The 53,783-nt window shown below is 63.3% G+C and carries 70 protein-coding genes and 2 tRNA genes (1 of these 72 running past the window's edge); 64 read left to right on the forward strand and 8 right to left on the reverse strand.

Annotated elements, in window-relative coordinates:
* Positions 1-82 precede the first annotated feature (82 nt).
* The 4 genes from AC50YM_RS15835 to AC50YM_RS15850 form a co-directional block, all read right to left on the reverse strand.
* A complete protein-coding gene (locus AC50YM_RS15835; RefSeq protein WP_494957910.1) occupies positions 83-274 on the reverse strand; it encodes a YbdD/YjiX family protein in 192 nt (63 codons plus the stop codon).
* Between the two features lie 13 nt (positions 275-287).
* On the reverse strand, positions 288-2,588 hold the full coding sequence (locus tag AC50YM_RS15840; RefSeq protein ID WP_494957911.1) for a carbon starvation CstA family protein: 2,301 nt from the start codon (positions 2,586-2,588) through the stop codon (positions 288-290).
* Positions 2,589-2,832: 244 nt separating this feature from the next.
* Positions 2,833-3,369 carry a PadR family transcriptional regulator gene (locus AC50YM_RS15845; protein WP_494957912.1) on the reverse strand — a complete coding sequence of 179 codons (537 nt, stop codon included), beginning with the start codon at positions 3,367-3,369 and terminating at the stop codon, positions 2,833-2,835.
* A 132-nt stretch (positions 3,370-3,501) separates the two neighbouring features.
* Entirely contained in the window at positions 3,502-4,485 is a 984-nt protein-coding gene (locus tag AC50YM_RS15850) for an NAD(P)H-quinone oxidoreductase (protein ID WP_494957913.1), read from the reverse strand.
* Positions 4,486-4,651: 166 nt separating this feature from the next.
* Here AC50YM_RS15850 and AC50YM_RS15855 point away from each other — a divergent pair.
* The 3 genes from AC50YM_RS15855 to AC50YM_RS15865 all read left to right on the forward strand — a co-directional run bounded on the left by AC50YM_RS15855 (position 4,652) and on the right by AC50YM_RS15865 (position 10,719).
* Positions 4,652-4,739: transfer RNA gene (locus AC50YM_RS15855), tRNA-Ser, on the forward strand.
* Between the two features lie 243 nt (positions 4,740-4,982).
* Positions 4,983-5,789, forward strand: a complete 807-nt coding sequence (locus tag AC50YM_RS15860) for a VOC family protein (RefSeq protein ID WP_494957914.1) — start codon at positions 4,983-4,985, stop codon at positions 5,787-5,789.
* Positions 5,790-6,171: 382 nt separating this feature from the next.
* Complete coding sequence (locus AC50YM_RS15865; protein ID WP_494957915.1) at positions 6,172-10,719, forward strand: ExeM/NucH family extracellular endonuclease; 4,548 nt, start codon at positions 6,172-6,174, stop codon at positions 10,717-10,719.
* 219 nt (positions 10,720-10,938) lie between these two features.
* Here AC50YM_RS15865 and AC50YM_RS15870 read toward each other — a convergent pair whose 3' ends face one another.
* Positions 10,939-13,053 (reverse strand): FAD/NAD(P)-binding protein, encoded by a 2,115-nt coding sequence (locus tag AC50YM_RS15870; RefSeq protein WP_494957916.1) that lies wholly within the window; start codon positions 13,051-13,053, stop codon positions 10,939-10,941.
* Between the two features lie 119 nt (positions 13,054-13,172).
* Between AC50YM_RS15870 and AC50YM_RS15875 the strand changes: the two genes are divergently transcribed.
* From AC50YM_RS15875 to AC50YM_RS15905, 7 genes are all read left to right on the forward strand, one after another.
* Complete coding sequence (locus tag AC50YM_RS15875) at positions 13,173-15,410, forward strand: prolyl oligopeptidase family serine peptidase (RefSeq protein ID WP_494957917.1); 2,238 nt, start codon at positions 13,173-13,175, stop codon at positions 15,408-15,410.
* A gap of 160 nt (positions 15,411-15,570) precedes the next feature.
* Positions 15,571-15,658 (forward strand) — tRNA-Ser (locus tag AC50YM_RS15880).
* A 259-nt stretch (positions 15,659-15,917) separates the two neighbouring features.
* Positions 15,918-16,157, forward strand: coding sequence for a hypothetical protein (locus AC50YM_RS15885; protein ID WP_494957918.1), 240 nt, complete (start codon positions 15,918-15,920; stop codon positions 16,155-16,157).
* Positions 16,154-16,492, forward strand: coding sequence for a hypothetical protein (locus AC50YM_RS15890; RefSeq protein ID WP_494957919.1), 339 nt, complete (start codon positions 16,154-16,156; stop codon positions 16,490-16,492). The genes AC50YM_RS15885 and AC50YM_RS15890 overlap by 4 nt, the downstream gene beginning before the upstream one ends.
* 196 nt (positions 16,493-16,688) lie before the next feature.
* Positions 16,689-16,859 carry a hypothetical protein gene (locus AC50YM_RS15895; RefSeq protein ID WP_494957920.1) on the forward strand — a complete coding sequence of 57 codons (171 nt, stop codon included), beginning with the start codon at positions 16,689-16,691 and terminating at the stop codon, positions 16,857-16,859.
* Positions 16,860-17,010: 151 nt separating this feature from the next.
* Positions 17,011-17,160: a hypothetical protein gene (locus AC50YM_RS15900; protein ID WP_494957921.1), complete on the forward strand. Its 150-nt coding sequence runs from the start codon at positions 17,011-17,013 to the stop codon at positions 17,158-17,160.
* Positions 17,147-18,271, forward strand: a complete 1,125-nt coding sequence (locus tag AC50YM_RS15905) for a tyrosine-type recombinase/integrase (protein WP_494957922.1) — start codon at positions 17,147-17,149, stop codon at positions 18,269-18,271. The genes AC50YM_RS15900 and AC50YM_RS15905 overlap by 14 nt, the downstream gene beginning before the upstream one ends.
* Positions 18,272-18,342: 71 nt before the next feature.
* On the opposite strand, the gene AC50YM_RS15910 is transcribed toward AC50YM_RS15905, so the two are convergent.
* Both AC50YM_RS15910 and AC50YM_RS15915 read right to left on the reverse strand, forming a co-directional pair.
* A complete protein-coding gene (locus AC50YM_RS15910; RefSeq protein WP_494957923.1) occupies positions 18,343-18,600 on the reverse strand; it encodes a helix-turn-helix domain-containing protein in 258 nt (85 codons plus the stop codon).
* A gap of 342 nt (positions 18,601-18,942) precedes the next feature.
* The gene (locus AC50YM_RS15915) at positions 18,943-19,179 is read right to left on the reverse strand and encodes a helix-turn-helix domain-containing protein (protein WP_494957924.1); all 237 of its coding nucleotides are present in this window, start codon (positions 19,177-19,179) and stop codon (positions 18,943-18,945) included.
* Positions 19,180-19,318: 139 nt separating this feature from the next.
* On the opposite strand from AC50YM_RS15915, the gene AC50YM_RS15920 reads away from it, so the two are divergent.
* From AC50YM_RS15920 to AC50YM_RS16145, 46 genes are all read left to right on the forward strand, one after another.
* Positions 19,319-19,573 (forward strand): helix-turn-helix domain-containing protein, encoded by a 255-nt coding sequence (locus AC50YM_RS15920; protein ID WP_494957925.1) that lies wholly within the window; start codon positions 19,319-19,321, stop codon positions 19,571-19,573.
* Positions 19,570-20,043: an HNH endonuclease signature motif containing protein gene (locus tag AC50YM_RS15925; RefSeq protein WP_494957926.1), complete on the forward strand. Its 474-nt coding sequence runs from the start codon at positions 19,570-19,572 to the stop codon at positions 20,041-20,043. The genes AC50YM_RS15920 and AC50YM_RS15925 overlap by 4 nt, the downstream gene beginning before the upstream one ends.
* A gap of 2 nt (positions 20,044-20,045) precedes the next feature.
* On the forward strand, positions 20,046-20,285 hold the full coding sequence (locus AC50YM_RS15930) for a MerR family transcriptional regulator (RefSeq protein WP_494957927.1): 240 nt from the start codon (positions 20,046-20,048) through the stop codon (positions 20,283-20,285).
* 105 nt (positions 20,286-20,390) lie between these two features.
* Positions 20,391-20,669, forward strand: coding sequence for a hypothetical protein (locus tag AC50YM_RS15935; protein WP_494957928.1), 279 nt, complete (start codon positions 20,391-20,393; stop codon positions 20,667-20,669).
* Between the two features lie 216 nt (positions 20,670-20,885).
* The gene (locus AC50YM_RS15940) at positions 20,886-21,152 is read left to right on the forward strand and encodes a hypothetical protein (protein WP_494957929.1); all 267 of its coding nucleotides are present in this window, start codon (positions 20,886-20,888) and stop codon (positions 21,150-21,152) included.
* Positions 21,149-21,346, forward strand: coding sequence for a hypothetical protein (locus tag AC50YM_RS15945; protein WP_494957930.1), 198 nt, complete (start codon positions 21,149-21,151; stop codon positions 21,344-21,346). The genes AC50YM_RS15940 and AC50YM_RS15945 overlap by 4 nt, the downstream gene beginning before the upstream one ends.
* A 168-nt stretch (positions 21,347-21,514) precedes the next feature.
* Positions 21,515-21,697: a hypothetical protein gene (locus tag AC50YM_RS15950; protein WP_494957931.1), complete on the forward strand. Its 183-nt coding sequence runs from the start codon at positions 21,515-21,517 to the stop codon at positions 21,695-21,697.
* Between the two features lie 106 nt (positions 21,698-21,803).
* Positions 21,804-22,025 (forward strand): hypothetical protein, encoded by a 222-nt coding sequence (locus AC50YM_RS15955; RefSeq protein WP_494957932.1) that lies wholly within the window; start codon positions 21,804-21,806, stop codon positions 22,023-22,025.
* A 112-nt stretch (positions 22,026-22,137) separates the two neighbouring features.
* Complete coding sequence (locus AC50YM_RS15960; protein WP_494957933.1) at positions 22,138-22,437, forward strand: hypothetical protein; 300 nt, start codon at positions 22,138-22,140, stop codon at positions 22,435-22,437.
* Complete coding sequence (locus tag AC50YM_RS15965) at positions 22,434-22,700, forward strand: hypothetical protein (protein ID WP_494957934.1); 267 nt, start codon at positions 22,434-22,436, stop codon at positions 22,698-22,700. The genes AC50YM_RS15960 and AC50YM_RS15965 overlap by 4 nt, the downstream gene beginning before the upstream one ends.
* Before the next feature lie 276 nt (positions 22,701-22,976).
* Entirely contained in the window at positions 22,977-23,108 is a 132-nt protein-coding gene (locus AC50YM_RS15970) for a hypothetical protein (RefSeq protein WP_494957935.1), read from the forward strand.
* Entirely contained in the window at positions 23,105-23,269 is a 165-nt protein-coding gene (locus AC50YM_RS15975; RefSeq protein ID WP_494957936.1) for a hypothetical protein, read from the forward strand. The genes AC50YM_RS15970 and AC50YM_RS15975 overlap by 4 nt, the downstream gene beginning before the upstream one ends.
* A 353-nt stretch (positions 23,270-23,622) precedes the next feature.
* Positions 23,623-24,444: a YqaJ viral recombinase family protein gene (locus AC50YM_RS15980; protein ID WP_494957937.1), complete on the forward strand. Its 822-nt coding sequence runs from the start codon at positions 23,623-23,625 to the stop codon at positions 24,442-24,444.
* Entirely contained in the window at positions 24,444-25,040 is a 597-nt protein-coding gene (locus AC50YM_RS15985; protein ID WP_494957938.1) for a hypothetical protein, read from the forward strand. Before AC50YM_RS15980 ends, AC50YM_RS15985 begins: the two co-directional genes overlap by 1 nt.
* Positions 25,037-25,267 carry a hypothetical protein gene (locus tag AC50YM_RS15990; protein WP_494957939.1) on the forward strand — a complete coding sequence of 77 codons (231 nt, stop codon included), beginning with the start codon at positions 25,037-25,039 and terminating at the stop codon, positions 25,265-25,267. Before AC50YM_RS15985 ends, AC50YM_RS15990 begins: the two co-directional genes overlap by 4 nt.
* Complete coding sequence (locus AC50YM_RS15995) at positions 25,264-25,581, forward strand: hypothetical protein (RefSeq protein WP_494957940.1); 318 nt, start codon at positions 25,264-25,266, stop codon at positions 25,579-25,581. The genes AC50YM_RS15990 and AC50YM_RS15995 overlap by 4 nt, the downstream gene beginning before the upstream one ends.
* Positions 25,578-25,748 (forward strand): hypothetical protein, encoded by a 171-nt coding sequence (locus AC50YM_RS16000; protein WP_494957941.1) that lies wholly within the window; start codon positions 25,578-25,580, stop codon positions 25,746-25,748. The genes AC50YM_RS15995 and AC50YM_RS16000 overlap by 4 nt, the downstream gene beginning before the upstream one ends.
* Positions 25,748-25,942 carry a hypothetical protein gene (locus tag AC50YM_RS16005; protein ID WP_494957942.1) on the forward strand — a complete coding sequence of 65 codons (195 nt, stop codon included), beginning with the start codon at positions 25,748-25,750 and terminating at the stop codon, positions 25,940-25,942. Before AC50YM_RS16000 ends, AC50YM_RS16005 begins: the two co-directional genes overlap by 1 nt.
* Positions 25,943-25,944: 2 nt before the next feature.
* A complete protein-coding gene (locus AC50YM_RS16010) occupies positions 25,945-26,394 on the forward strand; it encodes a single-stranded DNA-binding protein (protein WP_494957943.1) in 450 nt (149 codons plus the stop codon).
* 334 nt (positions 26,395-26,728) lie between these two features.
* Complete coding sequence (locus AC50YM_RS16015; RefSeq protein ID WP_494957944.1) at positions 26,729-26,992, forward strand: glutaredoxin family protein; 264 nt, start codon at positions 26,729-26,731, stop codon at positions 26,990-26,992.
* Entirely contained in the window at positions 26,989-27,318 is a 330-nt protein-coding gene (locus AC50YM_RS16020) for a hypothetical protein (protein WP_494957945.1), read from the forward strand. The genes AC50YM_RS16015 and AC50YM_RS16020 overlap by 4 nt, the downstream gene beginning before the upstream one ends.
* Positions 27,315-27,536 carry a hypothetical protein gene (locus AC50YM_RS16025; RefSeq protein WP_494957946.1) on the forward strand — a complete coding sequence of 74 codons (222 nt, stop codon included), beginning with the start codon at positions 27,315-27,317 and terminating at the stop codon, positions 27,534-27,536. The genes AC50YM_RS16020 and AC50YM_RS16025 overlap by 4 nt, the downstream gene beginning before the upstream one ends.
* A gap of 181 nt (positions 27,537-27,717) precedes the next feature.
* Positions 27,718-28,443, forward strand: coding sequence for an LvrA C-terminal domain-related protein (locus AC50YM_RS16030; RefSeq protein ID WP_494957947.1), 726 nt, complete (start codon positions 27,718-27,720; stop codon positions 28,441-28,443).
* Positions 28,440-29,660, forward strand: coding sequence for an AAA family ATPase (locus AC50YM_RS16035; protein ID WP_494957948.1), 1,221 nt, complete (start codon positions 28,440-28,442; stop codon positions 29,658-29,660). The genes AC50YM_RS16030 and AC50YM_RS16035 overlap by 4 nt, the downstream gene beginning before the upstream one ends.
* Positions 29,642-30,193 carry an HNH endonuclease gene (locus tag AC50YM_RS16040; RefSeq protein ID WP_494957949.1) on the forward strand — a complete coding sequence of 184 codons (552 nt, stop codon included), beginning with the start codon at positions 29,642-29,644 and terminating at the stop codon, positions 30,191-30,193. Before AC50YM_RS16035 ends, AC50YM_RS16040 begins: the two co-directional genes overlap by 19 nt.
* Positions 30,194-30,261: 68 nt before the next feature.
* The gene (locus AC50YM_RS16045) at positions 30,262-31,425 is read left to right on the forward strand and encodes a DNA cytosine methyltransferase (RefSeq protein ID WP_494957950.1); all 1,164 of its coding nucleotides are present in this window, start codon (positions 30,262-30,264) and stop codon (positions 31,423-31,425) included.
* Between the two features lie 253 nt (positions 31,426-31,678).
* Entirely contained in the window at positions 31,679-32,044 is a 366-nt protein-coding gene (locus AC50YM_RS16050; RefSeq protein WP_494957951.1) for a RusA family crossover junction endodeoxyribonuclease, read from the forward strand.
* Positions 32,041-32,271 (forward strand): hypothetical protein, encoded by a 231-nt coding sequence (locus tag AC50YM_RS16055; protein WP_494957952.1) that lies wholly within the window; start codon positions 32,041-32,043, stop codon positions 32,269-32,271. The genes AC50YM_RS16050 and AC50YM_RS16055 overlap by 4 nt, the downstream gene beginning before the upstream one ends.
* Entirely contained in the window at positions 32,268-32,888 is a 621-nt protein-coding gene (locus tag AC50YM_RS16060) for a hypothetical protein (protein WP_494957953.1), read from the forward strand. Before AC50YM_RS16055 ends, AC50YM_RS16060 begins: the two co-directional genes overlap by 4 nt.
* 794 nt (positions 32,889-33,682) lie before the next feature.
* On the forward strand, positions 33,683-34,996 hold the full coding sequence (locus tag AC50YM_RS16065) for a hypothetical protein (protein ID WP_494957954.1): 1,314 nt from the start codon (positions 33,683-33,685) through the stop codon (positions 34,994-34,996).
* Between the two features lie 82 nt (positions 34,997-35,078).
* Entirely contained in the window at positions 35,079-35,681 is a 603-nt protein-coding gene (locus AC50YM_RS16070; protein ID WP_494957955.1) for an HNH endonuclease, read from the forward strand.
* Positions 35,678-35,953, forward strand: a complete 276-nt coding sequence (locus tag AC50YM_RS16075; RefSeq protein WP_494957956.1) for an HNH endonuclease — start codon at positions 35,678-35,680, stop codon at positions 35,951-35,953. Before AC50YM_RS16070 ends, AC50YM_RS16075 begins: the two co-directional genes overlap by 4 nt.
* A 138-nt stretch (positions 35,954-36,091) precedes the next feature.
* The gene (locus tag AC50YM_RS16080; RefSeq protein WP_494957957.1) at positions 36,092-36,355 is read left to right on the forward strand and encodes a hypothetical protein; all 264 of its coding nucleotides are present in this window, start codon (positions 36,092-36,094) and stop codon (positions 36,353-36,355) included.
* Complete coding sequence (locus tag AC50YM_RS16085; RefSeq protein ID WP_494957958.1) at positions 36,312-37,790, forward strand: terminase large subunit domain-containing protein; 1,479 nt, start codon at positions 36,312-36,314, stop codon at positions 37,788-37,790. Before AC50YM_RS16080 ends, AC50YM_RS16085 begins: the two co-directional genes overlap by 44 nt.
* Entirely contained in the window at positions 37,787-39,184 is a 1,398-nt protein-coding gene (locus tag AC50YM_RS16090; protein WP_494957959.1) for a phage portal protein, read from the forward strand. Before AC50YM_RS16085 ends, AC50YM_RS16090 begins: the two co-directional genes overlap by 4 nt.
* Entirely contained in the window at positions 39,168-39,845 is a 678-nt protein-coding gene (locus AC50YM_RS16095; protein WP_494957960.1) for a VG15 protein, read from the forward strand. The genes AC50YM_RS16090 and AC50YM_RS16095 overlap by 17 nt, the downstream gene beginning before the upstream one ends.
* 70 nt (positions 39,846-39,915) lie before the next feature.
* Positions 39,916-40,422, forward strand: a complete 507-nt coding sequence (locus AC50YM_RS16100; protein WP_494957961.1) for a hypothetical protein — start codon at positions 39,916-39,918, stop codon at positions 40,420-40,422.
* 3 nt (positions 40,423-40,425) lie between these two features.
* Complete coding sequence (locus tag AC50YM_RS16105; protein ID WP_494957962.1) at positions 40,426-41,322, forward strand: phage major capsid protein; 897 nt, start codon at positions 40,426-40,428, stop codon at positions 41,320-41,322.
* Positions 41,322-41,477, forward strand: coding sequence for a DUF7302 family protein (locus AC50YM_RS16110; RefSeq protein WP_494957963.1), 156 nt, complete (start codon positions 41,322-41,324; stop codon positions 41,475-41,477). Before AC50YM_RS16105 ends, AC50YM_RS16110 begins: the two co-directional genes overlap by 1 nt.
* A 15-nt stretch (positions 41,478-41,492) precedes the next feature.
* The gene (locus tag AC50YM_RS16115; RefSeq protein ID WP_494957964.1) at positions 41,493-41,966 is read left to right on the forward strand and encodes a hypothetical protein; all 474 of its coding nucleotides are present in this window, start codon (positions 41,493-41,495) and stop codon (positions 41,964-41,966) included.
* 5 nt (positions 41,967-41,971) lie between these two features.
* Complete coding sequence (locus AC50YM_RS16120; RefSeq protein ID WP_494957991.1) at positions 41,972-42,367, forward strand: DUF6093 family protein; 396 nt, start codon at positions 41,972-41,974, stop codon at positions 42,365-42,367.
* Positions 42,364-42,738 carry a hypothetical protein gene (locus AC50YM_RS16125; protein WP_494957965.1) on the forward strand — a complete coding sequence of 125 codons (375 nt, stop codon included), beginning with the start codon at positions 42,364-42,366 and terminating at the stop codon, positions 42,736-42,738. The genes AC50YM_RS16120 and AC50YM_RS16125 overlap by 4 nt, the downstream gene beginning before the upstream one ends.
* Positions 42,735-43,139, forward strand: a complete 405-nt coding sequence (locus AC50YM_RS16130; RefSeq protein WP_494957966.1) for a gp17 family tail completion protein — start codon at positions 42,735-42,737, stop codon at positions 43,137-43,139. The genes AC50YM_RS16125 and AC50YM_RS16130 overlap by 4 nt, the downstream gene beginning before the upstream one ends.
* 22 nt (positions 43,140-43,161) lie before the next feature.
* The gene (locus AC50YM_RS16135; RefSeq protein ID WP_494957967.1) at positions 43,162-43,368 is read left to right on the forward strand and encodes a hypothetical protein; all 207 of its coding nucleotides are present in this window, start codon (positions 43,162-43,164) and stop codon (positions 43,366-43,368) included.
* Positions 43,369-43,890 (forward strand): phage tail tube protein, encoded by a 522-nt coding sequence (locus AC50YM_RS16140; RefSeq protein ID WP_494957968.1) that lies wholly within the window; start codon positions 43,369-43,371, stop codon positions 43,888-43,890.
* A 104-nt stretch (positions 43,891-43,994) separates the two neighbouring features.
* Positions 43,995-44,660 (forward strand): hypothetical protein, encoded by a 666-nt coding sequence (locus AC50YM_RS16145; protein WP_494957969.1) that lies wholly within the window; start codon positions 43,995-43,997, stop codon positions 44,658-44,660.
* A 304-nt stretch (positions 44,661-44,964) separates the two neighbouring features.
* On the opposite strand, the gene AC50YM_RS16150 is transcribed toward AC50YM_RS16145, so the two are convergent.
* On the reverse strand, positions 44,965-45,198 hold the full coding sequence (locus AC50YM_RS16150; RefSeq protein WP_494957970.1) for a hypothetical protein: 234 nt from the start codon (positions 45,196-45,198) through the stop codon (positions 44,965-44,967).
* Between the two features lie 172 nt (positions 45,199-45,370).
* On the opposite strand from AC50YM_RS16150, the gene AC50YM_RS16155 reads away from it, so the two are divergent.
* From AC50YM_RS16155 to AC50YM_RS16190, 8 genes are all read left to right on the forward strand, one after another.
* Positions 45,371-48,520 (forward strand): phage tail tape measure protein, encoded by a 3,150-nt coding sequence (locus tag AC50YM_RS16155; RefSeq protein ID WP_494957971.1) that lies wholly within the window; start codon positions 45,371-45,373, stop codon positions 48,518-48,520.
* Positions 48,520-49,356 (forward strand): hypothetical protein, encoded by an 837-nt coding sequence (locus AC50YM_RS16160; protein WP_494957972.1) that lies wholly within the window; start codon positions 48,520-48,522, stop codon positions 49,354-49,356. Before AC50YM_RS16155 ends, AC50YM_RS16160 begins: the two co-directional genes overlap by 1 nt.
* Position 49,357: 1 nt before the next feature.
* The gene (locus tag AC50YM_RS16165) at positions 49,358-50,653 is read left to right on the forward strand and encodes a hypothetical protein (protein ID WP_494957973.1); all 1,296 of its coding nucleotides are present in this window, start codon (positions 49,358-49,360) and stop codon (positions 50,651-50,653) included.
* Positions 50,654-50,662: 9 nt separating this feature from the next.
* A complete protein-coding gene (locus AC50YM_RS16170; protein ID WP_494957974.1) occupies positions 50,663-51,619 on the forward strand; it encodes a hypothetical protein in 957 nt (318 codons plus the stop codon).
* A complete protein-coding gene (locus AC50YM_RS16175) occupies positions 51,619-52,266 on the forward strand; it encodes a hypothetical protein (RefSeq protein WP_494957975.1) in 648 nt (215 codons plus the stop codon). Before AC50YM_RS16170 ends, AC50YM_RS16175 begins: the two co-directional genes overlap by 1 nt.
* Before the next feature lie 105 nt (positions 52,267-52,371).
* Positions 52,372-52,797, forward strand: coding sequence for a hypothetical protein (locus AC50YM_RS16180; RefSeq protein ID WP_494957976.1), 426 nt, complete (start codon positions 52,372-52,374; stop codon positions 52,795-52,797).
* Entirely contained in the window at positions 52,787-53,152 is a 366-nt protein-coding gene (locus AC50YM_RS16185) for a hypothetical protein (RefSeq protein WP_494957977.1), read from the forward strand. Before AC50YM_RS16180 ends, AC50YM_RS16185 begins: the two co-directional genes overlap by 11 nt.
* On the forward strand, positions 53,149-53,783 hold the 5' portion of the coding sequence (locus tag AC50YM_RS16190; protein WP_494957978.1) for a M23 family metallopeptidase. 289 nt of this gene lie beyond the right edge of the window; only the first 635 of its 924 coding nucleotides appear in the window; its start codon is at positions 53,149-53,151; the stop codon falls past the right edge of the window. The genes AC50YM_RS16185 and AC50YM_RS16190 overlap by 4 nt, the downstream gene beginning before the upstream one ends.

Below are 53,783 nucleotides of genomic sequence, written 5' to 3' on the forward strand. Positions count from 1 at the left end.
ATCACCCCCCCTCCCCCCCCCCCCTCCCCCCCCCCCTCCCCCCCCCCCTCCTGTAACGGCAACGTCGATCAGCGGAAACCGGTCAGCAGCACCGGCCCTGCGGATTGGCGTCCTGACGGTCCGTCTGGTCCCGCCAGAATTCCCGCTCGGTCATCGGTGCGGAACCGTGTCCGGCTTCGGCATGGTGGCCCAGGTACTTCGCATACGCATCCGCACCCATCACCCCGCCCAGGTACCGGGCGAATCCCCGGAAGCCTGCGACTACAGCATTCATCTCTGTCTCCGTACTAGTGGTGCGCGGCCTTCTTGGCCAGCTTGTCCGCCGGGAGTTGATTCCACTCCACCATCAGCTCACGTTCGGCCGCGGTGGGAACCGGACCGGCCGGGGCGAAGACGCGGGACGGCAGCGCCGGATCCTCATTGTCGCTGTTGACCACTCCGGCCTTGGCGTTGCGGAACGCCTTGTAGGTGGCGATGAGTGCTGCGGCGATAACGATGATGCTGAGCACCACGAAGATGACCGAGAGCCAGCCCTGGATCGCGGTGTTGCGGATCACCGCTTCCATGGCCGGGACGGTCTTGGCTGTGCCGAAGGAGGTCTTGCCGTCCGCGAGTGCCTTCGAGAAGGCCGCGTTGTTGGCGAAGTAACCCACCGCTGGTGTGGAGGAGAAGATCTTCTGGTAGCTGGCCGTGATGGTGACGACGGCCGCGAAGGCCATCGGCAGGGCGATGATCCAGAGGTACTTGAACGAGCCCTTCTTGGCTGCGATCGCCAGGCAGACGGACAGGGCGATGGCGGCCAGCAACTGGTTGGCGATACCGAACAGCGGGAACAGCGTATTAATGCCGCCCAGCGGGTCCGTGACGCCCATGATCAGCACGGCCCCCCACGCCGCGACCATTACGGCGGTGGCGAACCATGCACCGGGACGCCAGGAGTGGTCCTTGAACTTCGGGAAGAAGTTTCCGATCGAGTCCTGCAGCATGAAGCGCGCCACCCGGGTGCCGGCGTCGACTGCGGTCAGGATAAACAAGGCCTCGAACATGATGGCGAAGTGGTACCAGAAGCCCATCAGGGCCGTGCCGCCGATGAACTGCTGCATGATGTGGGCCAGACCGACGGCGAGGGTCGGGGCCCCGCCGGTACGCGAGACGATGCTGGTTTCGCCGACGTTTGCGGCCGTCTCGGAAAGCAGGTCCGGACTGATGTTGACGCCGGACAGTCCCAGGCTGTTGACCCAGGCGGCAGCCGTTTCAACGGTCCCGCCGGTGAGGGCTGCCGGGGCGTTCATCGCGAAGTAGAGCCCGCGGTCAATGGAGATTGCCGCCACGAGGGCCATGATGGCCACGAAGGACTCCATCAGCATTCCGCCGTAGCCGATGTAGCGGGACTGGCGTTCCTTCTCGATCAGCTTCGGCGTCGTGCCGGAGGCAATCAGGGCGTGGAATCCCGAGAGCGCACCACAGGCGATGGTGACAAAGAGGAACGGGAACACTGCACCCGGGAAGACCGGGCCGTTGTCGCGGCTGGCGAATTCGCTGAAGGCCGGGACGGAGATTTCCGGCCGGACCACGATCACGGCGAGGGCCAGCATCACGATGACGCCGATCTTCATGAAGGTGGAGAGGTAGTCCCGCGGTGCCAGCAGCAGCCAGACCGGCAGGATGGCGGCGATGAAGCCGTAGATGATGAGGGCCCAGGCGATGGTGACCTTGTCCAGCGTGAAGAATGCGTCGCCCCATTCGGTGGCGGCGACGGCTCCGCCGCCGATGATGGCGGCCATCAGCAGCACAAAGCCGATCAGGGAAACTTCCATGATCTTGCCTGGCCGGATGAAGCGCAGGTAGATACCCATGAAGAGGGCAATCGGGATGGTCATGCCGACGGAGAAGACACCCCACGGGCTCTCGGCCAGGGCGTTGACGACAACGAGGGCCAGGATGGCAACGATAATCACCATGATCAGCAGCGTGGCGATCAGAGCGGCGGTGCCGCCGATGACGCCGAGTTCCTCGCGGGCCATCTGGCCCAGGGAACGTCCGCCGCGGCGCATGGAAAAGAACAGGACGACGTAGTCCTGGACGGCGCCGGCGAACACGACGCCGAAGATGATCCAGATGGTGCCCGGGAGGTAGCCCATCTGGGCGGCGAGGATCGGGCCTACGAGCGGGCCGGCGCCGGCGATAGCGGCGAAGTGGTGGCCGAAGAGGACGTTGCGGTCCGTACGGACATAGTCCTTGCCGTCTGCCCTGTACTCCGCGGGAGTGGCGCGGCGGTCATTCGGCTTGAGCAGGTAACGCTCGATGACCTTGGAGTAGAAGCGGTAGCCGATCAGGTAGGTGCACACTGCGGCGAACACGAACCAGATGGCGTTGACCGTCTCACCCCGGACAATCGCGAGCATGAACCACGCCACGGCGCCCAGCAGGGAGATTGCCACCCAGAGTGCGATCTTGGCCGGCGTCCATTTGCGGTCTTCAGAGTCGACCACGGAGGCGTCCACGGCGGTGGCCGGCAGTGTCGGGTCCGGCGTTATGCCGTCGTCGACCAATAAGTTCTTTGGCGTGCCATCTGGCATTGTGCCCATGTCTCCTCCTTGAGAAACCCCAACCGGGCAAATCCATTGACAGATGTGCCCGAAAGTACCCTACCAACGGCGCAGATGCTTGGGTATGGGTTTGCGCCAGGCGGTCGGTTCGGGTCGATGAACGGTCGATCCGAATGCCAAGCGGCGGGCCGGGACACCGGGGATCGCGGGCGCCACCCGCCCGTCCCGGCACCCGCCCGTCCCGGCACCCGCCCGTCCAGGACTTAAGCGTCCGGCTTGGGCGTCAGGCGGCCGGCCCGGCCAGCTGCATGAGCCGGGCCTCACAGAGGTCCAGCCAGCGCACCTCGGCCTCAGTCTGGAAGATGAGGGAATCCAGCACCAGTAGCCGGGCGGTGTCGGCGGCCCGGTGCTGGGACGCCATGTCCCGCCGGGCTTTAGTGTAGTCCTGCAGGGCCCGGATGGAGACGGCACGCTGGGCGTGGATGGCGGCGCCGACGTCGACGCCGGGGAGGGTGAGCCCCAGGGCGAGCTTGATGGCCAGTTCATTCCTCGGAGGGCTGGTCCGCGGCACCGGTGAGGTGAACCAGTCGCGGACCTCGTCGCGGCCGTCAGGGGTAATGCTGTAGATCACGCGCCCCTCGTCGTCCGCAGCATCCTTGCGGACAAGGCCGTCACGTTCGAGACGATCGAGGGTGGTGTAGACCTGCCCGATATTGAGAGGCCAGGAGGACCCGGTGCGGCCCTCGAATTCGATCCTGAGCTGGTAGCCATAGCGCGGGCGGTCCTGCAGGAGGGCGAGGAGGCTGTGCCGGATGGTCATGATGCTCCCGGAGGGTAGCGGGACGACAGCATACACGCGCCCCAAGACGCGTGTATACCGCGTATGGAATTACATTACCGTTATTCGCCAGCCGGAAGCAATTCAGGATATTCCAGGACTGGAATATGTGTCCTACATAACCAGCAGGATTTTCCCCACGTGGTCGCCGCTGTCGAAGTACCGGTGCGCGGCGCCGGCCTGCTCCAGCGGAAAGGTCTTCGCCACCAGCGGCCGGATCCGGCCGTCGGTGAGCAGCGGCCAGACCCCATCGCGGACAGCGTCCATGATCACGGTCTTCTCCCCCACGGGCCTCGGGCGCAACGCCGTGGCAATGATCGCGGCGCGCTTGCGCAGCAGCTTTCCGAGGTCCAGCTCACCCTTGGCGCCGCCCTGCAGGCCGATCACTACCAGCCGGCCGTAGTCCGCGAGCGCGTCCACGTTTTGGGCCAGGTACTTTGCCCCGACGACGTCCAGGATGACATCGGCCCCCTTCCCGCCGTTCTGCGCACGCAGACTCTCCGGAAAATCCTCCTCAGCGTAGTTGATCGCGATGTCCGCGCCCAGGAACGCCTTGGCGGTGCCGACCTTTTCAGCGGTTCCCGCGGTGGTGGCCACGACGGCCCCAAAGGCCTTTGCGAGCTGGATGGCCATCGTGCCGATGCCGCCGGTTGCCCCGTGGATGAGCACCGTCTCGCCCGGCTGCAGCTGGGCGGTCATGATCAGGTTGGAGTAGACCGTCGCCGCGACTTCCGGCAGGGACGCGGCCGTGACGAGGTCAATACCCTCCGGGACCCGAAGGACCTGGCCCGCCGGAACGGCCACCTGCTCGGCGTAGCCACCGCCGGCGAGCAGGGCCACGACCTTGTCCCCGACAGAAAACGGTTTGGCCACCCCTGGCCCGAAGCCGGCGATCCGGCCGGAGACTTCGAGCCCGGGAATCTCCGAGGCACCCGGCGGGGGCGGATAGTGGCCCTTGCGCTGCTGGACGTCGGCGCGGTTCAGCCCCGCGGCGACGACGTCGATCAGCACCTCACCGGTTTCGGGCACCGGCGACGGAACCTCGCGGACCTCCAGGGTCTCGGGTCCGCCCGGCTTTGAGATATAGACAGCCTTCAAAAGAGAACTCCCGGTTGGTAACAGATTTCTTGCGGCTTCTTTGATGCACCCTCGGCACACCAGGTCCGAAGCGCATTCTTCCAGAGTAGGCGGAGGAGCGTCCCCCCGCCCGCGGGCGCACCGGGTTTTTGTGGCTGCCGACAGCCTATGAAACACTACTCGTTAGGGAAGGTTGTCCGAGCGGCCGATGGAGCTGGTCTTGAAAACCAGTGTGCGGTAACCCCGTACCAAGAGTTCGAATCTCTTACCTTCCGCGAATAATGCCCCTGCTTGAGCGCTTGCGCCGGAGCAGGGGCATTTTTGCGTGCCCGGCCGGGCGGGCGGGATTGCTGGGGGCGCGGTTCGCAGCGGGCACCGGCGCGTCCCGCCGGGGCCGGTCCCGTGAGCCCATTGAAACCGTCAGGGCACCCGCATAGTATCGCCGTGTCTTCACCACCCCCACGAAGCCGGCGGCCCGGGAGCAGGAGTCAGGCCGCCGAACAGAGCAGGAGCCCGCCATGCCCACACCCCACCACTCCAACGGAGCGCCGTGCTGGATCGACCTGATGACGTCCGACACCGAAAAGGCCAAAGCTTTCTACGGCGAACTTTTTGGCTGGACCTTCGAGACGGGCGACCAGGAAAAGTACGGCGGCTACATCACGGCCCGGAGGAACGGCCGGTCGGTGGCCGGAATCATGCAGAAGCAGGAAAGCCAGGCCAACTTCCCGGACGTCTGGTCCACCTACCTGCGCACGGACGACGCCAGGGCGACCGTCAAGACGGCGGCTGAACATGGCGGCCAGGTCTACCTGGAACCCATGGATGTGCCCGAGCAGGGCAGCATGGCCATGATCGGCGACGCCACCGGCGCGGCCGTCGGCGTCTGGCAGCCCGGCGGGATGAAGGGCTACGAGCTCGCTGCCGAAGCCGGAGCGCCGGCGTGGCATGAGCTGCACACCAAGGATTACGCCGCCGCGGTCAAGTTCTACGAGGACGTGTTCGGCTGGGAGACCGAGGTCATGAGTGACACCCCGGAGTTCCGCTACGCCACCCTGGGCGCCGGAGACGACGCGAAGGCGGGGATCATGGACGCCTCGGGTTATCTCCCCGCCGGGGTGCCGTCCCACTGGCAGGTCTACTTTGCGGTTGAGGACACCGACAGGGCGATCGAAAAGGCCGTGGCCATGGGCGCCCGCGTGATCGACGGGCCCGAAGACTCCCCGTTTGGACGGCTTGCAACGCTCAATGACCCCACCGGAGCGATGTTCAAGGTCATTGCCGACACCACACCGCAGGGCGCTGGCGGCCCGGAGCCGCTGTAACCGCCGGGTAGCAAGCACCCTTCGCACCCTTTAGAAAAATTGCTGTAAGAAATACCGGCCAGCCCCTTCCACTTGGGCTACTGGCCGGTATTCTTTTGGAATGCCCGGCCCTCCAAGGGGCCGGCACAGTTAACCCGGCATATGTCGGGAACTGGACCAACTCCGTCGCTGGGGCGCACCGTTGGTTGCCCCGTGCCGGCTGTGGCACGTCCCGCTGGGGGACGTCTCGCCGAATGCACACACTAGACACACCGTGTTCATTCACCCCTGTTTTGATGTGCCGGGAACTGCTTGACCAGGAGCAGGAACCGGCCGGTCCGCGGGCATCACCCGGACACCCCTCACCAGCCCCTACCCGGGCACCTAATGAGAGTTAAAGCGGATGAAACACATACCTTGGAAAACCGCGCTGGGCACAGCGCTGTCGGCGGGGCTCATCGCAGCCCCGCTGGCGGCTGTGCCGGCGTTCGCCGTGGAGGTCTCCCCGGCAGCGGCTGGCACTTCACCGGTCATCATCAACGAGGCGTACCTCAGCGGCGGCAGCGCCGGCGCAGCCTACAAGAACAAGTTCGTTGAGCTGTACAACACCTCGGACGCCCCGGTCTCGCTGGACGGCTGGTCACTCCAGTACCGGTCATACACGGGTACCGGCGCGCCCGGAAACGTCGTCCCACTGACCGGCAGTATTGCCGCCAAGAGTTTCTACGTGATCAAGGCGGCCGGCAACAATTACGCGACGTCGACGGCGCCGGAATTGGCGGCGTTTGATCTTGACGCTGGCACCAGGTTCAACCCCAGCGGCACCACCGGAACCATCGTGCTGGCCAAACAGGCCACCGCCCTCAACCCGCTGGCCGCCGGCTCCGTCATCGAGCCCGCCAACGTCGCTGATCTGCTCGGCTACGGGACCTCCAACACCTACGAAACCCTGGCCGCCACCGCGCCGGCAGGCAACACCGACGTCAAGAGCCTCAACCGCAGCGACGGCGTCGACAGCAACAACAACTCCGCCGACTTCACCCTCAACGCCACGATCACCCCCAAGGCAGCCAACGGTGTGGCCACCCCCGTCGACCCCGGCACTCCCCCGGCGGTCAAGACCATCGCCGAGATCCAGGGCAACGGCGCCGCGAGCCCGCTCGTAGGGACCTCGGCCACCACCCGCGGCAAGGTCACCGCGACGTTCCCCACCGGTGGGTTCGCGGGCTACTACATCCAGACCCCCGGCACCGGCGGCGACCTGACCCCGGCCAACCACTCGGCGTCGGACGCGATCTTTGTCTACTCGGCAGCCACGGCCGGTTCCGTCCAGATCGGCGACTACGTCGAGGTGACCGGCGCCGTCAGCGAGTACTTCGACATGACGCAGCTGACGGTCGCCGCCGCGGCGGACCTGAAGAAGCTCACCGAGGCTGCCCCGGAAGTCAAGGCCACCGGCATTGCCCTGCCGGCAGAGGAAGCCTTCCGCGAAGCACTCGAAGGCATGCTGCTGACCCCGCAGGGACCCGTCACGGTCACTGACAATTACTCCCTGAACCAGTACGGCGAAATCGGCCTGGCCGGCGGCACCACCCCGCTGGAGCAGCCCACCGCCGTCGCTCCGTTCGGTTCGGCCGAGTACACGGCCACGGTCGCCGCCAATGCCGCCCGCGGCATTAGGCTCGACGACGGCGCCACCACCAACTTCCTCAAGGACGCCGCCACCAAGGCCCTGGAGCTGCCGTACCTGACCACGGCGGACCCCGTCCGGGTGGGCGCACCGGTGAACTTCAAGACCAACGTTGTGCTCAGCTACGCCAACAGCTCCTGGAAGTTCCAGCCGCTGACCCACCTGACCCCCGCAAACGCGGACACGGTCCAGCCGGCAAGCTTCGGCGCCACCACCCGCACGGAGGCTCCGGCCGCCGTCGGAGGCAATCTCAAGATCGCTTCGTTCAACGTGCTGAACTACTTCCCCACGACGGGCGATCAGCTCACCGGGTGCACCTACTACACGGACCGCGACGGCAACCCGATCACCGTACGCGGCGGTTGCGATTCGCGCGGAGCAGCCAACGCTGACAACCTCCAGCGCCAGCAGGACAAGATCGTCGCCGCCATCACCAAGTCCGGCGCCGACGTCGTGTCCCTCATGGAGATCGAAAACTCCGCAAAGTTCGGCAAGAACCGCGACGATGCCCTGGCCAGGCTGGTCGACAGCCTGAACATCGCCACACCGGGGATCTGGGACTACGTCCGCACACCTGCCAACGCACCGCCGCTGGCCGATGAGGATATGATCCGCACCGCTTTCATCTTCAAGAAGGCCGCAGCAGAGCCGGTGGGCGAGTCCATCATCCACAACGACACCGTCGCCTTCGCGACTGCCCGCAAGCCGATGGCCCAGGTCTTCAAGCCGGTTGGGGCCGCCGATGACAAGCAGTTCATCGCGATCGCCAACCACTTCAAGTCCAAGGGCTCGGCCGCCACACCGGAGGACACCGACAAGGGCCAGGGCGCGTCAAACCTCGCCCGCACCGCCCAGGCCCAGTCGCTGCTGGCGTTCTCCGACGAACTGCAGAAGTCCAAGGGCACCGACAAGGTTTTCCTGATCGGCGACTTCAACTCCTACGCCAAGGAAGACCCGATCAACGTCTTCACGGCCGCGGGGTACGTCAACCAGGACGAAAAGGCGAAGAACGCCGACGGTTCCGCCAAGCACTCCTACCTCTTCGGTGGCCTGGTGGGCTCGCTGGACCACATCCTCGCCTCACCCGGTGCCAACGCCGTCGTCTCCGGCGCCGACATCTGGAACATCAACTCCGTGGAGTCCGTCGCCCTGGAGTACAGCCGGTACAACAACAACGTGACCGACTACTACGCGCCGGACCAGTTCCGGGCCAGCGACCACGATCCGGTGGTGGTGGGCCTCGACCTTCCGGCCACCCCGGCCATCCCCGCCAGCGTTGAGCTGAACCTCCTCGGCATCAACGACTTCCACGGCCGCATCGACTCCAACACCGTGTTCTTCGCGGGAACCATCGAGAAACTGCGGGCCGCGGCTGCCCCCGGCGCCACGGCGTTCCTCTCCGCGGGCGACAACATCGGCGCCTCGCTGTTCGCCTCGGCCGTTGCCAAGGACCAGCCGACCATTGATGTGCTGAACGCCCTGGAGTTGCGGACCTCGGCCGTGGGCAACCACGAGTTCGACGGCGGCTGGGCCGACCTGCGTGACCGCGTCATTGCGGGCGGCAGCAACGCCAAGTTCCCGTACCTCGGCGCCAACGTCTACAAAAAGGGCACCACCGAGCCGGTCCTGCCGGAGTACACGGTGCTCGACCTGAACGGTGTCAAGGTCGCCGTCATTGGAACCGTCACGCAGGAAGTGCCCTCGCTGGTCACCCCCGCGGGCATCGCCGACCTTGAGTTCGGTGACGCGGTCGAAGCCATCAACCGTGTCGCGGCCAAGATCAAGGCGGACAAGCTCGCCGACGTGATCATCGTGGAGAACCACGACGGCGCCGGTTCCGGTGCGCCCGAAGGTTCCACCCTGGCGCAGGAAGTCGCCGCCGGCGGCCCGTTCGCCAAGATGGTCACCGAGGTCACCCCGGATGTTGCGGCCATCTTCAACGGCCACACCCACAAGCAGTACTCCTGGGATGCCCCGGTCCCCGGGGCGGAGGGCAAGACCCGCCCGATCGTCCAGACCGGCAACTACGGCGAGTACATCGGCCAGATCCAGTTGACGATCGACACGGCAACCATGTCGGTCACCAGCTACAAGGCCGGCAACGTCAAGCGGACCACCTCCTTGGAGCAGCCGGCTGACGTTCTCGTCCGTGACTACCCGCGGGTCGCCGCGGTCCAGACCATCGTTGACAAGGCGCTTGCCGAAGCAGCCGTGGTCGGCGACCAGCCGGTCGGCGCAGTGACCGCTGACATTACGACAGCGTTCGCCGGTTCCCCGGCCAAGCGCGATGACCGTGCCAGCGAGTCCACCTTGGGCAACCTCGTCGCGGATTCCCTGGTTGACTCGCTGCAGACCCCGGATCTCGGCGGTGCCGAGATCGGCGTCGTCAACCCGGGCGGCCTGCGCAACGAGCTCTACCACGCGCCGGACGGCACCATCACCTACGCCGAGGCCAACGCGGTCCTGCCGTTCGTGAACAACCTGTGGACCACCTCGCTGACCGGCGAGCAGTTCAAGACGCTCCTGGAGCAGCAGTGGCAGACCAGCCCGGACGGCACGGTTCCCAGCCGCGCCTACCAGCAGCTCGGCCTGTCCAAGAACGTCAGCTACACCTACGACGCCGCCCGCGCCGCCGGTGACCGGATCACCTCAATCCGGGTCAACGGCGCGCTGATCGACCCGGCGAAGTCCTACCGGATCGGAACGTTCAGCTTCCTGGCCACGGGTGGCGACAACTTCCGTATCTTCACCTCCGGAACCAACACCAAGGACTCCGGACTCGTGGACCGTGACGCGTGGATCAAGTACCTGCAGGCGAACAACCCGGTTTCGCCGGACTTCGCCCGCCGCTCCGTCGCCGTGGTGAACACGACCGCCGCTGAGGTCAAGGGCGGGGAGGCCATCACGCTGGCCATCTCCAAGCTGGACCTCACCTCGCTGGGCAGCCCGGTCAACGCCTCGCTGCGCGCCGAGTTCACGGACGCGAACGGCGCCGTCACCGCACTGGGCACGGTACCGGTTTCCGCCGGCGCCGCCACGGTAAACGTGACGGTTCCCGCCGGGGCCGCTGCGGGTACGGGCACCCTGGTGCTCACCGCCGTCGAATCCGGCACCGTGGTGAAAACCAGTGTGCTGGTCGCAGCCAGCGTTCCGGTCCCGCCGAAGTGCGCCGCCCCGGTCAAGCCGCGGTTCGCCGACATCGTGGGCCAGGTCAGCTACGGACAGGCGATGGCGGCCTACCGCAAGTGCCTGAAGGGCTAACCCCCTAGCCCCCACGCCCCTTAGCCCCCACGCCCCTTAGCCCCCACCAAAGGACATGCCCTCCCCTGGGCTGCAGCACTGGACATATAGCCCATATGTCCAGTGCTCAGCCTGGACGGAGGGCATGCTCAGCGGTGGACCGCGGGTGCTGCGGGCGTGCTCAGGGGCTCGCCGGTACGGAGGGCATGCTCATTGGTTGGGCACGCCCAGGGAAGCCAGTCAGCGTCCGAGGATGGCCCGGGCGATCTCATCCGCGTCGCGCAGCGTGCGCTGGCCGCTGCGGTACACGGGTCCGCTCTTCGGCCGGGCCTCGGCAGCGATAGCGGTCCCCCACTGCACGGCGGATAACTGCAGTCCCAGGACGTACAGGCCTTCCGTCACCGAGCCGTTCGAGCCGAGCGGCCGGTAGGGGTGCAGCGCGACGTCCAGCCCGGAGGTCGGCACCGGGGATCCCTCGGCCGTCATCATGAGCCGGGGGCGGACCAGGCCCTCGGCAAGCAACTGCTCCAACAGCGGGGACTGGTTGACCCCGACCTTGTTCGCCGGCGCCAGCGCCTCGACCATGGCCACGGCCGTCACCACTTCGCCGCCACCGTCGGCATTATTCCCCACCCACGGCGAGACTGCGGTGAAGGTCCCCGACTTACGGTCCACCCCGAACTTCGGGTCCGGCCCGACGAAGCGCACGACTCCGGCCCGGACCAGGGCCGCGAGCTGTTCGGCACGCAGCGCCGGCGGTCCGCTGGCGAGGCCTTCGACGAAGGATTCGAACCAGCCGCGGAGCCCGGCGACCCAGGACTCGTCGGTGATTCCGCCGTCCGCGACCGCCGTCTTCAGCACGGCCCGGCCATGGTGCAGGGCGCCGATGGTCATCTTCACCGGGTCGTCCTCGCCCAGCGCGGAACGCCGGGCGTCGTCGAGCAGGTAGTCGATGACGGCGGCGTCGAGTTCGGCGCGGGAGGCGAACGAGCGCCCGGCCAGCGGCGCCGCGAGTCCGAGCAGGTTCAGCCGGTGCGAGGGCCGGAGATGGACGTCGAGGACGGAGTCCACCAGATCCTCCCACTTTGCGGAGGTGTGCGCGTGCGGGTGCAGGGCCTCCTCCAGCGCCCGCAGGAACTCCTTCGGCTCCGTCAGGATGGCGCCCGGCTGCGAGCGCGACAGGGTGGAGTAGTAGGCCCAGAGCGCGTCGCGGTGCAGGAGGGGCCAGAGATCGTGGTCGAAGGCGGGCCGGATGCCCGCCTCCGCGAATTTCGCCAGGGCATCTTCGGTGCAGTACCGCAGCGTCACCGCGTCCGGATAGTAGCCGGACAGGGTCGCCTTGGCCCGGTAGGGGGTGCCGCGACGCGAGGCGGCGATGATCAGCGGTTCACGGCCGGAGGGAAGGTAGCTGAGGACGCCGTCCCCGCCCGGCAGGAACCGTCCGCCGCGGCCTTCGGTCAGCTGGCCCATGGCATCAAAGAAGTTCAGGCCCATGCCGCGCACCAGCACCGGCTTGACGGCCGGCACCAGGGACCAGTCGACGTCGGCCGGCACAGCCGGGGGCAGGTACAGCAGTCCGAATTCCTGCGCCGCCGCCTGGAGCTCGCGCTGTTCGGGGTTGAGCCGCGCCTCGAGGTGGCCGAGTGCGAGCACCACGGAATCGACGGTGAGGACCGCGCCGCCGGACAGTCCGACGTCGAACCTCACGCGTCCGCCGTCGCCCGCGTCCCCCGCGTCGCCCGCGTCCCCCGCGTCGCCCGCGTCCCCCGGGTTCCCCATGTCGCCCGCGTCCCCCGCGTCCCCCGGGTTCCCCATGTCGCCCGCGTTCCCCGCATCCCCGCGGGCGGCAGCGTCCCCTGGGACCCCGCGAGCAGCAGAGTGGCGGACCGACGTCGCCGCCGTGTCGTGGAAATCGACCGTGACACTGGCGGGAAGGCGGGACACCAGCTCCTCCAGGGTGGAGCGGAGGTAGCGGCCGTAGAGAGCCCGGCTGGGGAAATCGGCCGAACCCAGCCCGGCGAGTTCGGTGCGGTCATCGGCGGTGAGGGAGGGGTGCGGCCGGTCCTGCTGTAGTTCCCGCCAGCGGTCGAACGTCTGGCCGGCCAGCGGCCTCGCGAGGCCGGCGTCCTCCGGGATCACTGTGGGGTAGAACGACTGCGTGTTCATCAGGTAGTGCCGCGACTGGCCGGGCTGCCAGACATGTCCGGGCCCCGCCGGCCAGGGATCAATAACGTCAATATGCAGGGTGGCCCCCGGCCCGGACGGCACCCAGTTGGCCAGCAGCCGCTCCAGCACGCTCGTGCCCCGGGGACCGGCGCCGATCAGTGCGGTCCGGATGCTCTGCGATTTGCCCACGACATCCAGCGTATCCGCAACGGGCACCCGGCCCGGACCGCCCCGTCGCACCCAAACCGCGAACCGCCGGGCCGCGGCGGAACTTGCCTCCGGCGCGCCGATGTTGCTTGGATGGAAAAATGACCACCGCTGAAGCTGCACCCCTTCCCGCCCCCGAACCCGTCGACGAGAACATCTGGCTCGAGGAGATCTACGGCGCGGAACAGCTCGCCTGGGTCCGCGAGCAGAACGCCCGCACCGAGGAACTCCTGGAGGATGCGGAGTACACCCGGCTGGAAAACAGCATCCTCGAGGTGCTGGATTCCACCGACCGGATCGCCATGGTCGGCAAGCACGGCGACTGGTACTACAACTTCTGGAAGGACCGGACGAACCCCAAGGGCCTGTGGCGCCGGACCAGCTGGGACAGCTACCGCGGCGGAGCGCCGGAGTGGGACCTGCTGCTGGATGTGGACGCGCTCGCCGCGTCGGAAGGCGAGGAATGGGTCTTCCACGGCGCCAACTTCCTCCGCCCGGCCGAGGGCGGGACACACCGGCGGGCCCTGCTGGCCCTCGCCCCCGACGGCGGCGACGCGAACCGTTACCGCGAGTTCGACGTCGAATCCCGCAGCTTTGTGGACCCGGCGGCCGGGGGCTTTGACCTGCCGACGGCCAAGGGAAACGTTTCCTGGCTCGATGCGGACACCCTGCTGGTCTCCTCCACAGCGGAGGGCCTGCCCAGCACCACGTCCTCCTACGCCCGGACCGGCGTCAGGCTGCGCCGCGGCGGATCCCTGGCCACGGCCGAGCGGCTGTTCGAGATCCCGGAAGACCACATGATGGCGCTCGTGGCGCACGACTCCACCCCGGGCTTCGAGCGGACCTTCGCCGTGGACTGGATCAGCTTCTTCGAAAAGACGACGTCGGTGCTGCGCGAGGACCAGTGGGTGCAGATCGACGTTCCGGCGGACGTGAACCTCAGCTCGCACCGCGGCTGGCTGCTGTTCCGGCCGCAGCAGGACTGGACCGTCGGCGGCACGACCCACCCGGCGGGGTCCCTGCTCGCGGCCGGGTTCGACGCCTTCCTCGCCGGCAACCGGGAGCTGTCCGTCCTCTTCACCCCCGACGAGCACACCTCCCTGCAGTCCTGGAGCTGGACGCGGGACTTCCTGCTGCTGAACCTGCTGCGCGACGTCTCCTCGGAGATCCGGGTCCTCGATCCGCAGCAGCCCGGCACGGACGCCGCCTGGGCCGCGACCGTGCTGGACGCCTGCCCGCCGCTGCACGACGTCAACGCTTACGCCGTCGACGACGAGGACACCGCCGATGATTCGGACGACGACGGCACCGACGGCGCCGCACCGGTCGCCGAGGGCGAGGCGCCCGGTGCGGGAAACGACTTCTGGCTCGTGGCGACCGGTTTCACCACGCCGAGCACCCTCACCCGCGGCACGCTCACCCGCGGCGCCGACAGCGTGGTCAGCACCCACGAGGTGATCCGGTCCTCGCCGTCGTTCTTCAACGAGGCAGCCTATGAGGTCCAGCAGCACTTTGTTGTGTCCGCGGACGGCACCCGGGTGCCGTATTTCCAGGTGGCGTCCAAAGACCTCGCCCTGGACGGACAGAATCCCACCCAGCTCTCCGGCTACGGCGGGTTCGAGATCTCACGGACCCCGGCCTACAGCGGCGCGATCGGCCGAGCCTGGCTGGAACGCCGTACCGGGGAATCCGCCGGAACCGAGGGCGATGCCGCGCACACCCGCGGCGGCGTCTACGTGGTGGCCAACATCCGCGGCGGCGGCGAATACGGCCCGTCCTGGCACCGCGCCGCCCTGCAGGAGAAGCGGCACCGGGCCTACGAGGATTTCGCCGCGGTAGCCGCGGACCTGATCTCCCGCGGGGTGACCTCCCGCGAACGGCTCGGCTGTGTCGGCGGCTCCAACGGCGGCCTGCTGGTCGGGAACATGCTCACGCGGTACCCGGAACTCTTCGGCGCCGTATCCTGCGGTGTCCCGCTGCTGGACATGCGCCGGTACACCAAGCTGTCCGCCGGCTACTCCTGGATTGCCGAATACGGCGATCCGGACGTGCCCGAACAGTGGGACTTCATCAGGACGTTCTCGCCCTACCACCTGCTCCGGGACGGGGTGGACTACCCGGAGACGTTCATCTGGACGGCCACGTCGGATGACCGGGTGGGTCCGGTCCAGGCGCGCAAGATGGCCGCCCGGATGCAGGCGATGGGCATCCCCAACGTCTGGTTCCACGAGGCGCTCGAAGGCGGCCACGCGGGCGCCTCGGACAACCGCCAGGCCGCGGCGCTGCAGAGCCGCAGCCAGCACTTCCTCTGGCGGTCCCTGGCCGGCGGGGCGGCCTGACCCGGCAGGAGTTACCCGGGCGACTGCGCCCACTGGAGCAACGCGGGGTCATTTCGCGCCCATCCGCGGCCCGGACATGGGCTAGAAATGACCCCGCGTTGCTCGTTTTGCACTGCATGGCCCCTTCTGCGTATCCTTGGTTGGCTAGTTACTAGCAATTGGAGACGTGCCAGAGCGGCCGAATGGGCTTCACTGCTAATGAAGTGTGGGGCACAACTCCACCGGGGGTTCAAATCCCCCCGTCTCCGCCCCGGGATGCCTGCTAACTCAAGGAAGTTGGCAGGCATCCCCCCACAAACCGAGAAAATCCCCCCTAGACCACATAGAGTCATGTCGCCAATCCCCTGGAACCGTTGCGTTCTAGGGGATTCTTTGCGTTGGCCGAAACTCCGCCGGTACTCCCGGCCTAAGTTTCTGACTAATCGAGTCCATATGGACTTGACTCTAGTGTCTTGACAGCATAGATTTAGTGCATCGGAACAAGCCGATACAAGCAGGGGGAACAAGATGAGCACAGTGAAGATGATCCAAGACAAGCTCTCCACTAAGACCGACGCTGAACTGCTCGAAATGGGCAACGTAGCCAAGGACCAGAAGGACCAGTCAGGCCGCATCATCTCCGCCGCGATCACCGAAGAACTCATCGCCCGCAACCCGCAGGTAATGGACGCCGTAAACGCTTGGTCCGATGACCTCGACTCCGAAGCCGACCTGATCGAAGTACTCGCCGAAGCGCTCGCCGCATGAGTATCCCAGACGCTGCGGTAGAGGCGGCGGCGCGGGCGATGGCGCCGGCGGTTTGGGGCCCTCGGGTGTGGACATTCGCGGCACATGGAGAGACGCCGACCGCAGCTCGTGATCGGCTGCGGCGCGAGTCGCTAGAAGCCACCCGCGCCGCCCTCGTAGCCGCCGCCCCGCATATGCTGGCCGATATTGCTGGGCGACTCAGGGAACTGCCGTTTGAGGAACTGCAAAGTACAGTGACGCCGAAGGACTGGCCCGAGTCGCTGAACGTGCACAATGTCATCAATGACATTGCCGCTTGGCTTGAAGATGCCAACCCCTACAGGACCGCCAAGTGATCCCGGAGGCTGCGGTAGAGGCGGCGGCGCGGGCATTACTCGATATGGATCTTGGGGGTGGCGGCGCAAAGCTTTGGCGCGAATGGCCCAAAGGTGGCGCCTTCAAGACTGCATACCGAAGCCTCGCCCGCGCAGCGCTCGAAGCCGCAGCCCCGCACTGTGACCATTTGCACCACGACGATACGCAGGGGGAGAAATGAGTGAGCAGACTCGCTGGGAAATCACTTACTACGGAACCGGCATGAGCGCGCAGGTAAAGAGCTTCGACAACGAGGCCGAAGCTCTGGAGACATGGGCGCAGTGGAAAGAAGACCCATACAAGGGCGCCAGTTCAATCAAGCGCGTCACCGTATTGGACAAGCGATGACCCGCGGCAACACGCCCCGCCGTAGCTTCCGCGCAGACGACGACCTGTGGGCACCTGCGCTGACCGTAGCAACCAGGCGGGGCGAGAACCTATCCGACATCATCCGGGCCGCGCTACAGGCCTACATCGAACAACACGAAGGGGAAACGGCATGAGTGACTACGAGACGGTCTGCGGCGAAACCATCGACCCCGCCGAGCGGATCACCCACGAGGACGCCGAAACGCAGACATGGGAATGCACCCGATGCGGCGCTGAGTGGTGGCACGACAAGGACGAGGCACGGCATGGCAACGATTGAGACCCGGAAGAACGGCGCGGGGCACGTCACCAGCTACCGGGTTGAATGGTACGACAAGGGCGAACGGAAGCGGCACTCACTGCCGACTGAGATCCAGGCTATCCAGTGGAAGAACATCCTTGAAGCCGTCAAGCATGACACCATTGCGGCCCAGACGGCAGTGCTCCGTCAAGTGTCGAAGTCACCATCATTCGAGGACGTCGCGCTCGGGCACATCGAACGGCTCATCAACGTCCGCGAATACACGACCAAGAGGTATCGCGGCTACATCCGCAACCACTTCACCGGGATCGGCCACCTACCCGTCGATCAGGTGACCGAAGATGATTTGATTCGCTGGATCAAAGCCATGACCAAGAAGGGTTGCTCACCGAAGACTGTTGCCAACGTCCACGGGTTCGTCCACGCATCCATGAACTCAGCCGTCCGCCGCAGACTCCGCCCCGACAATCCTTGCAACGGACGCTTGCTGCCCAAGGACGACGCCACCGAAGATAAGGCGATGTTCCTCACGATGGAGCAAGTCAACGCCATCATCGACAAAGCCGAAGAGTGGCACAAACCCATGTGGCGGCTGCTCATCGGCTCAGGGCTCAGGCTAGGCGAGGCAACAGCGCTCCTACGTACAGACTTCCAGTTGGATGCCGCCACGCCCTCCGTGCGCATCATGAAGGCCTACCAGGAGATGGAATACGGCTGGGCTGTCGGCGCACCCAAGACCAAGAAGGCGCGTCGGACCGTTGCGTTGGCGCCGTCCACTGTCGAGGCTATCCGGGCGAGGGTTGAGAACGCGCCACGGAACCAGCCCGTGTTTACGATCTCGCCTGAGACTGGCGTGTTCCCGCAGCATAGGCAGTGGCTCGATTCATGGCACGACGCCGTCAAGGCTGCGGACTTGGGGCTGAACCAGCGCCCCCGGATCCATGACATCCGCCACAGCCATGCCTCGGTCCTAATAGCCGGCGGCATGAACCTGTTCGAACTGGCAAACCGGCTAGGCCACGAGAGCATCACAACTACAACGGGCACATACGGCCACCTCGTTCCGGGAAGCCACTTTAGAGCGGCGTCGATGGTCGAGACGGCACTCATGGGAGTCATCGAAGCATAGCCACCACGCGCCCCCGTAGGCCCCGCAAAACCTGACGCCCTCCGCATATCGCGGGGGGCGTCTTTCGTGCGTTACGGGCGGCGTGAGGCTCGGACGGCGGCAACCAGGAGGCGTTCCAGATCCTCGCCTAGCACTTGGCAGATGTCGCTGACGTCATTTGCCGTAAAACTTGCTTCATCCCGGAGTCGCTTGGATAGGTAGCTCTGTGATTTGTCGGTGTTGCGGGCCAACTCCGCGCCGCTCACCCGATGGCGCGCCATCGCCTGGCGAATCTCGGCCGATATGGCGCGCGCGAAGGGGCCGGGTTCCGGCTGAGTACCTGAAGGCATGGACACGACTTTATATCTCCTATGAGCCCGATAACGCGCTGACCAGCCGTTTCATGCCATATGCGCTAGCTCGTTCCATATGGCGAGGTTAACCCTCCGCGCCAGCGTAGTTTCATGACGCGCCCCGACGCAAGCGGATGCACTCCAGTTAATTTATATGCGTTAGATTAACCCGCATACGGATACTGTCTGCCGCTCAGGCTAGGGTTATCCGAACATACTTTCGAATAGATACTGGGGATCACAGCATGACCAAAGAAGCTCGCCCTCCATCGCCCGTCCACACCATCAAGGATCTGGTGGACGCTGCAGCATTAGCCGGCGTCCTCCCGTCCGTGATGCTCAGGCGATACGAGCTTCTGCGCGCTCCATCAGCACCCGAGGGCTAAGGCCCAGCGCCTCAGCAATCTCGAAGAATACGGGCATCGGGATACTCCTCTGCCCCTTCATGTACTTGGTCAGCGTGACCGGGTGGATGCCTACGCGTTCGGCCAGGGTCTTCTGGTCCATTGCGCGTTCGACTAGCTCGACCTTTATCTGTGTCGCTAGGGACGCTTCCAAGCCTTCAAAGTTGTTCATGTGGCTAATTTAAGCACGTGACCTTGTGACTTGCAACGTTTCGACTAATCGGATATGCCGTTCGCTACTCGAATTACACCGGTGAAAGATACTCGCGTCGGTACTTGCGCTTAGCCAAATGACTAGGTATGGTCATGGCATGGCTAACAAACAAGCGGTGCAGCATCCCGCAACCGAAACCGAAATCGACCTCATCAACCAGGTACTAGCCGACAAGGGCATCAGCATGAACGCCCTCGCAGACCAGACCAGCATCCCCTACGCAACACTCCGCCGCAGCCTCAAAGGCGCAAGGGCACTCAACCTCATCGAACTCCGCACCATCGCCGGGGCCATCGGAGTCCAACCCTCCCAACTCCTGCCGGCCGAGTTCATAACCGAGGTGGCAGCATGAACCGGTGGAGCGGCGTCACTCTTGAAGAACGCTTCTGGCCGAACGTAGACAAGTCGGGAGAGTGCTGGCTATGGACCGCCGGCAAGGGTAGCCATGGATATGGCTGCATCTCCGCGTATGGAAAGCCGACGACCACGCACCGCGTCTCTTATGAGATTGCCAATGGCCCTATCGCCGCAGGGCTTGTTATCGACCACCTCTGCCATCAGCGGTCATGCGTCAACCCATCGCACCTCCGGGCGGTGACTCACAAAGAAAACATCGAGAACCGATCCGGCGCGCAGGTAAATAACAGGCACGGCGTTCGAGGTGTTCGCAGACTCCCCGGTGGACGCTGGGAGGCCCGAGTCAACCACCATGGCGTAACCCATCGTGCGGGCATCTACGACACGCTGGAAGAAGCCGGAGAAGCCGCAGCCGCCAAGCGAGTGCAGCTATACACGCCGATGCGCGCAGACAGCGCAGCCTAACCATGACCCGCCTATCCCAGTCCTACGCAACAACGCAGGACATGGCCGCCAGGTACAAGATCGGCGACGACACCGTCAGACGCAAAGCCCAAACCGGCGAATGGCCTTGCGACCGAATCGGCAGGCTATACCGCTTCTCACCGGCCCAGCAAGACGACATCGCACAAATCCTCGCCGGCAACCAACGCGGCGGATACGACAAAGACCGCATCGCCGCAGCACTCCGCAAGCTCTCCGCATAACCCGCCGCAGCCAACAAGCCGGCAACACCCGCCCCGTAGAGGGCAACAACCACACCGCACCAACCCGCACCCGATGGTCCGCCGTCGGAGATAGGTCTAATCGCCATGCTCGAAAACAAGTCAGTCTCCGCTTGGGAGAACGAAGTTAAGTCCTACGGCGCCTCGCTCGGCGTTGATGTCAGCAAGTCGCAAGTACAGAAGATCGCCAAGCGATTCCAGAAGCTCAACGCCGCCGAGCCTCTCACCGCGGCGGACATGTTCGAGCTGTTCAAGCATTACGTCTACGGCGATCCCACTGGGGAAGAAGCCGTTCGCCACATCCTCAATCCCAACGAATGCACGCACAGCGCCGTCCGACGCATCACCGAAAGGAAAGCAGCATGAGCGCCACCCAGGAAACCCGTATTGAGATCACGGGCAACATCATCGTTCACCACCCCGTAACGGTTCACACCACGGCTAAGGCGTTTGCGGTGATGTGCGCATGATCCTGCTCATCCTCACCGCCGCCATTTTCGCGGGCCTCGCTATCATCCCGGCCCGTCGCGCTGACCTGCACATGATGCACGCCCCGTCCGACCAGTGCCCGGAGTGTGCGTCATGAAGCGCCCGATCATCCGTGAGTGCCCGGGCTGCCATCGTCTGACCCGTCCGCCGCGTGCCCCGATAGCCGACTACCCGGGCACTGTCCTCCGTCGTCACGGCGACAAGTGCCCGGCCTGCCACGGACGCCGCACACCCGAAGTCGTGGACTCCAACCAGCACCAAAACACCATCGCGGGGCTTGCGTCATTCCTGGCACGCCGCCGCGAACGTGAAGCCGCCATGCTACGGCGGGCCTACTACGAAGAACGGATGAGCGCATGAGTATCCCCGGTTTCGATTCAGCCCAGCGCGCTTACGAGAGCATGCTCCCGCCCGAGGAATCCGACGAATGCGAAGACGGCGACTGCGACGAATGCGCCGCTTGTATCCACGACCGCCGCGCATCTGAAGCCGACGACTACGCCGAAATGCAATACGAAGAACGCCGACTCGAAAGCAGGTACGAACGTGATTGACCACGCTTCAGCCGCAGCCGTTGTCAAGGCTGCTCTGCTGGCTCACGAGATGCTGACGGCCCGTGTTGCCGCTAACCCTGACAGTCCCGTCGCGGAAGACTTGCGGATCCTCGCAGACCGCGCCGCCAACCTCGCTAACGAGTACGGACAACTTGAGAGAAGGACGCCATGAACCTCCGCCGCATTTTCCGCCGCACCCGCCCAACCCCGCCCGCGCCGAGGCTGGACGTGCAAGAGGCGCGCATCATCTCGGCGTGGGGATTCACCGAGGCGCAATGGTCCGCACTCGAAAACCACCAGCGCGCATACTTCCGCACCAACTACCTGAAAGCACCGAGGCGAGCAGCATGACCGCGCTAACCCGCCTCCTCGCCCTCATCGACGGGCTCAACACGGACGGCGACGACTACGCAGCCGTCCGCGAAATCAAACAACTCGCACGAGAGATAGGGAAACAATGAGCGACTATTCCGAGCACCTCATCAGCATGGCCGGCGGCGACGGGGATGAGCAGCCCAGCATCCCAGAGTGCGGGGTTGCCGAACTGTCCGATGAAGACAAGCAGTGGCAGCTGCAGCGCAAGGCCGATCAGTCGGACCTCATCAACTGGATCCTGCACTACAAGAACTACGCGGACGACGATACCAAGCTGCGGCAGATACGGCTGGTGATGGAATGAGCCAGCGCCTACCCGACTACGAAGCTCTCCGCGCCACACAGGCCCGGGCGCAGGAAGCCGACCGGATCAGCCACGACCCCGTACACGACGACAACGACGAAAGGGAAGACGCATGAGTGCCGAGCATCAGCACCTAGCAGCAATCCGCAGGAGGTCCGAAGATCGCAAGGGATCGGATGCTATTGGCGGCGTGCGCGAGTGGGGCGAGATTGACTTCCTGCTTCGTTACATCGACGGCAAGGTTTGTATCTGCACAGATCAGTGCAGCGAGGATTACGAAGCCAATGACTGCGCTTTCTGCCGGGCCCTGGATCCTTATGGCCCCTGCCCTGTCGTCGGATTTGGCTGCGGGTCGGATTGCGGTGACGACGAGCACTGCACGCCCGAACAACAGAAGGCTGCGGACTCATGACCCCGTATCAGGCCCAGCGGATCCGGTTCGGTATCCTCGCGGCCCGGCACATGCTCGAACGTGACCGGCTCACGGCTTACCAGGTTGAGGATCTGGAGGGCATGGAGGTTAGCGGCTGGCGGGATGGTGACGCCGGGACCGTGAAAGCGTTCGACGAGGAGTATGTCAGCGCATCGGAACGCCTGCTGAATATCCGGTCACGCGCCGCACCCAGGGCGCATGACAGGAAGACCGCACGCAAACGGCGGTGGCTCCGTGCCTGACGCCAAGGAAGAAGCCGCCGACCTAGTCGCCGCGATACTCAACCTCCGCCGCATCAAATGCCGCGTCTACGGAAACCATGTCGAAGGCGGGTGCAAAGCGTGCGGGACCAAATGAAAGGGGAAGCGATGACTAACCATGCGATCCCGGAAGCTGCGGTAGAGGCGGCGTATGACGCATCGCTTCACCTCGACATAACGACGAGCGAGATAGAGCGCATCCTCGAAGCAGCCGCCCCGCACATGACTACTAACAACCAACCCCTACAGGAGCAACGCATGAGCATTGACGAACTCGTCCAAGACATCCGCGACATCCCCGTGACAGTCATCGGTGGACCACCCGTTGACCTGACCGAAGTACTCGCATATCACCTCCACAAGCTCGGTTACCAGAAGGCCGCCAAGTGACCCCCGAAGCTACCGCCTCGGCGGTCTGCCGAGGTGCGCAGGCGCAGTCTATCGAGGACGCCCTAATCGACTTTGGGCGAGAGTCGGTATTCCTGACGGCGTCGCAGGAAACGATGGCCCGATTCCTGCGCGAAAGAGTCGCGGAACTGAGGTCCCAGTGAAGGGCCACTACATGAGCGTGATGTCGCTAATTCGAGGAGAGCGCTACGCCATATGCTCGGTTCCGGGCTGCTCACGAGTCCGCCGAGCATGGAACAAAAGGCAGCTAATCCACAAAGGAGGCAAGCCATGACCTGCGACGCTGAGCAGCGCATCAACCGGGCACTGTTCGCCATCACCCTCCAAAAAGGGTCCGGCGAATGGAACCTACGAAGCATCGAACAACTACTAAACGGGCCGGTTTGTGACTGCAAACCGGGAACGACTGATAGCCAAATCTCATATCCGAACGACTGATTATCAACCACAGGCGCCTAGCAATGGGCGCCTTTTGCATACCTATGGGGAGAACGCATTGAGCATCAAGATCTACAAGGAGCTGGACCAAGGATCGCCGGAATGGTTGCAGGCGCGGGCGGGCATTGTTACCGCCAGCGTCGTCGGGCAGCTTGTGACCTCACGCCAGCCGTCAGCGATTGAAGCTGACTGCCCAGAGTGCGGCGCGGTGAAAGCCGAACCGTGCATCGGCAAGCGCTCACCGGCACCACTGAAAACACTCCACCCGGCCCGGGCAGCAGTAGCACGCGGGATGGACAGGGTGATCGGCGCGGACACTAACGGCGACACATCACGCGGCCTGGCCTTGACGCTCACGGCAGAGCGCATCACTGGCCGAGCTGTCCAGGTCCACCCAAGCGCGGCAATGACTCGCGGGACATTGGACGAGCCATACGCGCGGGACAAGTACGCCGAACACCACGCGCCCGTCGATGAGGTCGGCTTCATCGTCCGAGACTTTGGCGAGTACCGCATCGGGTATTCGCCGGATGGTTTGGTCGGCAACGACGGGCTCATTGAAATCAAGTCCCGCGACCCAAAGAAGCACCTGGCAACGATCCTCGCCGATGAAGTACCCGCCGAGAACATGGCCCAATGCCAGACGGGCTTACTCGTTACCGGGCGCGCATGGATCGACTACACCTCATACGCGGGCGGGATGCCGCTGTGGACCAAGCGCGTCTACCCGGACATCCGCTGGCACGCCGCGATCAAAGAAGCCGTCGAGCAGTTCGAGGCGAACGCGGCAGATGTCACCAGCCGCTACCTCGCCGCCGTCAAAGGACTGCCCGAAACCGAATACATAGACCACTTCGCAGAACTGGAGATCGTTTTCTGATGGACATTTCAAAGGCCCTAGTAGCCAAGTCCGATTGTCTGAACGCCTCGGACCTGACCGGCGCGCCCATCGTAGCAACCATCGAAGCCGTCCGCCGTGGTGATGCCGTAAAGCCGGTCATTATCGACCTCATCGGCATGGACGGGCGACCGTGGAAACCGTCAAAAGGAATGCTACGGATCATCGCTAACGGCTGGGGCGTCGAATCAGACGCATGGGTTGGCCGGTCAGTCAAGCTCATCAACAACCCCGAAGTGATCTACGCGGGCGAAAAGGTCGGCGGGGTTGAGGTCGTCGCCATGTCCCATATTGACAAGGCGTTCACCATCCCCGTTCGCATCAGCCAAAAAAAGGTCAAGCAGCACCACGTTGACCTGCTCGCCGAACCGCCGACCGAGCCGTGGCGGGCGCAATGGCAGGCAATCACCAACGCACTAACCGAGGCCGGATACGACGGCGATTCAAAGCAGCTACTCGCCACCGCCGGGCAAGTCATCGGCACCGAATGGGCGCACCCGAACAAGATCAGCCCCGAAGATGCACAAAAAATCCTCGCAGCAGTACGCGAAGACAACCACCAGGAGGAGAGCAAATGAGCGAGCCAATGCACGTGGCCGAGTACAACAATGAGCCGGACTGGCTGGCGATTAGCAGGGCCTACTTGGACCTCAAGGAAACCACCCGCGATCTGCACGCCGACATCCAGCAGTACAACGAGACGCTGAAGCAGCTTGACGGGTTCGGGACCAGTATCAACAACAGCAGGGAGCGGCTCCACTTGCTCCGCGAGCGGATCGCACAGATAGAGGGCGGCAAACAGTGAACGCACGGGAAAGGCTCGCCGCAGACATCAGCGCCGCGACCGACCACTGGAACCTGCCCATCCTCGGAACCGACGCCGACCTGATCGCCGTCGAACTGGAGGAAAAAGGTTACAGGAAGCCGCGCACGATCACGACCGCCGAAGAGTTGGACGGGCTGGCGGTTGGGAGTGTAATCCTCGACCCGGCTGGACTGTCGCTGCATAAGAACGCATTCACTGGCTGGGGCGCATCAAACGGTGCCAAGGAGATCCCGCTGGACATGCTGGAGCAAGAAGCCCTCCCCGCCACGGTCCTTTACGAGCCGACCGCATGACCGTCTCGATAACGGCTACCGACGTCGTCCGCATCGACCGTGACCACATTTCGGCACTCGGCGCGCAACTCCGCATGGACGGCGAAATCTACCTCTACATCAGCCCGGAAGTCGCTGAGCAGTGGATCCCCATCTTGACCGCAATCTCAAACGAAAAGAGCAACTGATGAACCCGAGAATCGAGCAGGTCGGCAACGAGATCGAAGCCGCCCTCAACACTTTCACTGCCGAAGGGTTCGCCCAAGACGTCGGCTTTGACGCGGGGCCGGGTGGCATTACCGCCGAAGTCTACGGCGCAGACGGAACCGTCATTGAGCGCTTCAAGATCACCATCGCCATCGAAGAAGAAACGAGCAACTGAAAATGAGCACCATTTCTTTCACCGGCAACATTGGCAAGTCCCACGGCCTGAAGTACAGCCAGGACGGGAAGCCGCGGCTGTCGTTCTCGGCGGCTGAGACGGCCCGCATCAAGGACCAGTCAGGCAACTGGATCGACGGCGGCACAACCTGGTTCAACGTGACCCTGTTCGGGAACGCAGCCGAGGCCATCGACGCGCAGATCGTCACTCAGGGCGGCAAGGGCAAGGTCATCGTCACGGGCCGCATGTCCACCCGCGAGTACGAGCACAACAACGAGAAGCGCGAGTCGCTGGACGTCGTCGCGGACTCGGTTGGCTTCGTCCCCCGCAACCAGCCCGCCCAGGGTCAGCAGCAGACCCAGCAGCCTGCCGCGAGCCAGTGGGGCGGTCAGCCGGCGCAGTCCTCGCAGGGCTGGGGATCGGGACCGACGAACGACGAGCCCGCGTTTTGATCCCGGTAGAGGTCAGGCTCCGCGACCTGCCAAACGTCGAAGTTCGCGGCGTCGGACGGGCAACCCAAGTCACGGTCGGCGAATGGACACTCGACCCGGTAGACGAACCCGACCCGGTAGAGGCATGGGAGAACGCCAAATCGTGGGCAGCATACGCGATCTGGCTGCAGTCCAGCAAATAGCACACCCGAGTTACTAACCCCAATGCGGCGCCCGGCATCACGTCGGGCGCCGCTTCTGCCTCCCGGCAACATCTTGCCGAACCAGCCGCAGACACACCCCAAGCCGCCCCCAAAACTGTGAACCGGCGATTTGTTGCCGGAAAGAAGGAACCATGACCACCCCCGCCATTGTCGTCTACACGAAGTACAACTGCTTCGGATGCGAAAAAACCAAGGCCGTCCTCGACCGTGAGCAAGCCGAGTACACCGCCGTGAACGTTGAGGATGACGCCGCCGCATACCTGTACGTCACCGAAACCCTCAACTACCGGCAGATGCCCGTCGTCGTCGTCTCCGCACCCGATGGCGACGAGGTCTGGTCAGGTCTGCAGCCCGCCAAGATTCGCGAGTTCATCACCCATAGGAGCGAGTCGTGAAGATCGACCGCGCCGAGCTGACCCGCCTAACCGTGGACGGCTGGACACTCAAGCAGCTCGCCGAACACTTCAACGCGCACCCCACCAGCATTAGCCGTCTCCGCACACGCCTCGGCATCAGCCCCAAGCCGACCATGACCCCCGAGCGAAAAGCAGCCATAGAACAGATGCTCGCCGACGAGTGGAGTTTCGCCGAGATTGGCCGCACAGAAGGCGCCGACCCCGAAACACTACGCCGCCACTTCCCCGGACAAGCCTGGACCCAGCAGCAAGCCGACCAGCACCGCACCGCCCTACGACACGCACGAAGGAGGCACGCCGCATGAAACCCCTCGAACTCCACGCATACGAAAAGCACCCCACCGCGGACGCATACCGGGTCGGCGGATACTACTCGCCCTACTGCCTGGTTAGTGCTGACAAAAGGTTCAAGCCGGGAGAACTCGCAGCCATCTACTGGAACGCCCGGGCACTCGGATGGCCCGTACTCAGGCAGAACGTCGTGTATCGGTTCGCCGCACTGGCTGACTACGACGATGAGTGACCGCTGCTGCTTCATCTGCCGCACGCCATTTGGTTGCGCGGCCCCCAACTGCACACACCACCTCGAAGCCGAACGCACCGCAGCAGCCGACGACCGGGCGCGGCGAACATACAACAACCCAACGCAAGACCGAGCCATTGCCAGCGTGATGCGCTCCCAACGAAGAAAGGGGTAGCCGCCAGTGGCACGCATCCGCACTATCAAACCGGATTTCTGGACCGACGGCAACATGGTCAAACTGTCACCATTTGCCAGGCTGCTGTACATCGGAATGTGGAATTTCACCTTGTGCGATCACGGCCATGTAGCAGATGACCCAATGAAGTTGAAGCTCCAGATCCTCCCAATGGACCCCGTAGACATCGACGCACTCCTCGCCGAGATCATGGCGCAAGGCCGCGTAATTCGGGTAGCTGACAAGGATGCGCGCACCTACCTGCTCGTCAAACGCTTCGAGGATCACCAGAAAATAGACCCTCGCTGGAAAACACGCTGCCCCGCCTGTGCTCAGCAAGACTCCCTCGCCCCCATCGAAACTCCGGTGAGCATCACTGAGCCACGGCGAGACTCACCCGAACTCCCCCTAGGAAGGGATGGGAAGGGATGGGAAGGGAAAAAGACTTCATCAACGGCTACGCCGTCGAAGGAGTTCGATGCCTTCTGGGCCTCCTACCCACGAAAGATCGGCAAGGAGGCAGCGCGCAAGGCGTTCGTCAAGGCACTCACGAAAACGACAGCAGGGAAGATCATGGACGGCGTAGAACAATTGCGGATCGAAGTAGCCGGCAAAGACCAGCAGTTCACCCCGCACGCAGCAACCTGGCTGAACGCCGGGCGGTGGGATGACGAGGTCGTGCCGGCGTCTATGGCGTCCGTGCCTAACGGTTATGCGTGGGCGAACCGATGACCCCGGAAGAGATGGTTATCGGCGCGTGCCTGCTCACCCCGGCGTCGGTTCGGTTCGCGGCGTCCAGTCTTGAGCCGTCCGACTTCGCATCAACAACGCACGCGACCATCTTCCATGCCATCGTGTCGCTCAACAAGGCCGGGGAGCCGGTTGAGCCGTACACGGTGTGGGTCAAGGCTGAGGAGCTCGGCGCTCGTGGAGTCGAGATCACGGACCTGCACAACATGCTGTTCAACGTTGGCTCGTCTGAGTCGATCAACTTCTACGCCGACCAGGTCAAGGAAGCGTCGTCACGTCGGCAGCTAACCCGGATCGCCACAACACTGCTGCGGGAAGCTGGGGACGAAACCAATCACCCGTCACAGGCCGCACAGACCGCCACCGAGGCAATCAAGAACATCCAAGCCGGGACAAGCCACCGGATGACCACGAAGACGCTCGAAGAAATCCTTGCGGTTGAGGAGGATCACGACTGGATTATCCCCGGCCTGCTTGAGCGCGGCGACCGGCTCATCCTTACCGGCTTCGAGGGTGGCGGCAAAACGACTTGGATCCGGCAGATGGTCATCTGCATGGCGGCGGGAATCCACCCGACAACCATGAACATGCTGGAGAAGCCGCTGACCGTCCTCGTCGTGGATGCGGAGAACACCGAGGCGCAGTGGCGGTCGCAGGTCCGCGGCATGACCACCAAGGCCGCGACCTACGGCACGCACGACCCGGCGCCGAACATCCACATCCACGCAAAAGGCCGCATCGACATCACGAAGGACGCGACCCTCGGCGAAGTGCACCGCCTCATCGACGAACACAACCCGGACATTGTCGCCATTGGCCCGCTCTACAAAATGGTTTCAACGGGCATCAACAACGACCAGGAAGCGGCGCCGCTGATTATGGCGCTCGACTCGCTGCGGGATCGTGGAGTGGCGCTCATCATGGAGGGCCACGCATCCAAGGGCAACTCTCAGAACGCAGTCCGCGACCTCGCACCCCGTGGATCCGCCGCGCTCATGGGCTGGCCCGAGTTCGGCTTCGGACTCCACCCGGACGCCAACGACCCGGACAAGACGCTCGTGACCAAGTGGCGCGGGGATCGTGAGGCGGGCAGGCAGTGGCCCAAGGAACTTTACCGCGGGGGTCCGTTCCCGTGGACCGGCGAAACGGTCGCCACATCAACCAGGCAGTCACTCTACGGATGGGAGAAGTCATTCTAATGCCCTTGAAATCAGAAACCACAGACATCCTCGGCTACTACGACGCCTCATGGTGGACGCCTCGAGAGGCCGGCGTTACCCGGTCCTTTGCGATGGCACTTGCGGACTTCATCGACAGGCAGGAAACGAAGCTCGAGCGATGGCCGCGGCGTAACCGTGAGGAGCGCACCCCGATTAGTTCTCAGAAGCGGGCGATCATCCACGAACGTGACGGCGGCATATGCAAGTTCTGCGGCGTCGATGGAGTGATGCTGACCGTTGACCACATCATCCCGCGCTCAGCATTCCCGGCGGATCAGCTCGAGATAGCAGACCGCTCTGACAATCTCATTTCCGCGTGCTGGGATTGCAACCAAACCAAGAGTAACTATGAGCGCGACCAGCGGAAGCGGCTGGGCGTTGTCGCTGCGTGCTGGTACTGCGTCACGCCGGATCTTGAGGACGAAGAGCTGCCCTATCCGGTGAACGCGCTCGTCTTCTGCGGGCGCTGCGGAGTTTCGCACGTACCTGAAATTGGGGGCTGGGTCCTATGACCAGCATGAACCAACCAAACCACGAAGCCGGGGCAGACGCCGCGGCTTCAACTATTTCTGGGGGAAAAATGACTACCGCACACATCAAAGCGCTTGACCTGTTCGCCGGCACTGGCTGGGGCGTTGCTTGCCAGCGTCTCGGCATCAAAGAGGCCGGCGTCGAACTCATGCCCGAAGCAGTAGCAACCAGGACCGCCAACGGCATGGAAACCATCTACCGCGATGTTTGGGACGGGCTCACCCTCACGGAGGAACAGCACCGCGAGCAGTACGGGTCCTATGGGCTATTGATCGCATCCCCGCCGTGCCAGACGTTCAGTCAGGCAGGCAAGGGTGCAGGACGTGCCGCGCTAGATGAAGTCCTCGAGGCGATCCAGCTACACGCCTACAAGGATGCTGACGCGCTGCTGTCGTTCGGCGAGAAGCACGACATGAGGACGGCGCTGGTCCTGACGCCGCTCGCTTATGTGTGGCGTGACCGTCCCCGACTCGTCGCTATGGAGCAGGTCCCGACCGTTTTGCCCGTCTGGGAAGCGTGCGCTGAGGTCATGCGTGAGTGGGGTTACGAAGTCAAGGTTGAGATCCTCAACGCCGAACAGTACGGCGTGCCCCAGACACGAAAGCGGGCGATCCTGGTCGCCCGCCGCGGTGGACCAGCTGACCTGCCGACGCCGACGCATTCCCGCTACTACGCGCGGACCCCAGACAAACTCGACCCTGGCGTGCAGAAGTGGGTGAGCATGGCCGAAGCGCTCGGGTGGGGGCATGTGACGCCTTCCCCGACCATTGCTGCTGACCCAAGGATCGCGCCGCGTGGATGCAAGCACCCCCAGCCGGGATGCTGCAAGGCGTATCCCGGCGCGCCGGGACGACAGTTTCCAGAAGGCACCCTGACCGTGACGCCCGAAGAGGCGGCCACTTTGCAGAGCTACTCCGCTGAGCTCCGCCCGGAGATCGGTAACTGGAAGTGGAAGGACATGCCGGCGACCACCATTGCCGGCGATCCGCGCATCACCTCCCGGGAGCATCACTTCCACGGAGAGCAGTCCAAGACGTCATTGCGGCTGACCTTTCCGGAGGCTGAGGTGCTCCAGACGTACCCCAAGCCCTTCGTGTGGTGCGGGGCGAAGACGAAGCAGTTCCTCCAGATCGGCAACGCTGTCCCGCCACTACTCGCCGAGCACATCCTCGCCGCGCTAATCGGCATCCCCACTAGTCAGGAGCCAGCATGAAAACCTATCCCCGCCTGTCCGTGCGCCGTAACGCCCGCGGCACGTATGACGCTTACCTGGTCAAGTGGCCGTCTGTGCCCGAGGTTTACGTTTCGACGGGCCCGACTGTTGCGGGCGCGTTGTGGTGGGTCCGCACACCGCCTAAGCCTGTTGTGCCCGTCCGCTGCTGTTTGGCGGGGGCATGAGTGGGGTAGGAGAGGCGGAAGGGGTTCCTGTTGGGTCGGGTCAATTTGGGGACGCTGACGGGGCGCCTATGACCTCGTGGACCGTTACCATCCCCGCGGACCTTGCCTGGCTCAACCTCAACCAAAGATCTCATTGGGCGGCTAAGGCGAAACTCACCAAAGCGTGGCGCGGCACGGCTTATGCGGCGGCTGTCTGCTCATTCCTCCCCAAGGGCCTAGATCGCGTCCATATCGTCGCCCACATCACCAAACCCACAGCCCGCCAGTATGACGTTCACAACCTCATGCCAACGCTCAAAGCCTGCGTAGACGGACTCGTGGACTACGGCCTCATCCCCGACGACACCAACGCACACCTGATCGGCCCGGACCTTCGTCAAGGCGGCAAAGGTCCCGCCGAGGTCATCATCACAATCAGCCAGGAGAAGACATGAAGCTCACCACTTTCGACATCGGAACCATGAGAGACGTCCCAATGGCCGATGTAGACAGGGTCACAATTTCAACGGCGCAGGGCCGATTCACAATCACCGAGCAGTCGGATGGCTCACTATCCATTCACGAGTCAAGCCACAATCATCTCGCGGTGTTACCCAAGGTCGGCAACGCGATTGCATTGCACGCAATCACGCCCGACAACTTCCGAGCGGAGACGGCATGACGCTCACAGATAACGTGCATGTGTTAACCCGCCCCCACCTTGCAACCGCCCCCGATGGGTCGTTGCGTCACGCGCCGGCACTCCTCGCGGAACTGCGGGCCGCTGTCACGCCAGGCAGCAGCATGTCCGGCGGCGGCGCATCAGGTGAGCCAAGCCCGATCAACCTCACAGCGGTGGATGACATCGCCGCGATGGAGAAGGACGCGCGAACCGACTACCGCGAGATCGCCGGGAGTTCATGGGCGGGCGACCTGGAATCACTACTGCAGCACTTCGCCGACATGCGCCTAACTCCCGAATGGCACAACTACCTGGAACGGCTCACCTTGGAATGGGTGGATCAGATCACGGCGTTTCTATGGCCTGCCAAGCCGCGCCGGAAGCTCGTCGGCAAGGTCTGCCCGTCGTGTGGTTGGGCGGTCTACGGCGAAGATCGGAAAACGTGCCTGTCCCTCGGATGCTGGGACTCCGAGGGCAATATGCGGAAGACCGGCGATTGGGATGTGGAGTGCGCGGGGTGTGAAGCGTTCTGGCCCGGCGACAAAATTGGGTGGCTCATCACTGCACTCGACGCATCCGACACGCCCGGGAAAGAGGTAGTAGCGCAACCCTGTTAACTCGTGTATGCTGAGTCCTGTCTCTACAATGTAGGCGAAAAAATCAGGTCGGTTCCGAGTGAACCGGCCTTTTCTGTGCGCAAAAACAGCCGCCTTCCAAAGTCCTGAAGCCCGCCGACCCCCACGGCGGGCTTCAACTTTTACCGAGCACCGGCGGTTGACCGGGGCGCACAAGTAAATAACCGTGCAGCCGGCGAACCTCTCAGTGGTCGGCTGCACGGTCCCCCCACGGTTGGAACGGTTGCGCTTTGCCCAGAGGGTCGAGCGTAGGGGGTTCGATTCCCCACCATCCACAGCGAAAGCATGGCGGCAGGTAGGCCCGTATGGGGCGCTACCGAAGCAGCGGACACGCTGTCACGTAGGCCATGTGAGTAGGCCCCCACGTCCCCTGTTCCGCACAGTCTTTCGAGACGCCGCGGACCAAGATGTGGGGTATCTTTCCTGACGTCGGAAGCGGATAAGTCGGAGGCCTTCGGGAGCCACGCAACGCAGCCCGAGCGTTGCTCGCGCTAAGCGGGCGCCGGCGTCAGGGATTGAAGTCCTGATGGACTAGAGCCGTGCGGACTTTCGCGCCGACACGGCACCCCATCGGGCGGTCAGCCATGACCGGAGCCGCAGACGTGCGGCAAATGGCATCACATGTTCAATATCTGGCACAACACCGCAAAGACGCCGAAAGCGCCAGATATGACACTTCCGAGGAATTAGCTCGGTAGCAAAACCAGCCTCGCGCCCACGCTGGAATCACAAACCTGGACGCAACACTTCAACCGCCTGAGCAACGGAGACCCACCATGACCGCATGCCCCTACGCCCAGGCACTCACCGCCGCACGGCACGAGGACAACGCCGACGAACTCACCAGCCGGGCAGCGTCATCCATCTACGGCGTCGGGAAGTCCACCGTCAACCGGCACAGGGCCGGGGCGTGTGGCTGCTCGGATGAGGATGATGTCGAGGCTAAGGCCGTTCCTGGCACGGGGCGCCTTGAACTCAACAGTGACGGCGGATCCTTTACCGGCATCGAAACAACCGAACCGATCCGCGGCGACTGGTCTGCAGTGTTCGCCCGCTTCAACCTCGACCCCGCAGAGTTCACCATCGCCGACGACACCGTCCGCATGAGTTCCTGGCAGTCATCGAAACGAACCGACGACGGCGACCGGGATGTTGTGTGGCTGTACTCGTACTCGGCACGGTTCGTTCGCAAGCAGGATGGCACAACCGACCTCGCCGACATCACGAACCACCTCCGCTCATGGAAGCCCTCAGCACGCAGCACCTACCTGAACAGCGGCGAACCCGTAACCATGTTCGTCGGTTGGGCAGACTGGCAGCTCGGCAAAGGTGAAGGCGACGGGACAAAGGGCACCACGAAGCGCGTCCTCGAATCATTCGAGAAGACCGCCGACCGCATCGACAAGCTCCAGCGTGAAGGCGTCAATATCGAGCGCCTACTCATCGCCAACATGGGCGACCACACCGAAGCCGTAACCGGGCACTACACCTCGCAGACGTACAGTGTGGACCTCAACCAGCGCGACCAACTGAACCTCGCCATTGAGCTAAACCTCACCGGCATCAAGACGCTGGCCCCGCTCGTTCAGCACACCACCTATGCGGCGTGCCTCTGCAATCACGGGCAATGGCAGCGACTCGGCGGCAAGCAGATCACCGACGACGCCGACAACTCAACCGGGTTCATTGGCGACACGCTCAAGACCGTATGCAACCTGCACCCGGACCTATCGCACATCGACTGGATCATCCCCCGCGACGAGATGATAACGACCGGCACATTCTCCGGCGTTGACGTCGCGATGGGACACGGGCACAAGGTCAGCGGTAGTGAAGAAACCTGGCTGAGCAAGCAGGCCATGTGGCTGCACGCAACACAAGACTTCCGCCCAAGCCTCTGGTTCCTCGCGCACCGGCACACAGCCAGCGTCACCGACTACGGCCCCTACCACCGCATCCAATGCACCACCGAAGACCCCGGCTCCAAGTCATTCACCGACGGGACCGGCAAGTTCTCAACCCGTGGCACGACAACCGCACTCATCGGCAAGCACGACCCGAGACGGTTCTCGCACTACGAAGTTATCTAAGAATCCCGCGACTGATCCTCGCGGACTAGGAAGGCCCTGCGTCCATAGCGCGGGGCCTTCCGCATTTCCCTATGGAGGAACCATGAAGCTTTGCAAGGTGTGCTCTATCGCACTGCCGTCCAACCTGTGCTCATTCTGTTCTGCCAGATGCAAGAAGGTATCTGAGCAGGCCAGGTCAAGAGCCCGATACGAGGCAGGCCGAGAGGGCTACATACAGCGCGCAGCCGAATGGAAGCGCGACAACCGCGAGGCCAGCCGAGCATCAGGCAGGCGCACCGCAGCCAAGACCAAGGACGAGAAGCGCGTCTATGACGTTGCGTACCGTGCCGAGAATCGCCAGCGATACAGCGACCACCAGCGCGCTTGGTACAAGAAGCACGCGGACCACGCCAAGGATGCTGGCCGTGAACACGCAAGCCGAAGGCGTGCAAGGATCAACCTTAACGGATCGTATGCAGTTAGCGCCAAGGACTACGCAAGGCTACTGACCCGCAGTAACGGGGCCTGCGCCTACTGCAAGACGCCGCTATCAGGGCAGTCGATCCAATGGGATCACGTCTTCCCGATAGCACGAGGTGGCACGCACTCGGTTGGCAACCTCGCACCAGCATGTGCGCCATGCAATCAGAGTAAGTCATCGAAGCTACTGGTTGAGTGGCGCGCACGCATCGCCATCGCGGCATGACCGAGATAGCTAAGCGCAACAGTGCGAACCGCAACCGCAACCGTGCACGCATCGCACGAGACAAGCCAGCATGTCACCTATGCGGCAAGGCCATCGACTACACGCTCCCCCACCTAGACCCAATGGCCTTCGTCATCGACCACGTCACACCCCTAGCCAAGGGTGGGCGGGATGCCATCGAGAACATCAAAGCGGCCCATCGAGGCTGTAATAGCACCAAGCGGGCCCGGATCGTCTCACCAATCGTTCGACGGTCAGGCACGCTCGACTGAAGGCCCAGGGGGAGGACCCCCCGCGCCCCCGTCCTCTGCCCCTCCGGGTGTAGGCAATTTCTCTCCCCGGGCTTTTTCCCAAATCGGAACCTTTGAAAGCGGGTGGGTTTGATGGTTGCTAAGCGTGGTTTGCGTGCTGTGACTGAGGATGAAAAGCCGCCCGTGCCGAAGTCGATCACTGAGGCCGCGAAGTCTGGGACTACCCGCGAGCTGCTGTCTGCGATGCGGGGGCGGATCGCTGAGGCGGTTGAGGACGCCAATACGCCAGCTCGTGATCTTGCTGCTTTGACGAAGAGATTGGTTGAGGTGGTGCGGGACATCGAGGCGATTGACGCCCGTACCGAGGAAGCGGAGTCTCATGCCAACGTCGAAGACGGAAAGTTCGACGCCGCGGCTGTCTGAGGTTGCCCGTGAGCTGGTTGTGCCTGATGGGATTGTGACGACTGCCTGGCCGCGGATTGTGGCTAAGTGCGCTGAGATGGGCGTTTCGTTTGATGCCTGGCAGCACGGCATCGGTTCGATTGCTTTGGGTAAGCGCAAGAGCGGGAAGTACGCGGCAACTGTCGGCGGCATTGTGATGTCTATTCCCCGGCAGGTTGGTAAGACGTTCCTGGTCGGCATGATTATCATCGCCCTGTGTGTGATCTTCCCGGGCTTTACGGCGTTGTGGACGGCGCACCGAACGAGGACGGCGTCAATGACGTTCGCCTCGATGCAGGCGATGGTGAAGAAGAAGAAGATTTGGCCGCATATTGATGCGATCCGCACGTCTAACGGCGAGCAGGAGATTCGTTTCAAGAACGGTTCTATCATCATGTTCGGCGCGCGCGAGCAGGGTTTTGGTCGCGGGTTCGATAAGGTTGACGCCGAGATTTTTGATGAGGCGCAGATCCTGTCTGAGAAGGCGCTTGAGGATATGGTGCCGGCGGCGAACCAGTCCACGCAGGCGGCGGGCGCGCTGCTGTTTTTTATGGGCACTCCCCCGCGGCCTACTGACCCGGGCGAGGAGTTCGCTAACCGCCGCTCGAAGGCGCTGTCGGGCAAAGCGAAGAACATTGTCTATGTCGAGTTCGCGGCGGACCCGCAGGCGGACCCTGATGACCGTGAGCAGTGGGCGAAGGCTAACCCGTCGTTCCCGCACCGGACGCCTGTCGAGTCGATAGAGCGCATGCGGGAAAACCTCACGGACGACGATTCGTTCAAGCGCGAGGCGCTGGGGATTTGGGATGCCGAGGATTCGTCTCGTGTCATTGATGAGGATTCGTGGAACCGTGCAGCGGATCCGGCGTCTATGGCGATTGAGCGCCTTTCCCTGGCGATTGATGTCCCACCGAACCGTGCGATTGCGTCCGTGGCTCTGGCGGGCTTGCGCGCTGATGGTCGCTGGCATGTGGAGCTTGATGATTCCCGCAAGGGCGTTGATTGGGTTGTTCCGTGGGTTGTGTCGCGCGCGTCTAAGAACCGCTTGCACGCCGTTGTGGTTGACGAAATGTCAGGCCTTGTCGAGCGCCGCCGGGATCGTAACTACCTGATCGGAACGGACATTGTCGTGACTCTTGCTGGGGCTGAGGGCAGGGACATGGCTATTGCTTGTGCCAAGTATTACGACGGAATCATTGACCGCTCGGTAATCCATACGGATCAGCCGCAGGTAAACGTTGCCCTGTCGCTAGCTCGCAAGCGCCCCCTGCAGGGTGGCTGGGCTTGGAACCGTAAAGACGCAGCGTCGGACATTACGCCGGTTGTGGCTGAAACTCTCGCCCTTTGGGGCGCTCAAAACGATAACGTGCAACGTCCCTCGCGGCGTGCTGGATCTAGGACGGCGGTGGTGCTATGACTTTCGAGAAGCTGTCTGTTCCTGGGCTCAGTGAAGACGAGACGGCAACGCTAAACCTGTGTGCCGAGGAGTTGTCTAAGAAGTCTCCGCGGAACCTTTTGCGCTCGTCTTACTATGACGGGAAGCGCGCGGCTCAGCAGGTCGGCAGTGTCATTCCGCCGCAGTATGCGAACATCGGGCTTGCTCTCGGGTGGGCTGCTAAGGGTGTTGACGGGCTCGCGCGTCGCTGCAACCTGGAGCGGATGATTTGGGCTGACGGGGATCTCGATTCGCTCGGCATGTCCGAGCTTGAGGAAAGCAACTTCCTGCTGTCTGAGATTTCACAGGCCCGCACGGATTCCCTGCTTCATGGCGTGTCTTACCTGATCACGACGAAGGGCGACCCTGACGCGGGCGAACCGAAGTCACTGGTTCACGCTAAGGACGCACTGAACGCTTTTGGTCAGTGGAATGCGCGCCGTCGCAAGCTCGATAACCTCCTTTCGGTGACGAGCAAAACGGACGGCAAGATCACGGGATTTGTCCTGTATCTGGATGGTCTGACTATCAGCGCCGAGAAGGTTGGCGGCAAGTGGGATGTCGAGCGTTCCCCCCACGCGTGGGGCGTCCCGGCTGACCCGCTGGTGTACCGCCCGCGCGGTTCTCGCAGGATGGGACGTTCGCGCATTACGCGGCCCGTGATGAGCCATCAGGACTCGGCGCTGCGTGCGCTGGTTCGGCTTGAGGGTCACATGGACATTTACACGATTCCGAAGCTGATCCTGTTGGGCGCTGACGAGTCGATTTTCAAGAACGCTGACGGTTCGACTAAGGCGTCTTGGCAGGTAGCTCTCGGGCGCACGTTCGGCATCCCTGATGACGATGACGCCGCCACTCCCCGTGCTGACGTGAAGCAGTTCGATGCGCAGTCCCCCGATTCTCACCTGGCGCAGTTGAATGCGCTCGCTAAGTTGATGGCCCGGGAGACGGATCTGCCCGACTCTGACTTTGCGCTGACTGACATGGCGAACCCGACGAGTGCCGATTCCTATTCGGCGTCACGGGAGAACCTGATTTCTGAGGCTGAGGGCACGATGGATGACTGGTCCGTGCCGATTCGGCGGACTATCAACCGGGCGCTTGCGATTCAGAATGAACTCTCCGAGGTTCCCGAGGCGTGGGGTTCCATTGAAACTAAGTGGCGCTCCCCGATCTACCTGTCTAAGGCTGCGGCGGCTGATGCTGGCGCTAAGCAGATCGCGGTTGTTCCGTGGCTCGCTGAGACTGAGGTCGGGTTGGAACTGCTGGGGCTTGATGACCAGCAGATTCGGCGGGCGATGGCGGATAGGCGCCGTGCTGCTGGTCGCGCTGTTGTGGCTGCGTTGATTCCCCCGGCAAATGCTAACGGCGGGTGATTCTAAGGCGGCGTTGCAGCTTGTAACTGCCGCCGCGGTCACGACGGTTACTAGCTTGCTGGGCAGACTGTCCGGTTCTCCCGAGGAGCGGCGTGCGTTGCTGCTGGAGGGTGTCCCGGGGATTGTCGCTTACTACTCGGCAGGGTCTTCCGCGTTGGCGGCTGACTTCTATGACGATGAGCGGGAACGGGCCGCACCGCCGAGGCTGTTCCTCGCTGAGCCGATAATCGTGGATCGCACGGAGAAGATTCGTCGGGCTGTTGCCTGGGCGTCTGACCCGTTATTCGCGGATGATCCGGTGACGGCGGCGGGGCGACTTGCTGACGTTGTGCAGATTGAGTCTGCGCGCCCGTTCCGCGACACGGTCCTCACGAACCGCCGCCGGGATCCTTCCGCGGTGGGCTGGCGGCGGGTGACTGCTGGCGGGTGCAAACTCTGCGTCATGTTGGCATCCCGGGGCGCGGTCTACATGGACCAGACGGCCCGGTTCGCCACGCATACGAATTGCAAGTGCACCGCACAGCCCGTGTTTTCGTCTGAGGATTACGGCGACGAGGCAAACGTCATGCAGTACGTGGCGAGCCGCAAGCGCAGGACCCCGGAGCAGCAGGCCAACCTACGCGAATACCTGAACACCAACTTCACAGATTTCCCCGGATAACTGGGGACAGCGCTACGGTCGCGCTTCAAGACCGGTCTTATGTCCGACGGGACGGAAACGGGGTAATCCGATGAGTAACGAAACCACTACAGGCGCCGAGCAGACAGCACCCGAAGGCACTCAGGAAACTGAGCAGGCCACGCCGGGGCAGTCGTTCACTCAGGCTGACGTCGAGCGCATCGTAAAAGAGCGCCTCGTGCAGCAGGCAAAGAACAAGTTCGGCGACTATGACGACCTGAAGACCAAGGCTGGCGAAAGTCAGACCCTGGAGCAGCGAGTCGCGGAAATGGAAACCCGGGCGCAGACAGCCGAGGCGGCGTCACGCCGCGCGAGCGTCGCAGCCGAGTTTGGTATCAGTACGAAGAAGGGGCCGAAGGGCGAACCGTCTGACGCTGACCTGTTCCTCACCGGAACCGACGTCGACACCCTGACCGCACAGGCTCAGCGCCTCGCGGGTCGGGAAGAAGACCGCAAGAAGCAAGGCAATTTTGCCCCCAAAGAGGGCACGACCACAACCACTGGCAAAGACGACGAAGACCTCCGGGGCTTCGCTCGCAAGCTATTCAATAAGGAGTAACACATGGCCGCTCTCACTACCGGCTCACTGACCATCCCGAAGCAGCTGCTCGAACCGTGGGTAAACAACATCCACAAGGGCTCGACCATTTCGCAGCTCTCGGGTTCTATCCCGATGAAGTTCGGCGCGGGCGAGGCTTTCGTCTTCGATTCCGGCGAAGCTGAGTATGTCGGCGAAGGGGCTAACAAGTCCTCGAACGATGTAACGAAGACTACTCAGACCATCGAGCCCTTCAAGTTCCAGAAGACCATCCGGTTCACGAATGAAGTCCAGTGGGCTGACGAGGACCACCAGCTCGGCGTCATCCAGGAGATCCTGAACCAGATTCAGCCGGCACTGTCCCGCGCGCTAGATTACGGCGTGATCCACGGCATCAACCCGAAGACCGGCGCTGTCGTTGCTGGGATGCAGCGTCTCACCTCCGCGACGACCGCCGTTGAACTGGGCGCCGCTGACGCCCCCTACGTGTCCACTGACGCCGCGATTGCTGCGCTGCTGGCCGTCGATGGCGTGCCCAACGGCATCGCAATGGATCCGAAGTTCGCTGCGAAGATCTCGGGCCAGCGCATCGCATCCACCGGCCAGAAGCTCTACCCGGAGTTCACATTCTCGAACGAGGCTTCCACGTTCGAGTCTCTGCGTGCGGCTACTTCCAAGACGGTCGGCGCTACCGGCGTCGCCGCTGTTGACACGAAGATCCGTGCCATCGTCGGTGACTTCTCCGCTGTCCGCTGGGGCATCCAGCGCGCCATCGGCCTGGAGCTCATCGAGTTCGGTGACCCGGACGGCAATGGCGACCTGAAGCGTAACAACCAGGTCGCTTTCCGCGCCGAGGTTGTTTACGGCTGGGGCATCGCTGAGATCAACCGTAACTTCGCCAAGATCGTTGACCTGGTCTAATGCCTCGTCTGCGTAGCGAGTTGACCGGCGCCGTGATGACGGTTGACGAGTCCACCGCTGCCCTGCTGGGTAGCGAGTGGGTCGCGGCTGACAAAGCTGACGAGAAGCCCGCACCTCGCCGGGCAAACGGCGTGAAATCCGAAGCCAGCAAATAACCGAAAGGGGCGGTCATGTCAGTGACACCTAACATGCTTGCGGTCGCGCTTGGGATGACCGCCCCCGAGGCTGGTTCAGTCACCGAGCAGCAGTGGTACATGTGGATTGATGATGCTGTGATGCTCATTGAGGCGCGGCGGGTCAAACTGAACGCGGCGGAACCTGACTGGGCGAAGCTTGATTATGTTGTCCGCGAGGCTGTCGTGGCGCACATCAAGCGCCCTGACGATGCGACTCAGGTCACGATCTCTGTTGATGACGGTTCGTCTTCGCGCTCTTACCAGTCTGCTCGGGGTCGTGTTGCGATCCTGGATGAGTGGTGGGCGCTGCTGGGGCTGGTTGAGACTAGCGGCGCGTTCTCGGTGGATCAGGTCGGCGCCGGATGGTCACGTCATTTGGCGTGGTGCAGCCTGAACTTCGGCGCGCTGTATTGCTCTTGCGGCGTCGATATTGCGGGCGTCCCGATCTTTGAGGGCGGCGGGCAGTGAGTTTCATGGAGGACATTGTCGGCGTCCTCCCATTCTTGAGGGCGCAGGCCGAGTCCCTGATGCTGGATGCCTGCACAGTCAACCGTCCGGGCGCGCTTGTGACCGACCCGGACGGCAACGTTGCGCCTACCCTGACGCTGGTCTATGAGGGCGCGTGCAAGGTGCAGCGGACGGCGACGCAAGCCAGCAACCCTAGCGCGGGCGGGCATCAGTTCACTCTGCAGGATTCGCGGGTTGATTTCCCGGTTGCGGCTGGTCCGTTGGCTGTCGATGACGTCGTGACGTTGACGGCGTCGGTGCTGGACCCGCAGATGGTTGGTTCGGCGTTCCGTGTTGTCGAGTTGTTTCACAAGTCTTACGCGACGGCCCAGCGCACAACGGTTTCCGAGGTGGTCGCTTGAGTGACGAGATTGCTGCACTCGCTGCGTCGCTATCCTCGGCGCCTGGCAGGGTTGAGCGCGAGGTAAAGCAGGTTGTGTCTAAGGGTTCGTTGAACGTGAAGAACCAACTCATGCGTGAAGCCGCCGGCTCGACTCACTTCAAGGGGTTGGCGCGTTCGATTGGGTATGACCTGACCGTGACGGCTGCTTTTGTTGAGGGCGAGATTGGTCCGCAGAAGGAACGTAACGCGGCGGCTGGTCTACTCGGCGCGTACTGGGGCTGGTCCAAGGGCGGCGGCGGAACGTTGCCGGATCCTATCGGCGCGCTTGAAGCTGAGCAGCCGAACGTTACCGAAGCACTCGCCCGTCTTGCTGAGGTGATTCTCGAATGAGCCTACGCGCCCATTACGACGCCATACAGGCGATGATCCCGGTCAAGTACACCGTTTACCAGTGGGACGTTCCCGCGCTCCCTACGTACCCTTACGTCCTGTTGTGGGGCGGCATTGGGTCGGTGGACACGGAGGCGTTGTGCGGCGATCCTGACACGCTGACGTTGCGCCCGAAGATCACCTATGCGGGGGCGACGGGTGCGCAGTTGCTCGTCATGGTTGATGCTGTCCGTGCCGCCCTGAACGCCCGCACACCGACCGTCCCTGGCTGGTCCCCGTCACGGCTGAAGCAGACGTCGCTTATTGATGCGCAGCCTGACTATGACGTGACGGTCCCTGACACGAAGGCGCACCCCGTTTTCTGCGTGGACGAATACCCGTTCACGTCTCAGCGCGCTTAGGCGCACCAACTAGGAGGCTCGTTTGGCTGATCCCAAACCGGCCGTTTCTGTCGTGCCCGAAAGCGCGCCGGAACCGGTCAAACCCCGGACCTATGACCCGCGCAAGTTGGTCTACGTCTTCGACAAATCTACCGGCGCCAAGCTTGGCAATCCGGTGCCGGAAACCTGGCTTGATGGCCGCTTTCCTCAGCTCTCAGAAACTCCTTCCCTCAAGAAAGCAGGCAAGTAAATGGCCGGTCAGAAAATGCTTACGGACGCTAACCGGCGTCTGGTGTTTGTCCCTACTCTCGCGAACTACCACGCCCCGTTGCTGGCGTCCCTGTCGGGTGTCGGCGTGCTGGAACTGTCGTGCAACGTGACCGCGGCTAACTATGCGCTGGGTTCCACGGGCGATGACTCGATCAACGACCCCGCCGCGTGCGCCTCGTCCAACTCGACGGTTCCGGGCCGCACGAACTACGAGGCCGCGTTCGACATGTTCCGGTGGAAGGACGCCGTTGACGACAAGGCGTGGACCACGTTCACCGCGAAGGGTATTCACGGCTACCTCGTGGAGCGCATCGGTCAGATCGCTGATGGCGAGAAGGCGCACGAGGTTCCGTTCGCCGCGCTGGATGAGGTTCGCGTGTTCGAGATCATCACTGGCACCCCGCAGGTTCTTTCCCCTAGTGGCGCCGGCTACGAGAAGTTCAAGGTCACGTTCTCCGTGCAGGACAACGTTGACGAGCGCGCTATCGTCGCCGCGGCCTAGCCCATAAAGCTGCCGGGCGGGAGGTTTTCCAAGGTTCCTCCCGCTCGGCGTTCCACCCCCCTAAACCTTGCCCCCACACATTCAAAAACCTTGGAGGTTTTCCTATGTCTGAAACACCCGGCACTGACGACTTTGACCTTGACAACTGGCTCGACGGGATTCAGCGCACGGAGCGTTCTGTGACGCTGTACGCCCGCCCTGATCTGCTCGCGGACATTGACGAACTGGAAGCGCAGAAGCGGCAGGTTGCGGAGATCCCCGAGGAGGACCGTGCTGCCGGGGAATCGACGGGCGGGAAGCTGCAGGAGAAGATCGACACCCTGTATCTCGCGCTCGATGCTTCCAAGCTGATCTTCAGGGTTTCGTTCCTCGATGACCAGGAGCAGGACGCGATTGCTACGGCGGTGAAGGCCGAACTCAAGGGTGAGGCTGACAAGGCTGCGGCTGAGGCTCGGCAGGAGGGGCGCGAGAAGTGCAAGCGCCTTGAGATTACGAACGTCAACGACGTCAACACCCTGGCGCGGACGATGGCGAACGCTGCGGCTGATGCTGTGATCGCCCGTGAGGTGAATGTCCGCACGATTGCGGCGGCTGTTGTGTCCCCGAAGCTGAACGTTGAGCAGGTCCGCAAGTTGTACACGCGGGTCGGTGACGCGCAGATCGCACTTATCTCCGCGGCCTATTCCCGCGCATCGAATGAGGCGCCGCAGGTTACTGTCCCAAAATCGTTGACGCCCTCGCCGACCGACGATGGGCTCACGTCCTCTTAGAGGCGCGTACGGCCCGTGACTGGAAGGTTCCGCAGACGGTCATGCGCGGGCGTAAGGCTGACGGTACGTGGACTTTCGCTGACCGGGTCATGGCGCTGGCTCTCACCGCTTATGAGGATGGGTTGTGTCCCGGGTGCGGGCTGCATCATTCTGTGACCCGCGGCGATCATAACGTCGGGCGCCATGAGGTTGACGATCAGATCATTTGTGAGGGTTGCGCGCCGCTGGAGGCCTTGCGCGAGAACGAGAAGCGCGAGACATTCCCGGGTCAGAAGATCGCTGTCCGCGAGGTTGAGGGCTGGGCTTAGCGGGTAGCGAGCATGCGCCGCGCGAAGCCGATCCCGGCGAAAAGCAGCCCGCCGATGACCATAATAATTGCCGCCGCTGACGGCGTCCCCTGCGTCTCGATCCCGTACTTGTCTACGTGCGTGGACATGGTCGCCATGATGCTCAGCACTACGCCGAGCACGGCAATGACCGCCCCCGCCGCGATGAGGTTCCTACCTGGCGTCTTCACAATTTCCCCCTGCTGAGTCATTCGGCAATTTAACCACACAGTGGAGGTATAGCCAATGGCTGGTGCTCGTGACGTTGTCGTAAGAATCCGCGCAGAGATTGGCGACTTTAGGCGCCAGATGGATCAAGCCGCGACTGCAGCCCGTGATCTGGGGCGCGCTACTGGCGAATCCGGGCAGACGACCGTAACGGCCATGACCCAGACGCAGGCGGCAGCTCGTGACACCCGCGCCGCGCTGAATGATGCTGGCAAGGCTGCGCAGACCGCGGCTCAGGGATTCGGACTGACGTACAACTCCGCGGGCCAGTTGACGGACCAGTTCGGGAATATGGTCACGGAGGCGCACGCTGCCGAGGTTGGGCTTGAGACTGCCAGTGATGCTACCCGCGAGTTCGCCGCGCAGCAGCAGCACGCAACTGCGGCCGCTGGCGAAGCTACGACGACTATGGGACGCCTCGCCGCATCCGCCCGCGACCACGAAGATGCGTGGGACAAAGCTGGTGGAACCCTGCTGGCGTTCGGTGCCGCTGTCGTGGCTGGCGTCGGGTTGGCTATTGCCAAGTACGCCGAGTTCGATAAGGCGATGTCTGAGGTCAGCGCCGCAACTCACGAGTCTGCCGGGAACATGCAGCTTTTGCGGGACGCGGCTATTGAGATGGGTGCCGATACGTCGTTCTCCGCAAAGGAAGCAGCGGACGCGATTAGCGAACTGGCTAAGGCTGGCGTCACCACGGCGGACATCCTGAACGGCGGGCTTGCAGGCGCGCTGTCCCTGGCTGCGGCCGGCTCCCTCGGTGTTGCTGATGCTGCGGAACTCGCGGCTACGGCGATGACCCAGTTCAAGCTCAAGGGCTCGGACCTGCCGCACGTCGCGGACCTTCTGGCGGCTGGTGCGGGTAAGGCGCAGGGTTCCGTTGAGGACCTGGGCATGGCCCTGAAGCAGGGCGGGCTTGTTGCCGCCGCTACCGGTCTGACTATCGAGGAGACCACGGGCACGCTCGCGGCGTTCGCTTCTGCGGGCTTGATCGGCTCCGACGCCGGCACGTCATTCAAGACGATGCTGCAGGCCCTCACCCCGTCCTCAGTGGCGGCGAAAACCGAGATGGAGCGGCTGGGCATCTCCGCCTATGACGCGCAGGGCGAGTTTATCGGTATGTCCAAGTTCGCCGGCGTGCTGCAGACCTCGATGAAGGATCTGTCGGTTGAGCAGCGCGCCGCTTCGCAGAAGATCATCTTCGGGTCTGACGCTGTCCGGGCGTCAAATGTTCTTTACGAGCAGGGCGCGGCGGGTATCGGCGGCTGGATTTCGGCTGTCAACGAGGCAGGCTTCGCCGCCTCTACCGCGGCGATCAAGCAGGACAACCTCGCGGGCGACCTGGAGAAGTTGGGCGGCTCGTTCGATACCGTCCTCATCCAGGGCGGCGGCGCCGCCGCTACGGCACTCCGCAGTATGGTGCAGGGCCTTGAGGATGTTATCGACGCTGTCGGCAAGGTCAAGCCTGAGGTCCTGGGGCTGGCTACCGGCATGGCTGGTGTTGTTGGCGTCACGGCGCTGCTGGCTGGCGGGTTCCTCACGCTGCTCCCGAAGGTGTTGGCTACCCGCGCCGCGTTCCGCACCCTCGCTGCTACTAACGTACCGCTCGCCGCGGGCATTGGGCGGGTCGCGAAGGGCGCGGGCGTGGCGATGGTCGCCCTCCTGGCGCTCGGTGCTATCGGCGCGATCTTCACGGAAAAGCAGACGACCACCACAACCGAGTACGCCGGCGCGATTATGAAGGTATCGGCGGCCAGTAAAGGCGCAGATTCCACCGGGCTCGATTCACTGTTCCAGTCCTTTGAAAACTTCGGCGGATCCTCGACCGTGACCGGCGTGAACAACCTGTCGGACGCTATCGGCAAGCTCACCAAGAACGACTGGCAGGCTAACGTAAACCAGTTCTTCGACGGCTTCACGAGTGCGATCGGCTTTCCTAAGAGTGCGCTCGGTCAGCTTGACGACAAGCTAAAGGGCCTCGGCGATACCCTCGGTGAGGTCGCGTCTAACGGCGGGGCTGAGTCTGCGGCGAAGACGTTCAACCTGCTCACGGAGGAGTTCCAGAAGAACGGGCAGGGCGCGCAGGAGGCGCTCGATAAGATGCCCGGCTACAAGGACGCGCTCCTGAAGCTGGGGCAAGCCGCTGGCGTAGCGCTGGAACCTAGCGAGCTGCTCGACCTCGCTGCGGGCAAGATCCCGGCGCGGATGGCGGCGGCTCAGACTGCTACCGAGAACGCGGCCACCGCTACCGAGCGGAAGGCCCTCGCGGACGAGGCAATGGCTGAGGCGCTGGAGGCCGTGGGACTTAGTGCCGAGGGCGCGGTTGTGGACATCGACGCATTTACGCGGTCGCTGTTCAACGCCGGGCTGCTGTCACTGTCCTCGTCTGATGCGTCTATTGCGTATCAGGCATCAATCGACGCCATGACCGAGTCTGTGACAACCAACGGTAAGTCGTTGGACATCAACACCGAGAAGGGCCGTAACAACCAGACGGCGTACAACGGCATCGCCAAGGCAGCTATGTCAGCCATGACAGCGACCGCCGAGGAAACCCTGGCGACTGAGGGCTCGGCGGCTGCGCAGGCGAAGTTGCAAGAGGGCCTGCAGACCAGCTACGACGACCTAATCAAAGCCGCTGGACAGCTCGGCGTAACGGGTGACGCTGCGGACACGATGGCGCGTAAGGCGCTGGGTATCCCCAAGGAAGTCCCGATCAAGACGTGGGTTGAGGACAAGGCCACGTCTGAACTGGAGCGGATCAAGGGCGTAGTTGACCGTATGCCGACGTTCAAGCAGCTCAGTGTTCATGTTCAGTACACGGAGTCTGGGACCGCAGTTCGGGACCGGGCTAGCGATGCGGGCATGAGCAATATGGCTCAGGCGCACCGTGACGGCGGGCTTATCAAGTTCGCTGATGGCGGCGCGGTTCGGAACTTCGCTACGGCGGGTTATGTTCGCGGGCCTGGCACGGGAACGTCGGATGAGATCAATGCCCGCCTGTCCAATGGTGAGTACGTCATTCGCGCGTCGAAGGTTGCCCAGTACGGCGTCAAAACTTTTGACGCCTACAACAACGGGTACGCCGCACCGTCGAAGTCTATGGCTGGCGGCTACGGGCAGACGCAATCGTTCAGTGGGTTCGCTGCGGGCAGATCTTCCGCCGGCAGTTCGAATGTCACCGTATCCGCCCCGGCAGTAACCGTGATGATCGGCAATGAGCAGTTGGATTCGCGCATGTTCAGCGTCGCGGGTTCCGCCATCGCTTCAGCGGATAGTCAATCCCAGAGTATGAGGAGGGGCCGCTAGTGGCTGCTGTAAGTGTTGAGGCGCTGTTGTCGGCCCCTGCCCCGCGTGTTGGTGTGACTGTGACGGGGTTGGGTGTTGGCGCGTCTGTTGTGAGTGTGTGGCGTGTCGCGGATGGGGAACGTAATCCTGTCCGCGGCGCGCGGCGTGCTGGCATGAATGATGCGGCGTACATCATCGACTACGATGCGCCGTTGGGTCGGCCGATCAGCTACGAGGTTGAGGTGATTTCCGGTCCGTCAGGGGCGAGCCGTGTCACCAGTTCAGCGGTGACGGTTGATTCAGTGACGGGCTGGATCATGGACCCGCTCATTCCACAGTCGGCGGTCCCTGTGACTGGCGGGAAGGATGGCAGCGGGGCTTATTTGCGGGCGTCGGCGTTGTCGGCGTTGGAGTACGCGGCGGACGTGCAGGTGTACAACATCATGGGCTCCGATAAGCCGATGGCGCTCTTTGGTCAGCGGATGGCGGAACGAAACCTTGACACGTCGTTGGGTGTCCGTTCGATGGAGGAGAACGCGCGGCTGAAGTCGTTGCTCCGGTCCACGGCGCAACTGTTGTTCAGGCCGTTGCCGTCGTGGGGCGAGTTCGAGTTACCGGGGACGTTGTTCCTGGCGAACGCGACGGCCACGCAGGTCCCGGTGGATGTGGCGTGGGGCGGCGAACTCACTTGGTGGGAGATGAAGTCAGATGTTGTCGCGGCCCCGACGATCCGTGTGTTGACTGCGACGTTCACTTATGGCGATGTTGCGATTCTGTTTTCCACCTATGGGCAGAAGCAGGATCTGATGGCGGGCAAGTCCTATCTTGATGATTTGAAGAACCCGCTGGGAGGCTGATGTGCGTCCGATTGATGAGGTTTCGCGGGATGCGTTGGGGGGTTCGCGGCCTGCTGACAGTTTGACGGTTTGGGCGTGGCGGGATGGTGTTTTGGCGGTGCCTGAGCCGTTGGATGTTATTGATTGGTCGGCGTCTGATGATGCCGGGGATTCGGTGAAGGTTGGGCAGAAGCTTAGCCTGACGGTTGCGGATCCTGATGGTTCGTTGGGTGCGTGGCGGTTTGAGGATGCGCTGTCTGTTGCGGGTACTGAGCTGCGGGTCATTTACAACGTTGGCGGTTCTGGGTCGGTGAATTATGGCCGGTTCCGGGTGACGTCGAACGAACCCACAGCGGCCGTTGATTCGCGCGTAATTGCTGAGTATGGGTATTCGGAGCCTGACAGTGTTTTGGAGCCGCACAAGCGCCGCGTGTACGTCACGACGGGTGTTGTGAAGCTTGAGGCTGTGGACTTGACGGCGAACGTTGACCGGGACAGGTTCGAGGCGCCCGAGTCGGCGTCGTCGGGGACTGTGCTGGCTGAGATTGCCAGGCTGACGGAACGACATTTCCCGCTGATTGTTGATGCGGGCGTGTCGGATGCGAACGTGTCGCCGCTGCTGGTGTTTGACCGGGAACGGTTGGAGGCTGTGCAGGACTTGGCCGCCCGCGTGAATGCCCGATACCGGATGGGCGGTGACGGTGAGTGCCACATTTACCCGGCACGTTCGGAGCCGGTCTGGCGTGTTGAACCTACCGCGGGACTTGTGTCCGTGACGCGGAAGCAGTCCGTGGATGGGCTCGTAAACCGTTGGGTTGTTGAGGGTAAGGACTCCGAGGACGGTAAGCCTGTCCGGGCGACGGTGTCCATTGATACGGGCCCGCTGCGGTATGGCGGGCCTCATGGTCGCGCACCGTTCTTCTACAGTTCGGAGATGATTACGACGGCGGGGCAGGCGTCCGATTATGCGTACCGTCTGCGTGATGAGTTCCTGTCATCCCTCGCCGTCGAGTTGGCGGTTGAGACTGTCCCGCGCCCCGAGTTGCAGGCCGGTGACTGGATCGAGGTCGGGTGCCCTGTCGCGGCTGGGCACGTCGCTTACATTCCGGGGCAGGTCACGTCTGTCCGGCGCAGTGGTTCGACGGTTCCGGGCGGCACGTCACTAACTGTGGCGTGTTCGTACTCGGATGTCTCGTCTGCTGTTGCCCGCACCGATTGGGCTAAGCACATCACCGCCGGGATGCCGCCGCTGACGTGGGACCGGATGCCCGGCACCTGGGGTCAACTCCCGCCGACTACTTGGAACAACCTGCCCTAAGGAGGCCCCGTGACTGGCTTGAAATACACGATGGGCGCTATCCCCGGCGGCAACACCCGCCGCACGTATGGGACCGCGTTTTGGGATGGCGCGGCGTGGTTCGCGGACGTCGGCGGGAACCTGCTAACCTGCCGCTGGTTGGACCCGATCCAGCCGCTGCAGGGCGGTCCTATCGTCGTGGACATCACCACCGATGATCGCGGGCAGTCGTCGGCGCTCGTGATGGGCGGCTACACGGACCAGCCCCGACCATCAACGGGCACGGTTACGGCGGTCATTCCTGCAGGCCCCGGCACACGGATAGCTTTCACCGGACACGATGGTGTCGCGTATGAGGCTGAACGGTTCGTCGGCACATACAACCTCGGTGACGTCGTCCTGCTGGATTGGGCGGCGGGTCAGCCGTCCATCATCGGCAAGGTTCCCACGGCGGCACCAACACCCGTAGCGCCCGCACCAACCCCGCCCGGCAGTGTTGTGGCGACGGGTACTGTGCGGACTGCGGCGACGAAATCGGATACGTGGGGCGTTGGCGGGTGGGGTCGTTGGGCTACCTCCCAGCGCGGCGGTGAAGACGTGTACACCGGCTCGTGGGGCGGGTATGCGATGACGGGCGCCTGGTTCTACGGCGCCGGCAACAAGGTTCTGTCGGGCCGGAACATTGCGGCGGCACGGTTCCGCATCCCGGCGCGTCTCGGTGTCGGCGGGTCCGGTAACGCAACAATCCACTTGTACGCGCACACCAGCCCCGACCAGCCAGGCGGTGACGTGAGCCGAACCGTTGGCCCGTTTGACGTGTCCGTTGCGCAGAACGCGCCGCCCCAATGGGTGACACTCCCCAGCAGTTTCCATGCCGCACTCGTCAACGGGGGCGGCATTTCCATATCCGGCGACCCTTATGCCGGTTTCGTCGGGCGCCTCAAAGACCCCGAATCAGGCAAGCTCGAATTTGATTGGACGAACTAATGACCCAGACCCTCTACAACGGCGCCGTCGTCCCAACCAATAGCGACCCCTACGAACTGACCGGCGACCTCGTGAAGCTCGCACTGTCACTGAGCGTCCCTATCCGCGTGCCTGACACGGCGGCACGTAACGCCCTCGCAGCCCTCGCACCCGGCGGCGTACTCCCCATCGGTACTGAGGTCATCATCACCGGGGACACGACCATGCCTAAGCAGAAGTGGAACGGGACCAAATGGGTGCAGTTCATTTACGCAGAAGCCAGCGCATCAATCGTCGTGCAACCGTCCCAGCCGTGGGGGTCAGGGCAGCTCACCATCAGTGGCGCGAACTCGACCGACAGCACGTTCGTGTCGTTCCCGGTCGCTGATTGCATCCAGTTCACGCAGCCGGGCCTCTACTCCATCTCGGCGCACATGGTTCTCTCGTCCGGCACCGTCTCCGGCTTCACGAAAGCAACACTGCAGTCCGAGTTCGGCAACTCCGTGTACGGGCAGGAATACCCGACACCGGGCGCGTCCGAATGCCTCATCGCAGCCCCCGTCGTGTACTTCCCGACCGCGGGCGGCAGGGTCTACGTGAAGTTCTACCAGACCAGCGGCGCCGCCCAAACATGGTCCACCCTGGCACGCATCAGCAAGATCGGGTAACACCCTCACCCAACGCGCGGCCCCGGGATTGCGCCCCGGGACCGCACGAGTTCACACCATACGCCAGCCAACCCCGGCGGGCACAAACTCGCCGGGAGGCAACCAATGCGCACCATACCCAAAATCAACGGACGTCGCGGCGCGTTTCAACTCCTCTTCGCGTTCATCTACGTGTTTGTCGGGGTCAGTTTCATTACGGCCCCGGAAGCGTCCAGCAGGGTCGCCGCGCTCGGCTACCTTGAGCAGCTGCACATCCCCATCGCCCCGCTCGCCGCCCTGTGGATCGTCTCGGCGGTTATCGCTTCGGTGTCCGCGTTCCTGTGCCGCCCGAAGGACTGGATCGGATTTAGTGCCCTCGTGTTCGCGCCGGCTGTGTGGGGCGCGTTGTTCCTGATTGGCATCGCGTTCGGTGGCCCGCTGCTGGGGCTTGTGTCCGCGGCGATCTACTGGGCGTTCGGCGCTACTTCCATGATCGTCTCTGGGATGCAGGGCGAGTTCGACCGAGACGCAAGGAAAACCCGTGAACCCTGACCAACTACTAACCCTTGTCGGCATCTTCGCCGTGCTGGCAGGCGGCGCTTATGGTGCGACGTATGCGGGGCGGACGGCCGCGAAGACCTCAAAGGAAGCGACTGCGGTGACGTTCGCTAAGAACCTCATGGAGCGCATCGAAACCCTAGAAGATGACGTGAAGGACCTCCGCAAGGATCTGAACTTGATGTCGCGGAACTTCTCGACGGCGATCAACTTCATTGAGCGCATGGTGTTGTGGGCGCGCGGCGGATCGAGGCCGCCCATGCCCGGTGTTCCCGAATCTTTGAAACCCCACCTTGACCCCAGCCTCATCGACCGGCACCACGAGCAGCAGGAACGAGAGCAGGCATGAGGCCCGTATCGAGCGAGTTCCGAACAAGCCAGCATTTCGGCAGCGGCGCTACGGCGGGAGTCGTTGCGAACCCCAGCCCCGATAGCGGCATGGGCTATTACGTCTGGCTCTACGGCAACTACCAGCCGCACGGGCACGCAGGGCAGGACATCGGCTGCCCTGTCGGTACGCCGATCTATGCGCCGGCTGACGGCACGGTGCTCTATGCGGGGTGGACCGAAGACCTGCCAGGGTCCGGCGACATCCGCAAGTGGTTGTTCTACTACAACTTCGGCGGCATCCTCACGGTCATCCAGCACAACGGCTGGATCAGCGCCATTGCGCACCAATCAAACAATGACGCAGTGCGCCCCGGGATGCGCGTCACGGAAGGCCAGCTAATCGGCAAGTCCGGGAACACGAAGACCCGGACAACGAAGGTAGCCCCACACGTTCACGTCGAGGCCCTGGTGGATCTCACGTACCGAACCGGCGGCGGGCTCATCTACGGGCGCACCAACCCCGAACCGTTCTTCGGGACCGGCCTCGCAGCGGCTGGCAGCATCACCCCAAAAAGCAACACCAACACATCCGAGGAGGATGACATGCCGACATTGGATGAAATCTGGTCACACCCCATCGAGGATCCGAA

Source organism: Pseudarthrobacter sp. RHLT1-30-1 (assembly GCF_059383415.1).

Coding starts and splice junctions, on each gene's coding strand:
- AC50YM_RS16045 (WP_494957950.1), top strand. CDS start 30,262: ATGACTACCGCACACATCAAAGCGCTTGACCTGTTCGCCGGCACTGGC.
- AC50YM_RS15885 (WP_494957918.1), top strand. CDS start 15,918: ATGAGCACAGTGAAGATGATCCAAGACAAGCTCTCCACTAAGACCGAC.
- AC50YM_RS16005 (WP_494957942.1), top strand. CDS start 25,748: ATGAACCCGAGAATCGAGCAGGTCGGCAACGAGATCGAAGCCGCCCTC.
- AC50YM_RS15960 (WP_494957933.1), top strand. CDS start 22,138: ATGAGTGCCGAGCATCAGCACCTAGCAGCAATCCGCAGGAGGTCCGAA.
- AC50YM_RS16145 (WP_494957969.1), top strand. CDS start 43,995: ATGTCTGAAACACCCGGCACTGACGACTTTGACCTTGACAACTGGCTC.
- AC50YM_RS15990 (WP_494957939.1), top strand. CDS start 25,037: ATGAGCGAGCCAATGCACGTGGCCGAGTACAACAATGAGCCGGACTGG.
- AC50YM_RS15915 (WP_494957924.1), bottom strand. CDS start 19,179: ATGAACAACTTTGAAGGCTTGGAAGCGTCCCTAGCGACACAGATAAAG.
- AC50YM_RS16075 (WP_494957956.1), top strand. CDS start 35,678: ATGACCGAGATAGCTAAGCGCAACAGTGCGAACCGCAACCGCAACCGT.
- AC50YM_RS15845 (WP_494957912.1), bottom strand. CDS start 3,369: ATGACCATCCGGCACAGCCTCCTCGCCCTCCTGCAGGACCGCCCGCGC.
- AC50YM_RS16065 (WP_494957954.1), top strand. CDS start 33,683: ATGACCGCATGCCCCTACGCCCAGGCACTCACCGCCGCACGGCACGAG.
- AC50YM_RS15925 (WP_494957926.1), top strand. CDS start 19,570: ATGAACCGGTGGAGCGGCGTCACTCTTGAAGAACGCTTCTGGCCGAAC.
- AC50YM_RS15895 (WP_494957920.1), top strand. CDS start 16,689: ATGAGTGAGCAGACTCGCTGGGAAATCACTTACTACGGAACCGGCATG.
- AC50YM_RS16015 (WP_494957944.1), top strand. CDS start 26,729: ATGACCACCCCCGCCATTGTCGTCTACACGAAGTACAACTGCTTCGGA.
- AC50YM_RS15930 (WP_494957927.1), top strand. CDS start 20,046: ATGACCCGCCTATCCCAGTCCTACGCAACAACGCAGGACATGGCCGCC.
- AC50YM_RS15900 (WP_494957921.1), top strand. CDS start 17,011: ATGAGTGACTACGAGACGGTCTGCGGCGAAACCATCGACCCCGCCGAG.
- AC50YM_RS15865 (WP_494957915.1), top strand. CDS start 6,172: ATGAAACACATACCTTGGAAAACCGCGCTGGGCACAGCGCTGTCGGCG.
- AC50YM_RS15970 (WP_494957935.1), top strand. CDS start 22,977: ATGAGCATTGACGAACTCGTCCAAGACATCCGCGACATCCCCGTGACA.
- AC50YM_RS15840 (WP_494957911.1), bottom strand. CDS start 2,588: ATGGGCACAATGCCAGATGGCACGCCAAAGAACTTATTGGTCGACGAC.
- AC50YM_RS16010 (WP_494957943.1), top strand. CDS start 25,945: ATGAGCACCATTTCTTTCACCGGCAACATTGGCAAGTCCCACGGCCTG.
- AC50YM_RS16180 (WP_494957976.1), top strand. CDS start 52,372: ATGCGCACCATACCCAAAATCAACGGACGTCGCGGCGCGTTTCAACTC.
- AC50YM_RS16150 (WP_494957970.1), bottom strand. CDS start 45,198: ATGACTCAGCAGGGGGAAATTGTGAAGACGCCAGGTAGGAACCTCATC.
- AC50YM_RS16105 (WP_494957962.1), top strand. CDS start 40,426: ATGGCCGCTCTCACTACCGGCTCACTGACCATCCCGAAGCAGCTGCTC.
- AC50YM_RS15935 (WP_494957928.1), top strand. CDS start 20,391: ATGCTCGAAAACAAGTCAGTCTCCGCTTGGGAGAACGAAGTTAAGTCC.
- AC50YM_RS16025 (WP_494957946.1), top strand. CDS start 27,315: ATGAAACCCCTCGAACTCCACGCATACGAAAAGCACCCCACCGCGGAC.
- AC50YM_RS16100 (WP_494957961.1), top strand. CDS start 39,916: ATGAGTAACGAAACCACTACAGGCGCCGAGCAGACAGCACCCGAAGGC.
- AC50YM_RS15920 (WP_494957925.1), top strand. CDS start 19,319: ATGGCTAACAAACAAGCGGTGCAGCATCCCGCAACCGAAACCGAAATC.
- AC50YM_RS15985 (WP_494957938.1), top strand. CDS start 24,444: ATGGACATTTCAAAGGCCCTAGTAGCCAAGTCCGATTGTCTGAACGCC.
- AC50YM_RS16175 (WP_494957975.1), top strand. CDS start 51,619: ATGACCCAGACCCTCTACAACGGCGCCGTCGTCCCAACCAATAGCGAC.
- AC50YM_RS16090 (WP_494957959.1), top strand. CDS start 37,787: ATGACTTTCGAGAAGCTGTCTGTTCCTGGGCTCAGTGAAGACGAGACG.
- AC50YM_RS15940 (WP_494957929.1), top strand. CDS start 20,886: ATGAAGCGCCCGATCATCCGTGAGTGCCCGGGCTGCCATCGTCTGACC.
- AC50YM_RS16095 (WP_494957960.1), top strand. CDS start 39,168: ATGCTAACGGCGGGTGATTCTAAGGCGGCGTTGCAGCTTGTAACTGCC.
- AC50YM_RS16155 (WP_494957971.1), top strand. CDS start 45,371: ATGACCCAGACGCAGGCGGCAGCTCGTGACACCCGCGCCGCGCTGAAT.
- AC50YM_RS15965 (WP_494957934.1), top strand. CDS start 22,434: ATGACCCCGTATCAGGCCCAGCGGATCCGGTTCGGTATCCTCGCGGCC.
- AC50YM_RS15910 (WP_494957923.1), bottom strand. CDS start 18,600: ATGCCTTCAGGTACTCAGCCGGAACCCGGCCCCTTCGCGCGCGCCATA.
- AC50YM_RS16110 (WP_494957963.1), top strand. CDS start 41,322: ATGCCTCGTCTGCGTAGCGAGTTGACCGGCGCCGTGATGACGGTTGAC.
- AC50YM_RS16070 (WP_494957955.1), top strand. CDS start 35,079: ATGAAGCTTTGCAAGGTGTGCTCTATCGCACTGCCGTCCAACCTGTGC.
- AC50YM_RS16040 (WP_494957949.1), top strand. CDS start 29,642: ATGGGAGAAGTCATTCTAATGCCCTTGAAATCAGAAACCACAGACATC.
- AC50YM_RS16120 (WP_494957991.1), top strand. CDS start 41,972: ATGGAGGACATTGTCGGCGTCCTCCCATTCTTGAGGGCGCAGGCCGAG.
- AC50YM_RS15835 (WP_494957910.1), bottom strand. CDS start 274: ATGAATGCTGTAGTCGCAGGCTTCCGGGGATTCGCCCGGTACCTGGGC.
- AC50YM_RS15875 (WP_494957917.1), top strand. CDS start 13,173: ATGACCACCGCTGAAGCTGCACCCCTTCCCGCCCCCGAACCCGTCGAC.
- AC50YM_RS15955 (WP_494957932.1), top strand. CDS start 21,804: ATGAGCGACTATTCCGAGCACCTCATCAGCATGGCCGGCGGCGACGGG.
- AC50YM_RS15905 (WP_494957922.1), top strand. CDS start 17,147: ATGGCAACGATTGAGACCCGGAAGAACGGCGCGGGGCACGTCACCAGC.
- AC50YM_RS16130 (WP_494957966.1), top strand. CDS start 42,735: ATGAGCCTACGCGCCCATTACGACGCCATACAGGCGATGATCCCGGTC.
- AC50YM_RS16035 (WP_494957948.1), top strand. CDS start 28,440: ATGACCCCGGAAGAGATGGTTATCGGCGCGTGCCTGCTCACCCCGGCG.
- AC50YM_RS16085 (WP_494957958.1), top strand. CDS start 36,312: ATGCCAACGTCGAAGACGGAAAGTTCGACGCCGCGGCTGTCTGAGGTT.
- AC50YM_RS16140 (WP_494957968.1), top strand. CDS start 43,369: ATGGCCGGTCAGAAAATGCTTACGGACGCTAACCGGCGTCTGGTGTTT.
- AC50YM_RS16115 (WP_494957964.1), top strand. CDS start 41,493: ATGTCAGTGACACCTAACATGCTTGCGGTCGCGCTTGGGATGACCGCC.
- AC50YM_RS16000 (WP_494957941.1), top strand. CDS start 25,578: ATGACCGTCTCGATAACGGCTACCGACGTCGTCCGCATCGACCGTGAC.
- AC50YM_RS15890 (WP_494957919.1), top strand. CDS start 16,154: ATGAGTATCCCAGACGCTGCGGTAGAGGCGGCGGCGCGGGCGATGGCG.
- AC50YM_RS16055 (WP_494957952.1), top strand. CDS start 32,041: ATGAAGCTCACCACTTTCGACATCGGAACCATGAGAGACGTCCCAATG.
- AC50YM_RS15945 (WP_494957930.1), top strand. CDS start 21,149: ATGAGTATCCCCGGTTTCGATTCAGCCCAGCGCGCTTACGAGAGCATG.
- AC50YM_RS16060 (WP_494957953.1), top strand. CDS start 32,268: ATGACGCTCACAGATAACGTGCATGTGTTAACCCGCCCCCACCTTGCA.
- AC50YM_RS15860 (WP_494957914.1), top strand. CDS start 4,983: ATGCCCACACCCCACCACTCCAACGGAGCGCCGTGCTGGATCGACCTG.
- AC50YM_RS15950 (WP_494957931.1), top strand. CDS start 21,515: ATGAACCTCCGCCGCATTTTCCGCCGCACCCGCCCAACCCCGCCCGCG.
- AC50YM_RS16050 (WP_494957951.1), top strand. CDS start 31,679: ATGACCTCGTGGACCGTTACCATCCCCGCGGACCTTGCCTGGCTCAAC.